The sequence below is a fragment of the Kineococcus gurbantunggutensis genome (assembly GCF_050871925.1).
GTDB lineage: Bacteria > Actinomycetota > Actinomycetes > Actinomycetales > Kineococcaceae > Kineococcus.
Genome location: NZ_JBJLSG010000023.1, coordinates 1 through 49,838, shown reverse-complemented (window position 1 = coordinate 49,838; position 49,838 = coordinate 1). Strand labels below are relative to the sequence as shown.

Sequence of the window (49,838 nt, the reverse complement as noted above, 5' to 3'; positions counted from 1 at the left end):
GCCGCGCGCGGCGGCCCGGGGACCCGGCCGGTTCGGACGGCCCTGCGCCCGCTCAGTCCAGCACGGCCATCGCGTCGACCTCCACGAGCATCTCCTCGCGCGGCAGGCCGGTGAACACGGTGGTGCGCGCCGGCAGCACCCCGTCGGTGGTGCGGGCGGTGAGGAACTCCCCGTACGCCTCGTTCATCGCGGCGAAGTGCTCCCGGCCGGTCAGGTACACCCGCAGCACCACCACGTCGTCGAACGTGGCACCGCCGGCGCGCAGCACCGCCTCGACGTTGCGCAGCGTCCGCTCGGTCTGCGCGCGCACGTCCCCGGCGTGCACGTACTCGCCCGTGGCCGGGTCGACCGGGCCCTGCCCGGACACCTGCAGCACCGGGCCCTTGCGCACCCCCTGGGAGAACGTGTGCGCGGGGGCGGGGGCCTGGTCGGTGGTGACGGCGCTGCGGGTGCTCACGGGGGCCTCCTGGTGTCGGGTTCCGGTGCGGCGGCGCGGGTCCTCGACCCGGGCGCCCCGCGATGCTAGAACCGCGGGGACGAGACCTGCGGCGAGAGGCGGTTCCCGGTGACCCACGACGCCGGGCTGGTGGGGCCGCTGGGCCCGCGGCACAAGGCGGTCCCCGCGGGTGCGCGCGGGCTCACCGGCGCGGAGCTGGTCGCGCGCCGGCCCGGGCTGGCCGAGCTGCCCACGCCCCTGGTGACGCTGGACGCCGGTGCGCTGGAGCACAACGTCGCCACGATGGCGGCGTGGACGCGCGCGGCGGGGGTGGACCTGGCCCCGCACGGCAAGACCACGATGGCGCCCTCCATCTGGCGCCGGCAGCTCGACGCGGGCGCGTGCGGGCTCACCGTCGCCACGCCGTGGCAGCTGACCGTCGCCCTGGACGCGGGCGTGCCGTGGGTGCTGGCCGCCTACCCGGTGCTGGACCCCGGCGTGCTGGCCCTGCTGGCCCGCCCCCGCGCGGCCCGGGTCCTGGTGTGGGCCGACGGCCCCGACGTGGTGCGGCTGACCTCCGAGGGGCTGCGCGCCGCCGGGGAACCCGCGCAGCCCCTCGACGTCCTCGTGGAGCTCGGCGCCCCCGGCGGGCGCACCGGCGCCCGCTCCCTCGACGCCGCGCTGGAGGTGGCGCGCGCCGTGGCCGCCGCCCCGGGCCTGCGCCTGGCCGGCGTCGCCGGCTACGAGGGCGCCCTGGCCCACGACGCCTCCGCGCGGAGCCTGGCGCGGGTGCGCGCCTGGCTGGAGGACCTGCGGGCCCTGCACGAGCGGCTGGTCGCCGACGGCCTGCACGGCGAGGTGCCCGCCGGTCCCGGCGGCGGCCTCGTCGTCAGCGCCGGCGGCAGCGCCTACTTCGACCTGGTCGCCGAGGTCCTCGCGCCGCTGCACGACCCGGCGGGCGAGCGCGGCGCGCCGGTGCGGGTGGTGGTGCGCGCCGGCGCCTACGTCGCCCACGACGACGGCTTCTACCGCGGCATCACCCCGCTGTCGCGCACCGGCGGCGGGGAGGGTTTCCGCTCCGCGCTGCACGGCTGGGCGCGGGTGGTCTCGCGCCCGGAGCCGGGCCTGGCGCTGGCCGACGCCGGCAAGCGCGACCTGCCCTTCGACGAGGGCCTGCCGGAGGTGCAGGCCGTGCGCCGCGGCGGTTCCGGCGCCACCGAACCCCTTGCCGGGGCGAGCGTGAGCGCCTTGAACGACCAGCACGCGTTCGTGCGCCTGACGGGGGAGGCGGAGTCGCTGCGGGTGGGCGACGTGCTGCGCCTGGGGCTGTCCCACCCGTGCACCGCGTTCGACAAGTGGCAGCTGCTGCCGGTGCTCGACGACGCCTCCGCCCCGCAGCCGGTGCTGGTGGACCTCGTGCGCACGGTGTTCGGCTGAGGGGGCGGCAGCGGTGGCGGGACCCCCCGGCGACCTGGTGGTGCGCGGCGCGCTGCTCGTCGACGGCACCGGCGCCCCTGCCCGCCGCGGCGACGCGCTCGTCGTCGACGGGCGCCTCGCGCAGCTCGGCGAGGTCGGCACCACCGCCGGCGCGCGCGTCCTGGACGCCGCCGGCCTGGTCCTGGCGCCGGGTTTCATCGACATGCACTCCCACTCCGACCTGGCCGTCCTCACCGACCCCGAGCACCTGGCCAAGACCGCGCAGGGCGTGACCACCGAGGTCGTCGGGCAGGACGGGCTGAGCTACGCGCCCGTCGACGACGCCGTCCTGGACGTGCTGCGCGAGCAGCTCGCCGGGTGGAACGGCGTCCCGCAGGACCTGGACTGGGACTGGCGCGGGGTGGGGGAGTACCTCGACCGCGTCGACGCCGGCGCCGCCGTCAACGTGTGCCACCTCGTGCCGCAGGGCACCGTGCGGATGCTGGCCGTCGGCACCGGCGACCGGCCCGCCACCGCCGCGGAGCTGGACCGGATGCGCGAGCTGGTGGCCACCGCGCTGCGCGAGGGGTCGGTGGGCGTCTCCAGCGGGCTGACGTACAGCCCCGGCATGTACGCGGGCACCGACGAGCTGGTCGCGCTGTGCGCGGTGGCCGCGCAGCTGGGGGGCTTCTGGGCCCCGCACACCCGCTCCTACGGGCGCGGCGCGCTGGAGGCGTACGCGGAGGCGGTGCAGGTGGCGCGCCGCTCCGGGGCCGCGCTGCACCTGACGCACGCGACGATGAACTTCGGCGTCAACGCCGGCCGGGCCGGGGAGCTGCTCGCCCTCGTCGACGACGCCCTCGCCGCCGGCGTGGACGTCACCCTGGACAGCTACCCGTACCTGCCGGGCTCGACGACGCTGGCCGCGGTGCTGCCCGGCTGGTCCACCGCGGGCGGGCCGGGCGCCACGCTGCGCCGGCTGCGCGACCCGGGGGCGCTGCGGCGCATCCGCGCCGACCTGGAGGTCACCGGTTCCGACGGCTGCCACGGCGTGGTCGTGGAGTGGGACACCCTGCAGGTCTCCGGGGTGCGCGAGGCGGCGCTGTCCGGCGCGGTGGGCGCGAGCGTGGCGGAGCTGGCGCGGCGCTCGGGGCGCGCGCCGTTCGAGGAGTTCACCGACCTGCTGCTGCGCGACCGGCTGGGCACCACCGTCCTGCAGCACGTCGGCCACGAGCGCAACGTGCGCGAGATCATGGCCCACCCCCGGCACACCGTCGGCAGCGACGGGCTGCTGGTGGGCGAGCGCCCGCACCCGCGCGCCTGGGGGACTTTCCCGCGCTACCTGGGGCACTACGTGCGCGAGGAGGGCGTGCTGGGGCTGGAGGAGTGCGTGGCGCGGATGACCTCGCGGCCCGCGCGCCGGCTGGGGCTGGCCGACCGCGGCGTGCTGCGCCCCGGGGCCGTCGCCGACCTGGTGCTGTTCGACCCGGCCACCGTCGCCGCCGGCGCCACCTTCGAGGAGCCCCGGCGCACGCCGGTGGGGATCCCGCACGTCCTGGTCGCGGGCGTGCCCGTGATCGCCGACGGCCGGCGCACCCAGGCGCTGCCGGGCCGGGCGCTGCGCCGCGGCGCCGGGCCGGGCGGTTCCTGCGGCGCGCGCCCCTGACGGCGCGCCCGCGCGACCAGCGGTGTTTGCGCGAACACCCTCCGCGTCAGCGTGTCCCCCTTTAGGGTGACAAGAGCCGGTCGTCCCCCGGTGGGTCGACTCCCGGGGCGCGACCGGCGCGCACGTGCCGGTGGAGCAGGGGGGAGGTGGGAGGCGTGCCCGCAGCACCGCAGCACCCGCGGGAGGCCGAGCGGCTGGCGTCGCTGCGCAGCTACCAGGTGCTGGGCACCGGGGCCGACGCGGCGCTGGACGCGCTGAGCGCGGCGGCCGCCCGCGCGCTCGGCGCCCCCGCCGCCGTGGTCTCCCTGCTCGACGAGGACCGGCTGTGGCTGAAGTCCGCCCCCGGGCTGAGCGCCCTCGTCGGCTACGAGCACCACGAGGTCCCGCGCGAGCTGTCCTTCGCCGGCCACGTGCTCGGCGGGCACCCGCTGGTCGTGCCCGACGCCACCACCGACCCGCGCTTCGCCGACCTGCCCATGGTCACCGGGCCCGAGCACCTGCGCGCCTTCGCCGGCGCCCCGGTCACCGGCCGCGACGGGCTCGTGCTGGGCGTGCTGTGCGTGCTGGACCGCGTCCCGCGCGAGTTCGACGCGGGCGCCGTGCAGGTGCTCGCCGGCCTGGCCACCGCCGTCGCCGAGGTGCTCGAGCTGCGCCGCGCCGACGCCGCCGCCGGCCTGGACGCCCGCGACGTGCTCGCCGGCAGCCACCGGCTGCGCGCCGGCATCGACGCCGGGCAGATGGCGGTGCACTACCAGCCCGTGGTCGAGCTGACCACGGGCCGCTGGATCAGCGTGGAGGCGCTGGTGCGCTGGGAGCACCCCGAGCGCGGGCTGCTGCCCCCGGCGGCGTTCCTGCCGCTGGCCGAGGCCAGCGGCCTGGTCGTCCCGCTGGGCCGGCAGGTGCTGCGGACCGCGTGCACCCAGGTGGCCCGCTGGCGCCGCGAGGTCCCCGAGGCCGCCGACCTCTACCTGGCCGTGAACGTCTCCGGCCGCCAGCTCGACGAACCGGACGTGCACGAGGTCGTCGCGCAGGCCCTGGCCGAGTCCGGCCTGCCCGCGCAGGCGCTGATCCTGGAGCTGACCGAGACGTGCCTGCCCGGCGCGGGCGCGGAGGTGGACACCGCCCTGCAGCGCGTGCGCGACCTGGGCGTGCACCTGACCCTGGACGACTTCGGCGCCGGCTACGCCTCCTTCAGCCACCTGCAGCGCTTCCAGCCCGGCGCGGTGAAGGTCGACCGCTCCTTCGTGGCCGCCCTGGGCCGCTCCGAGCGCGACGACCTGCTGGCCGGGACGCTGATCGACCTGGGCCTGCGGCTGGGCTGCCACGTCGTCGCCGAGGGCGTCGAGCACCGCGAGCAGGTGGCCGCCCTGACCAGCAGGGGCGTGCGCCACGCCCAAGGGCACCTCTTCGGCGCCGCGCGCAGCGCCGCGGACCTGCGCCCCCTGCTGCACCGCGCCGCCGCCCGGCCCTCCTGCGGGCCCCGGGCCTAGGCTCGCCGGGGTGAGGGTCGTCGTCCCGGGCGGGACCGGTCAGGTCGGCGGGGTGCTGCGGCGCGCGCTGCGCGACCGCGGCGACGAGGTCACCGTGCTCAGCCGCCGGCCCGAGCGGCTGGAGGACGGCGTCCGCCACGTGCTCTGGGACGGGCGGACCCTCGGCCCCTGGGCCGCCGAGCTCGAGGGCGCCGACGCCGTCGTCAACCTCGCCGGCCGCACCGTCAGCTGCCGCTACACCGACGCGAACCTGCGCCAGATGATGGACTCCCGCGTCGACTCCACCCGCGCGGTGGGCCTGGCGATCGCCCGCGCCGCGCGCGCCGGGTGCGCACCGCGGGTCTGGCTGCAGATGAGCACCGCCACGATCTACGCCGACTCCCGCAGCCGGGGCGACGACCTGCCCCACGACGAGGTGGACGGCGTCCTCGGCGGCGAGGAACCCGACGTCCCGCTGTACTGGGAGTACAGCGTGCGCATCGCCCGGCGCTGGGAGCAGGCCCAGGCCGAGGCCGACACCCCCACCACGCGCCGCGTCGCGCTGCGCACGGCGATGGTGATGACGCCCGACCGCGGCGGCGTCTTCGACTACCTGTCGTGGATGGCCCGCCTGGGTCTCGGCGGGCCCGTGGCCGGCGGGCGGCAGTTCGTCTCCTGGGTCCACGGTGAGGACTTCGTGCGCGCCGTGGAGTTCCTCCTGGCGCGCGACGACCTCGACGGGCCGTTCATCGTCGCCGCACCGGGACCCGTGCCCCAGCGCGAGCTCATGCGCTCGCTGCGCGGCGCCTGGGGCCGCCGCCCCGGCCTGCCCGCCACCCGGTTCATGGCCGAGGTCGGCGCCCTGGCCCTGCGCACCGACACCGAGCTGCTGCTCAAGAGCCGCCGCGTGGTGCCCCGCCGCCTGCTGGAGGCGGGTTTCACCTTCGCCCACCCCGCCTGGGACGCGGCGGCGGTGGACCTGGTCGGGCAGGCGCGCGCGCTGCGGCGCCGGTGACCGCCGCGGTGGAAACCCCTCACCGCTGGACGGGGCGCGAGCGGTCAGTCGTGCGCCCGCCCCTCCCGCACCGGCACCGGGCGGCGCATCGCGACCCGCGGCCAGGCGTCCAGCCCCAGGTCGCGCTCGCGGCGCCGCACCGCGCGCAGCCCCGGGCCGAGCTCGGCCTCCGGGACCACCGCGAAACCGAGGCGGGCGTAGTACGGCGCGTTCCACGGCACCTCGGCGAACGTCGTCAGCGTCACCGCGGCGAAACCTCGCCCGGCGGCCCAGGCGGTCGCGGTCCCGATCAGCCGCCGGCCCAGCCCCCTGCGCGCCCACGCCGGGTGCACCGAGACCTGCTCGACGTGCGCGGCGCCGTCGACGACGTCGAGCAGGAGGTAGGCGACCGCGACGTCGGGGTCGACGTCGGGGTCGACGCCTGTGGCGACGCCGGCGGTGCCGTCGTCGGCGGTGGCCACCCACGCTCGCCCGTGGACCTGGTGGTCGCGCAGGTCCGCCGGCGCGGGCGGCTCGTCGTCGGCGACGGCGGCCATGCCGACGTCGCGGAACACCGCGCCCGCGGCCCGTTCGACCTCCCGCAACCGCCGCAGGTCGCGCAGCTCGGCTCGCCGGATCACACGGCACCGTCGCACACCGGGGCGGGCCCGCGCCTCCCCGTTCCCCGCCCGCGCCGACCGGGACGGGTCACCCGGTGCGTCCGGGCACCCCTGAGCCCTACCCTGCGCCGGTGACGACGGTGCGGCAGGTCCAGGTCACGTTCGACTGCGCCGACCCGCGGCGCCTGGCCGGCTTCTGGTGCCAGGTGCTGGGGTACGTCCTGCCGCCACCGCCCGAGGGTTTCGCCACGTGGGAGGACTTCGAGCGGACCCTGCCGCCGCAGCGGCGCGGGGCGGCGGCGGCGTGCGTCGACCCCACCGGGGCGGGTCCGCGGTTGTTCTTCCAGCGCGTCCCCGAGGGGAAGGTCGTCAAGAACCGGCTGCACCTGGACGTGCGGGTCGGCACCGGCCTGGTCGGTGCCGAGCGCGTCGCCGCGCTCGAGGCCGAGTGCGCGCGACTGGTCGCCCTCGGCGCGGTGCGGGTCCGGTTGCTGCCCGCCGACGGGTGGGACGAGTCCTGCCTGGTCGTGCAGGACGTCGAGGGCAACGAGTTCTGCCTCGACTGACCTCCCGGGCGCGACGGCCGGTCCCGACGGCCGGTCCCCGGCCGGCGAGGCCCGGAGACGCCCGGGAGCGCTGCGCGGCGCGGACCGGTGAGTCGCGCCGGCCCACCCGGTCCCCACCCCCGGGGCTCACCGGGAGCTCGGGCGAGGGTTCGCAGGACCGCTGAGGAGGGCACGTGCGCAAGGTCGTCGTCTACCACCTGCTTTCGCTGGACGGGGTGTCCGAGGAGCCCGGCGACTGGATGTCCGACACCGGTCGGGAGGTCTTCGACGACCTCGCCGCGGTGATCGCCACCCAGGACACCGTCCTGCTCGGCCGGGGCACCTACGAGTACTGGTCCGGGTACTGGCTCACCTCGACCGTGCAGCCGTTCGCGGACTTCATCAACGGCACGCCCAAGCACGTCTTCGCCTCCACCCGCCCCTCCCGGCACTGGCACGGCTCGACCTTCGTGACCGCACCCGCCGCCGAGCACGTGGCCCGCCTCAAGGAGGGTCGGGGCGGAGACATCGGCGTCCACGGCAGCACCACGCTGGCGCGCTCGCTCCTCCAGGCGCGGCTGGTCGACGAGCTGCGACTGGTCGTCGCCGCCTCCCTGGCGCGCTCCGGCCGCACGCTCTTCGACGCGGCCGGCGGCGACGCGACCGGCGGTGGCACCGCCACCCCGGTCCACGGCCTGCGGCTGGTCCAGGCCCGCTCCACCCCGGCGGGCTCGCTGCTGCTGCACTACGCCTGCTGAGGGCGGGACGAGCCCCGTGTCGGTCCCCCGTGCCACCGTGGACCACGTGACCCGGCTCGTCGTGGAGATCCACGTCCCCCTCACCCCCGCCACCGCCGCGGCGAACGGCGACTACCAGTACCCCTGGATCGACGAGGTCGAGGACCACCTGGCCGCGCTGGAGGAGGCGGGCGAGCTGGAGGTGCTCGACGACGGGGAGGAGGTCGGCGACGAGTACGTCTTCTTCGTCACCGGCCGCCCCGAGCAGCAGCTGCTGCGGGGCGCCTCGCGCGTCGCCGCCCGCGACGGGGTGCCCGCCGGGGCCTACGCCGTCGTCAGCACCGACGACAGCGGGGAGGTCGGGGCCGGTCGTCGCGTCGACCTGCCCGTCTGACGCCCGCGGAGCGGGGCCCTACTCGGCCTCCTCCTCGCGGGAGCGCCTGACGTACCAGGCGGCCAGGAAGTACAGCGCCACCAGCGTGAAGGTGATCTTCAGGAGCCACGTGAAGGCGCTGCCGTCGCCGTGCCCCACGGTCCAGGCCAGCGCGGCCGCGACCGCGTAGAGGATGCCGCTCCGCTTGGACTGCTCCAGCGTCTTCGTCGCTCGCCACCAGGGCTGTCGTGCCACGCTGGACAGTGTGACGGGCGCGCGGGGGTGGGCCCGGTGCCCGCCCGCCGTCCGGGCGAGCCCCGCCCCGGGGACGTGACGCACGCGACACGCCCGCGCGGGTCGCGGGAGCCCCCGCCCGGTGTTGAACGGAGTGCGAGGCGGTCCGGGCCCGACGGCACGGCCCGGCGACCGGCTCCCGCGCCCGCCGCGGGGAGCGCGCCTCGCGACCCCGACGGGCACGACGAGCGAGGCACGCATGGCCACCCCCTCCACCGACCAGCTGTGGGACCGCGTCGAGCGCTGGCGCGGGCACCCGCGCACCGCCCTCGACCTGCCCGACCTGCACCGGCTCACCCGCGAGGACCTGGACGACGACGCCTTCCGCGCGGCCGCGGTCGTCGCGATGGCCGGGCTCGGCGCGGACCGGCTCACCGCGCTGCTGGACCTGCGCGACGCCCTGGCCTCCGGAGAGGCCGACGAGTGGGCCGGCGCCTGGGCGCACGAGGTGGGCTGAGGCCGCTGCGGGCGGGCGCGCGCGGCGCTAGCGTCGTGCGGGTGCTGGACGCGCCCCCCGCCCCCCTGGCGCCGGCGCGCGCACCGTGGCGCGGCTGGGCCGGGGTGCGCGCCGCGCTGCTGGTCCTCTCGCTCGTGGTGCTCCTGGCCGCGCTGGTGGGCGGCGAGCGCGCCGCGGGCGTGCAGGAGCTGCGGGACGCCGCGCAGGCCGGCCGCCTGTCGAGCGTGCGGGTGAGCGGCGACCTGCCGGCGGGGGTCACCGGCGAGGTCGTCCAGCAGGTGCGCTGGCGCGACGGCTGGCGGCTGCACCTGACCGAGGTCCGCCTCGTCAGCCCGGGATCGCCCACCGGCACGGCCCCCGGCTCGACGGGCGGCGGGGCGGCGCTGCCGGTGACGACCCGCGACCTCGGGCAGGCCGTGCGCGCCTGGCAGCCCGGGGTGCCCGTGCAGCGCGTGGAGCGCACCGGCGGCCAGCTGTCCGCCGACGTGCTGGGCACCACCGTGCACGGCTGGGTCGTGGTGCTGCTGCTGGTGCAGGTGCTGGGCACGCTCGCGGTCCTGGTCGGCGCCCCCCAGCCGTGGTGGGCCACGCGCTGGGCGTGGTTCTGGCTGCTCTCCCTGCCCCTGGGTCCCGCGGCGTTCCTGCTGCTGTCCGGCCCCCTGCCCGGGCGCCCGCAGCACGCGCCCGGCTCCCGGCGCCTGCGCGGCGGGTGGGCCTTCGTCATCGCGGCGCTGCTCGCGCGCTCGACGCCGCTCAGCGGCGTCGTCACCCCCTGAGCAGCGCGCGCAGCAGCTCGCGCTGCTCGTCGTGGGCGAGGGGGAGGGCGTCCAGCTCGCGCGCGCCGAGCCAGGCGAGGGCCTCGTGCTCGTCAGGGCGCAGGTTCACCGGCGTGCCCCGCCAGCGCCGCACCCGCCAGGTGCTCAGGGAGAGCCCCTCGCCGGGCCGGTCGGCGGGCACGTGCAGGCGCGCCAGCGGCTGCACCGCGCGGGCGCTGACGGCGATGCCGAGCTCCTCGCGCAGCTCCCGGCGCAGGGCCCGCACCTCCGGCTCGCCGTCCTCCACGTGCCCGCCCGGCAGGGCCCAGCGCCCCGGGTGGGCGCTGCGGGTGCGGGCGCGCCGCGTGAGCAGGACGCGGCCGGCGCTGACGAGGGCCGCGGTGACGACGTGGTGCACCGGCGCAGTCCAGCACGGCGGCGTGCGTAGGCTCGAACCGTGAAGGCGTCGTCGCTGTTCATCATCAGCCTGATCGGGACGTCCGTGTCGGGTGCCGTGCTGGTGCTGCTCGTCCCCTCCTCGTTCCTGGCCGGTGGGCAGGGCGGCCAGTGGCCCTTGGGGGTGTGCGCGGGCCTGACCCTGGCCTTCGCCGCGGGGGCGCGGCGCTGGCGCCCACCGGCGTCCCACGACGGCTGAGGGGCGTCAGCGCGCGACCGTGCAACGGGCAGAGCCTCCCGCCCGGCGTGCTCGGCGGCGCGCACGAGCTCGTCCAGCTCGTCGCGGCCCGGGGTCCGCGCGCTGCTCACAGCAGCGGCAGCACCCGCTCGTGCAGGTCGCCGAGGTCGCCCAGCTCCAGGACGGTGCGCGACTCCGGCAGGCCCGCCCGGGGCCAGGCGACGCCGATGCCCAGCCGCCCGTCGCGGGGCAGCCGGTCGATCCAGTAGCGCGCCTGCATCTCGAAGTCGTCGTCGCCGCCGGAGCTGGGGCCCCCGGAGGAGTCGGCGAACCCGGCCAGGCCGTCGACCTCGACGTGCACCTGCGGCAGCGACCAGGACACCGCGCCGCCGCCGTCCGGGCCGGGCTCGCGCAGGTGCCCGAAGGTCTGCCGGCAGGCGGCCTCGGCCTGCACGCCGCGGGCGCGCAGCACGAACGGCAGCAGCAGCCCGCCGGTGTGGGCGAACACGCAGCGCAGGCCGGCCACGATGCCGGTGGCGCGGGCCAGGACGACGGGCCCGTGCACGACGGCGCCCAGCTCGTCCGGGGGCGCGGCCGGCGGCCAGCGGTGCGGCGTCACGCACCGAGCATGGGGCTGCGGGGCCCGGCGCCACAACGCCCCCGGGCGACCTCGGCAGCACCTCCCCGCGGTGCGGTGCGGTGCGGTGCGGTCAGCGGGTGCGCAGCCGCAGCACCGAGGGGTCCCGCGTCGGGCCGGGGTCCCCGGTGCGCGCGAAGCGCGCCCACGCCGCCCGCACCACCAGCCCGGCCCGGTGCACCTCCTCGGCGTCCGCGTCGCCCAGGACGAGCGCACCGCGCCAGGCGTCGGGGTCCTCGAACAGCAGCGGCAGCTCCACGGTGTGCGTGGCGCCCAGGCGGCTGCCGCGCGGGCGCCAGGGCACGCGGTACTCGGTGGCGGTGCCGCCCGCGGCGGCCAGCAGGCGGGCCAGCTGCCGGCTCGGGCGCGCGAACACCGCCTCCGTCGTGGCGGCGACGCCGGCCCGGCGCAGCACCGGGCCCACGAGCGGGGCGCCCAGCACCGGCACGCCGTCGGCGAAGAAGCTCGTCTCCTGCGCGGTGGTGCCGACCAGGACGTCCACGTGCGGGGCGGCCTCGCGCCAGCGCTGCTCGACCTCGGCCTCCGCGGGCAGCGGCGCGTGCCCGTACTGGGTGCCGAACGGCATCGCGCCGCGCAGCCCGAAGCGCCCCGCGGCGGCCTCGGCGGCGCGCTGGGCGGCCAGGACCCGTTCCAGCGGCGCGTCCTCGTCGAGGTCGCCGACGGCCAGGTCCATCGCCGCCTTGAGCCGCTCGCGCCGGCGGCGCACGCCCAGCGGGGCGCTCTGCACCACGGCCCGGCGGAACAGCCCGCGCGCGCCGTCGGCGGCCAGCAGGTGGGCGACGGCGTCGCCGCCGGCGGACTCGCCGAACACCGTCACCGCCCCCGGGTCGCCGCCGAACGCGGCGACGTTCTCCCGCACCCACCGCAGCGCCGCGAGCTGGTCCAGCAGGCCGAGGTTGGCGTGCCGGCGCCCGTCGGCGGAGGCGAGGTAGCCGAGCACGCCCAGGCGGTAGGTGACGTTGACGACGACGACGCGGTGCTCGGCGACCAGCAGGGCGGGGTCGTACACCGGCAGGTCGCCGCCGCCGGTGACGTAGGAACCGCCGTGCACCCACACCATCACCGGCAGCCGGTCCCCGGGGCCGGCGCCCTCGGGCACGGTGATCGCCAGGCGGTGGCACGCCTCGTCGAACTCCACGCCCGCGTAGGCGTCGCCCAGCTTGGCCTCGGCCGGGTCCGGCAGCTGCGGGCACGCCACCGCCGGGCGCGGGTCCTGCACGGCCCCGTCGGCCGCGGTCAGCGGCACCGGGGGCCGGAACCGCTGCGCGCGCGCGTAGAGCACGCCGCGCACGCGCACGACCCTGCCGTCGCCGGTGCCGGTGAACGTGCCGGCACCGGTGGTGAAGCTGCGCTGCGAGACCTCGGTCGCCACGGTCAGCAGCGTGGCAGGCGCCGCGCCCGGCGCGCGCGCCGGGGGACCCTCAGCCCGCGGGTGCCGCCGGCTGCGGACCCGGTCCCTCGTCGGCGTGGGCGACGTGCCGCAGCTGCCCCCACACCAGCACCAGGAACACCGCCGAGCCGGCGAAGGCGAACCAGAACGGCGCGGTGACGCCGAGGTCGCGGGCGAGCAGACCGCCCGCGCCGGAGCCGATGACGAGGCCGCCGAAGGTGCCGACGGCGTTGACCGAACCCACCCGGCCCTGCAGCTCGGCGGGCACGGCGCGCTGGCGCACGGTGATCGAGGTGGTGCCCCAGACGAAGGCGTGCACGCCGAAGACGAGGAACACCGGCAGCGCCACCCACGGGGAGGTGGTCAGGGCCAGCGCGGCGTGGGTGAGGGTCTCCACGACCAGGCCGGCGCGCATGAGGTTCCCCAGGCTGACCCGCCGGGTGATCGCCCCGTAGGCCAGGGTGCCGACCAGGCCGCCGACGGCGCCGACGGTCGTCACCAGGCCGTAGCCGACCTCGCCCAGCCGCAGGCGCTCGGTGGCGTACAGCACGAGCACCGACCAGGCGGCGCCGAAGGTGGTGTTGAAGACGAAGACGGTGAGCACCAGCGTGCGCACCGCGGCGTGGTGCGCCGTCCAGCGCAGCCCCTCGGCCACGTCGTGCCGCACCCGCGAGCGGGGGCGCCCGCCCCGGCGCGGCGGCAGCACCAGCCGGCTGACGAGCACCGCGGCCAGCGCCATCAGCGCCGCCTGCGCGGCGAAGGGCAGGAACGCGCCCGCGGTGAACAGCGCCGCGCCCAGGGGCGGGCCGGCGAGCTGGTTGACGGTGATGAAACCCGTCTGCAGCCGCACGTTGCCGGCCGCCAGGTCCTCGCGGGCCACGAGCAGCGGCAGCAGGGTGCTGGAGGTGTTGTCCGCGAACACCTCCGCGGTGGCGACGAGGAACAGCGCCACCAGCACCACCGCGACCGGGGCGCGGCCGGTGGCGATCGCCACCACCAGCAGCGCGAGCACCAGCGCGCGCACCGCGTCCACCGCGACGACGATCCTGCGCCGGTCCAGGCGGTCGGAGAGCACCCCCGCCCACAGGCTGAACAGCAGCGGCGGCAGCCACTGCGCGGTGGCGGCCAGCGCCACGAGGAACGGGTCGTCGGTGGTGGAGGCCACCAGCAGCGGGCCGGCGGCCAGGGCGATGCCGTCGCCGAGGTTGCTGGCCCACCCCGAGGCCAGCAGCCAGCGGAAGCCCCGGCCCAGGCGCGCGGGGACCAGGGCTTCGACCAGGGAGGGCACCGGCTCACCCTCCCAGAAACCCGGTGACGCACCGCCAGGGGTTTCCGTACGGTCGCCGGGTGGGCACCACGGGCGGGCGGGTCGTGTCGGTGAACGTCGGGCGGGAACGCCCGGTCGCCGCCAAGGGCGGCACCAGCGGCATCGACAAGCGCCCGGTGGACGGGCCGGTGGCGGTGCGCGCGCCCGGCCCGAAGGGCGTCGGCGGCAGCGGCCTGGCCGGCGACCACGTCAGCGACACCGCGAACCACGGCGGGGACGACCAGGCCGTGTACGCCTATGCGCGCGAGGACCTCGACGCGTGGGCGGCGGAGCTGGGCCGCGAGCTGCGCTGCGGGGTGTTCGGGGAGAACCTCACCACCGCCGGCGTCGACGTCACCGGCGCGGTGATCGGGGAGACGTGGGAGGTGGGCACCGCGCTGCTGCAGGTGAGCTGCCCGCGCATCCCGTGCGTGACGTTCGCGGTGTGGCTGGGCGAGCGGCGCTGGCTGCCGCGGTTCACCGCCGCGCGGGTGCCGGGCGCGTACCTGCGGGTGCTGCGCGCGGGCGAGGTGCGCGCCGGGGACGCGGTGCGGGTCCTCGACGTGCCCGGGCACGGCGTGGACGTGGCCACGGCGTTCGCGGCCCTGACGACCAGCCCGGGGCTGCTGCCGCTGCTGCGCGCGGTGCCGCAGTTCCCCGCCGAGGACCGCCCGGCGCCGGCGCGCCGCCCCGGCGTGTCCTGACGCCCGCGGCCGGGGGAGGGCTCAGCGCCCGCTGCCGGGCACGTGCGACCAGGCGTGCACACCGCCGGGGCGCGCCTCCCAGCCCCAGGAGGAGGACAGCCCCGAGACCAGCGCCTCGGAGTGCTCGCTCAGGTGCAGCACCCGCGGGCCGCGCAGGTCGACGCCGACGAGCAGGCCGCCGTCGGCCTCGCCCACGCGCACGGCGGTGGGCACGGCACCGCCCTCGGTGCCCTCCAGCAGCTCCGCGGCCACGAGGGCGGCGTCGTCGCCGCGCTCGCCCAGCCCGCACCGCTCCGCCTCCAGCCGGACCAGGCGCCGCGCCGCGCGCAGCGCCCCCTCACCCAGCAGCCCGAGCTCGACACCGCTGCCCGACGCTCCGTCCACGACCGTCCTCCACCTCGTCGAGGACGCCGCGCCGTTGGACGGTCCCACGGGGGAAGTACCCCGGGCGAACGGTCCCCACACCTGCGGACCGCCGCGCGGGCCGGCGCGGCGGTCCGACGTGCGGGCCGCGCGCGCCCGGCGAAGGATGCCCGGGGAACGCACCACCCGAGGAGGCCGAGAGCATGACCAGCGCACCGCTGGAACCGCGCCCGCAGCAGAGCGCGCGGCCGGACGCGTCCGACGTGGCCGGCGACGCCGCCGCGAACGGCCCCGCGCAGACCACCGGCGAGCCGGGCACCGCGCAGACCCCGCCGGGCTACCCCGAGCCGGAGGAGGGCGACGCCGCCGAGGGCCCGCTCGCCGGGCGCGACCCCGCCCTGCTCGGCGACCTGGCCCACCCCGGCGCCCCCGAGCACCACGGCCCGCCCCGGCGGGGCTGAGGCCGCTCAGCCGGCGGCGGGCTCCAGCACCAGCGAGCGCGGCGGCGCCACCGGTCCCGGGCGGGGCACGCCACCGTCCGGGGCCGGGGTCACGCGCCCCAGCACTCGCGCCCCGCGCGCGCCGGTGCACCCCGGTTCGCTGCCGGGCAGGCCGTGCAGCCCCGCCCAGCCCAGCAGCGCGAACGCCACCGCCTCCTTGGCGTCGGGCGGGCAGCCCAGCTCCCCGCTGGTGACCACGGCCACCCCGGGCAGCCGCTCGGCGAGCGCGGCCAGCAGGACGGGGTTGCGCACGCCGCCGCCGGAGGCGAGCAGCCGCTCCAGGCGCGCCGGGCGCACGGCGTCGGCGACGGTGACCGCCGTCAGCGCCGTCAGCGTGGCCACCAGGTCCGGCAGGTCCGGGCGGCGCCCGGTGCGCGCCAGCGCCTCGGCGACGTGACCGCCGTGGAAGAGCTCCTTGCCGGTGCTCTTGGGCGCCGGGCGCGCGTAGTACGGCTCGGTGAGCAGGTGCGCCAGCAGCACCTCGTCCACGGTGCCCGCGGCGGCCAGGCGCCCGTCGCGGTCGAAGGCGCCCGGCACCGAGGGGTCGGCGGCCACCACCGCGTCGACCAGCGCGTTGGCCGGGCCGGTGTCCCAGGCGCGCACCGCCTCCCCGGGCGCGCACACAGTGACGTTGGCGATGCCGCCGAGGTTCAGCGCCCCGGCGCGGCGCCCGGCCGCGGTCAGCGGGGCCAGCAGCAGCCGGTCCAGGAACGGCACCAGCGGCGCGCCCTGCCCGCCGGCGGCGACGTCGGCGGCGCGCAGGTCCGAGAGCACCGGCAGGCCGGTGGCCTCGGCGATCCACGCCGGCTGCCCCACCTGCAGGGTGCCCAGCGCGCGCCCGTCGCGCACCCAGTGGTGCACCGTCTGCCCGTGGCTGCACACCGCGTCCACCGCCGTGCCCGGCGGCAGCGCCGCCAGCGCCGCCAGCGCGGCGGCGGCGAACTCCTGCCCGACGCGGGTGTCCAGCTCGCACAGGGCCGCCGCGCTGGAGGGGTTCGGCGGCAGCGCGGCCACCAGCGCCGCGCGCAGCGCGGGGGAGTAGGGCACCGAGCCGGTGTGCTCCACGCGCCCGCGCAGGTGCGCGCCCTCGGCGCGGAAGCGCACCACCGCGGTGTCGATCCCGTCGTGGGAGGTGCCCGAGATCATCCCCAGCACGCGCATCAGCGCACCCCCGGCACCCGCGAGAGCCGGCCGCCGGCGGCCTCCAGCGCCCGGCGCGCGGCGTCGGCGTCCACGCCCAGCGCCAGCGCCGCGATCGCCGTCTTGGCGTGCCAGCCCGCCGCGCGCAGCGCCTCCTCGGCGCGCGCCCCGTCCACCCCGGCGGCCGCCTGCACGATGCGCACCGCGCGCCGGCGCAGCTTGGCGTTCGTGGCGCGCACGTCGACCATGAGGCTCCCGTGGGTCTTGCCCAGGCGCACCATCGTCAGCGTCGAGACCGTGTTGAGCACCATCTTCGTGGCGGTGCCCGCGCGCATCCGGGTGGAGCCGCGCAGCACCTCCGGGCCCACGACGACCTCCACGGCCAGCTCGCACGCCGCCGACAGCGGCGTGCCCGCGTTGCAGGACAGCCCCACCGTCAGGCAGCCCAGCTCCCGGGCCCGGCGCACCGCCCCCAGCACGTAGGGGGTGCGCCCGCTGGCGGCGATGCCCACGACGGTGTCCAGCGGCCCGGCGCCCAGCGCCTCCACGTCGCGCGCGCCGGCGCCGGCGTCGTCCTCGGCGGCCTCCACGGCGCTGGTCAGCGCGGCCGGCCCGCCGGCGATGAGCCCGACGACCACGCCGGGGTCGGTGCCGAACGTGGGCGGCACCTCGGCGGCGTCGAGCACGCCCAGGCGCCCGGAGGTGCCCGCCCCGACGTGGACCAGGCGCCCGCCGCGGGCCATGCGCTCCGCGGCGGCGTCCACGACGGCGGCGATCGCGGGCAGCTGCGCGCGCACCGCGGCGGCCACCTGCGCGTCGGCGTCGTTGACCAGCCGCACCAGGTCCAGCGTGCCCATCGCGTCCAGGTCCGCCCCGGCGCCGTCCAGCGCCTCGGTGGTCAGCGCGTCCAGGCCCGCGCCGCTCGTCCCGCCCGTCCCGCCCGTCCCGCCCGGTCCGCCCGCACCGTCCCCACCGCCCGCACCGTCCTCACCGCTCGTGCCGATCGTGCCGCTCACCGTCGCCCCTCCCGCTCGCCGACCGCCTCGTACGTCGCCCGCAGCGCCGCCACCGCCGGGGCGCCCAGGCGCTGGGCGACGGCGGCCAGCAGGCAGTCCGCCAGGAACAGGGCGCTGGCCCGTCCCGCGGTGGCCCCGGCGCGGTAGGCGGTCTCGCGCCCGGCCGCGACCAGGACGTGCTCGGCGGTGCGCGCCAGCGGGCCGGTGGCCGAGCCCGTCACGGCCACCACGCTCGCGCCGCGCTCGCGGGCCCGCCCGGCGGCGGCCAGCACCTCGCGGGTGCGCCCGGAGTGGCTGACGACGAGGGCGGCGTCGCCCGGGCGCAGCAGGGCGCTGCTGACCAGCGCCGCGTGCGGCTCGGTGCGCAGCCGGCTGAGCAGCCCCAGCCGCGAGGCGCCCAGGTCGACGTGGCGGGCGACCAGCGCGGAGACGCCCACGCCGTAGCAGTCCACGACGCGCGCGCCGGCCAGGGCGGCGGCGGCCGCGGCCAGGGCGGCGGTGTCCAGGGCGGCGGCGGTGGCGGTGACGGCCTCGCGCTCCAGCGCGGCCAGGGTGGCCACGACGGCGCCGAGGTCGCCGCCCTCGGCGAGGTCGCCGGTGATCAGCGCGATGGGCTCGTCGGCGCCCGCCCCGCCGCCCGCCCCGCCGGCGGCCGCGGCCAGCGCCAGGCGCAGCTGGGGGTAGCCGGCGAACCCCAGCGCGCGGGCGGTGCGCACGACGGTGGCCTCGCTGGTGCCGGCGCGCCCGGCCAGGCCGGTGACGGTGAGCTGGGCGGCGCCGGCGGGGTCGTCCAGCAGCGCGCGCAGCACGCGGGCGCCGGAGGCGGTGGCGCCGGGCAGGGCGCCGAGCAGGTGGGTGCGCAGCGCGCCGGGTGGCGGCGGGGCGCCGGGGTTCGGCACGTGGACCCTCCCGGGACGGCGGGGCGCCGGGCGGGGACGGTCGCCCGCCGGGCTCTGGCAAGAACTTTCATCGGCGTGTACGTTCGTGTCAACTTCCTTCACCGACGTCCCCGGGAGACCCGCGTGAGCACCCCGCCCCGAGGCCACCTGGTCCGCTCCGAGATCGCCGAGCAGCCCGCGGTCGCCGAGCGCGTCCTGTCCGCCGCCGGCGGGGAGCTGGCCGCCGTGGCCGCCCGCCTGCGCGAGGCCGCCCCGCGCACCGTGCTGCTGACCGCCCGCGGCACCAGCGACCACGCCGCCCTGTACGCCAAGTACCTGATCGAGGTCGGCCTGGGCCTGCCCGCCGGGCTGACCTCCACCTCCACCCTGACCGTCTACGGCGCCACCCCGGACCTGCGCGGGGTGCTGTGGATCGCGGTGAGCCAGTCCGGCGGCTCCCCGGACCTGGTGGAGTCCACCGCCGCCGCCCGCCGCGCCGGCGCGCTGACCCTGGCCGTCACCAACGACCCCGCCTCGCCGCTGGCCGGCGCGGCCGAGCTGCACCTGGACGTGCACGCCGGCCCGGAGCTGGCCGTGGCCGCCACCAAGAGCTACACCGCCCAGCTGCTGACCCTGTGGCTGCTGGTCACCACCTGGCGCGGGGCCGGCACCGACCCCGCGCACGCCCTGCCCGGGCTGCTGCGCAGCGCCGTGGAGGCCGACGACGTCGCCGCGGTCGCCACCCGCTACCGCTTCGTGGACCGCCTGGTGGTCACCGCCCGCGGGTACTCCTACCCCACCGCGCGCGAGGCCGCGCTGAAGCTCATGGAGACCTCGTACCTGTCGGCGCAGGCCTTCTCCGCCGCCGACCTCATGCACGGCCCGCTGGCCATGGTCGACGCCGACCGCCCCGTCATCGCGGTCGTGCCCGAGGGCCCCGGCGGGCAGGCGATGGCCCCGGTCCTGCACGCCCTGCGCGAGCGCGGCGCCGACGTGTGCGCGGTCGCCCCGCCCGGCCTGGCCCCGGGGGCCACCGTGCGCTTGGCCGTGCCCGCCGGGATCCCCGAGGACCTCGCGCCGGTGGTGCAGATCGTGCCCCTGCAGCGCCTGGCGCTGGAGATGGCCGTGGCCCGCGGGCTGGACCCCGACGCCCCCCGCGGGCTGCGGAAGGTCACCCAGACCCGGTGAGCACCGGCACCGTCCTGCTCACCGGCGGCGACGTGCGCACCGGCCGGCGGGCCCTGCCCGGCGGCTGGGTGCTGCTGCGCGGCGGGCAGGTCCTCGCCCTGGGCGCCGGCGAGCCGCCCGCCGCCACCGCCGCCTCCGCCGCGGAGGTCGTCGACGCGCGCGGCCGGCTCGTCGTGCCGGGGTTCGTGGACCTGCACTGCCACGGCGGCGGCGGCGCGGAGTTCGGCGGCACCGGCGCGGGCGCCGTCGCCGCCGCGCGCACCGCCGCCGCGCTGCACCGCGCGCACGGCACCACCACCCTGGTCGCCAGCCTCGTCAGCCGCCCCGTCGACGAGCTCGCGCAGACCCTCGCCGCGCTGGAGGACCTCGTCGCCGACGGCGTCCTGGCCGGCGTGCACCTCGAGGGCCCCTGGCTCAGCCCCCACCACCGCGGCGCGCACGACGCCGCCCTGCTGCGCGAGCCCGAGCCCGCCGACGTGGACCGGCTGCTGCGCACCGGCCTGGTGCGCGCGGTCACCCTGGCCCCGGAGCTGCCCGGCGGTCTGGCCGCCGTCGAGCGCGTCGCCGGCCACGGGGCCGTGGCCGCCGTCGGGCACACCGGCGCCGACGAGGCCGTCGCCCGCGCCGCCGTCGACGCCGGCGCGCGCCTGGCCACCCACCTGTTCAACGCCATGCCGCCGGTGCACCACCGCGACCCCGGCCCGGTGCTGGCGCTGCTGGAGGACGAGCGCGTGGCCGTGGAGCTCATCGCCGACGGGGTGCACCTGCACCCGCTGACCGTGGCCCACGCCGCCCGCAGCGCCGGGCCGGGCCGCACCGCCCTGGTCACCGACGCGATGGCCGCCGCCGGCGCGCCCGACGGCACCTACCGCCTCGGCGGGCTGGAGACCGTCGTCGAGGCCGGCGTGGCCCGCCTGGCCGGCGGCGGCGCCATCGCCGGCAGCACCCTGACCCTGGACCGCGCGCTGCGCTTCGCCGTGACCGACGCCGGCGTCCCGCTCGAGGACGCCCTGGCCGCCGTCACGAGCACGCCCGCGCGGCTGCTGGGCCGCGCCGACCGCGGCCACCTGGAGGTGGGCGCGACCGGCGGCGCGGTCGTCCTGGACGCGCGGCTGCGCCCGGTGCGGGTCCTCGCCTGACCCGCACCGGGCGCAGCCGGGGCACCTGCGCTCACAGACCGCCGACGGGCGGCTCACCGGTGTCCGGCACCAGCACGGGGGTGTCCTCGCGCAGCGTCTGCCCGCGGAAGAACGCCCGCAGCCGCACCGCGCACAGCAGCATCAGCGGGATCCCCAGCACCAGCATCCCCACGCCGATGACGAACACCCCGCCCAGCGTCCCGAAGCGGGTGTTGCCGTACTCGGGGTCGAGCATGTCCACCGCGCTCTGCCCGAACGCCCACAGCATCGCCAGGCCGCCCACCAGCGGGAACACCCCGCGCATCAGCGCGTCGCGCACCGAGCGGGTCAGGGTCCGGCGGAAGAACCACACGCACGAGAACGCGGTGACCCCGTAGTAGAACGCCACCGCCAGGCCCAGCGAGGCGATGGAGTCCTGCAGCGCGTTCTGGCTCACCACGGAGAGCACCACGTAGAAACCCACCGCCGCCGCGCCCATGACGGCCGTGCCGAACGAGGGCGTGCGGTACTTCGGGTGCACCCGCGCGAACCGCTGCGGCAGGGCGCCGTAGACGGCCATCGACAGGGTGCCGCGCGCCGTCGGCAGGATCGTCGTCTGCGTGGAGGAGGCCGCCGAGACCGCCACCGTCAGCAGCAGCAGCGAGGAGGCCACCGCCCCGCCGACCGGGTCGCCCAGCACGCTGAGCACGTCGTCGGCGTTCTCCTCGTTGCGCAGGCCGATGCCGGTGTCGCCGAAACCGGCGTACGCCTGCACCGCGACCGCGACGAGCACGTACGTCACCAGCAGGATCACCGTGGCCAGCAGCGCCGCCCGGCCCGGGGTGGAACCGGAGTCGCGCGTCTCCTCGGTGACCGCCAGGCAGGCGTCCCAGCCCCAGTAGATGAACACGCACAGGATCACCGCCTCGGCCACCGCCGAGGCGCTCACGCCCACCGGCGAGAACCACTCCCAGCGCGGCCGCACCGCCTGCGGGCCGGCGTTGCCGGTCAGCACCAGGTACAGCGCCGCCACCGCCAGCACGCCCAGCACCACGAACTGCACGATCACCAGGACGTTCTGCACCTGCTCGGAGATCTTGATGCCGCGGTAGCTCACCCAGGTCATCCCCGCGATGAACACCACGCCCAGCAGCACCCGCAGCACCGGGTGGTCGGCGGCGCCGCCCAGCCCGAGGAACCGCAGCGTGTACACCGCGGAGATCTCCGCGACGTTCGCCAGCACGATGATCGCCGAGACCGCCACGCCCCAGCCGCCCATCCAGCCCACCCACGGGCCGAACGCCTTCGTCCCCCACGTGAACGTCGTCCCGCAGTCCGGCGCCGCGCGGTTCAGCTCCCGGTAGGCGAACGCCACCAGCAGCATCGGCGCGAACGCCACCAGGAACATCGCCGGCGCCCTGTCGTGCACCGCCAGCACCACGTACCCCAGGGTCGCCGCCAGGCTGTACACCGGCGCCGTCGCGCCCAGCCCGATGACGGTGTTCCCCCACAACCCCAGGGCCGCCGGCCGCAGGCCCTTGCCGTTCTCCACGACCGTGACGGCGCCGTCCGCGCCCTGCCGCTCCGCCAATTCTGCTCCTCGCGCCCGGGCCAGATCCAGCCGGCAAGGGTATCCCGCGTTCAACCACCCCCGGCGCGCCGGAGCGCGTCGCCCCGCCCGCCCGGCGCCCTGTTGTGCGAGCGCCCGGGGAGGCGGACGATCGGCACAGGGTGGGACCGCGCCCCGCCCCCGGACCGCGAGGAGGCGGTGTCGTGGACGAGCAGACCCCCGGCGTGCTCGATCGGGGGGCGCCCGGCGGGCGCACCACCGTCGGCTGGTCCGGTTCCGGCGCCTCGCGGCGCGCGCTGCGCTGGGCGCTGCTGGAGGCCTCCGCCGCCGGCGGGGCCGTGCACGTCGTCGCGGTCGACCCCCCGCACGGCGAGCCGCAGCCCGCCGCGCGCACCCGCGGCGGCCCGCCGCCGCGCCTGACCGTCCTGCCCTCCGCCTCCCTGGCGCCCGCGCTGGCCGAGGAGCTGGCGCACCTGCCGGGACGGTGCCCGCCGGTGACCACCTCCGTCGTCACCGGCGACGCCGCCACCGGCCTGCTCGTGGCCGCCGCCGCCGGCGGCTGGCTCGTCCTGGGCTGCGGCCGGCGCGTGGCCGCCCTCGGCCCCGGCGACGGGCACGTGCTGCGCCGCTGCGTGCCCCGCTCGCCCGTGCCCGTCGTGCTGGTGGGCCCGCAGGCCGTGCTGGCCGCGCCGCGGCGCCTGCTCGTCGTCTCCGACGCCGCCTTCGCCGCCGCCTCCGACGCTGCGGTGGACTTCACCGCCCGCCGCGCCGCCGCCACCCGCTGCGGGGTGCGGCTGCTCACCGCCTGGACCTCCCCGCCGGAGCCGCCCGGCCGCGCGCGCCGCTCCCCGGTGGCGCTGCAGCGGCACCGCACCACCCGCGAGCGCCTGGCCGCCGCCTCGCGCCGCCCGGTGGTGGCCGACCTCGTGCACGGCCGCCTGGGCGACGCCGTGGCGCGCGGCGCCCACGTCGGCGACCTCGTCGTGGCCGCCACCGCGGACGCCGCCGCGCTGCCGCTGCGCACGCTGCGCGCCCCCGCGGTGCTCGTGCCGCCCGCCTCGCGCACCGTCGTGCTGCCGGACGCGGGGACCGCGGCCGCCGGCGCGGTGGACGTGCGGGCGCGCGGGGCGGTGCGCGGGTGAGGGGGATCGACGCCCGCTGCGCGGCGGTCTACGGTGGGGGCGGCTGAAACGCCAGCCGCCCGAGCCGCGCGACGGCCACGCCGCGCGGCCGCACCGACGGGGGTGCCCGTGCCCGCCCTTCCCCTCAACACCCGCTTCCCGCTGACCCCGGCCGCCCGGGGGCCCCACCCGGCCGACGCCGACGAGGCGCAGCTGCACCTCGCCCTCGACGACGGCCCCGGCCCGCGCTGCGCCCACCTGCGCGCCCGCGGCGAGCTGGAGGCCTCCACCGCCCACCTGCTGCTCGACGCCGTCGACGGCTCCGTGCGGCGCGGGCGCCACGACCTCGAGCTGGACCTGGCCGACGTCGTCTTCTGCGACGTGCGCGGCATCGACGCCGTCCTCACCGCCCGCGTCAGGCTGCGCGCGGCGGGCGGTGAGCTGCACCTGCAGGGGGTGCGCCCCTTCCTGCACCACGTCCTGCGGGTGCTGCACCTGGACGAGGTCGTCGCCGGCTGACCCCGCCGGCCGACCCCGCCGGCCGACCCGCCCGCTGACCCCGCCCGCTGACCCCGCCAGCGCCGCACGGGCGCGGGCGGCGCCCGTGCGGCACGCTGGCGCCGTGACCGTCCCCGCGCCCCGCCCGGCGCCCGCCCGCCGGCCCGGCCGCGCTGGCTAGCACCGGCTGGGACCGCTCCTGGCGCGCCCTGGCCGCCGTCTACGCCCCGGCGGCGCTGTTCAGCACCAGCCAGGGCGCCGTGCTGCCGGTGCTGCCGCTGACCGCGCGCGCCGTGGGCGCGCCCGTCGCGGTGGCCGCCCTCGTCGTCGCCCTGCTGGGCGTGGGGCAGGTCGCCGGCGCCCTGCCCGCCGGGGCGCTGACGGCCCGGGTCGGCGAGCGCCGGGCGATGCTCGCGGCCGCCGCGGGCTCGGCCGCCGCCCTGGCCGGTGCGGCCCTGGCCCGCTCGGTCGCCGTGCTGGCGCTGTGCGCGCTGGCGCTGGGCCTGGCGGCGGGGGTGTGGGGGCTGGCCCGGCAGTCGTACCTGACGGCGGCCGCGCCGGTGCACGTGCGGGCCCGGGCGCTGTCCACCCTGGGCGGGGTCGGGCGCATCGGGCTGTTCGCCGGGCCCTTCGCCGGCGCCGCCGGCAGCGCCGCCCTGGGCCGGCCCGGCCCCTACGCCGTGGCCGGCCTGGCGGTGCTGGCCGCGGCCGTCGTCGTGCTCGTGCTGCCCGACCCGCAGGCACCGCCGGAACCGGGCGCGGCGGGGGGCGACCCCGCGGCGCCGGGGCGGCGGGCCGGGGTGCTGGCCGTGGCCCGCGAGCACGCCCGGCTGCTGGGCACGCTGGGCGCGGCGGGCCTGGCGGTGCAGGCGGTGCGCCAGTCCCGGCAGACGGTGCTGCCGCTGTGGTGCGAGCAGACCGGCCTGGACGCCACCGCCACCAGCCTGGTGGTGGGCCTGTCCGGCGCGGTGGACACCGCGCTGTTCTACCCGGCGGGCGCGGTGATGGACCGCTTCGGCCGCCGCGCCGTGGGGGTGCCCTCGATGCTCGTGCTGGGCGCCGCGCACGCGCTGCTGCCGCTGGCGCACTCCGCCGGCGCGGTGGCGCTGGTGGGGGCGCTCATGGGGCTGGGCAACGGCATGGGCGCGGGGCTGGTGATGACGCTGGGCGCCGACGCCGCCCCGCCCGGGCGGCGCGCGCAGTTCCTCGGCGCCTGGCGCCTGGTGACGGACACCGGCGTGGCCGCCGGGCCGCTGCTGGTGGGCGCGGCCGCCGGGGCCGCCGGGCTGGCGGTCGCCGGCGGCGGGGTGGCGCTGCTGGCGCTGGGGGCCGCGGCCGCCCTGGCGGCGTGGGTGCCGCGCGGGCGCCCCCGCTGAGCAGCGCCGCGACCGGTGCGAGCGGTGCGGCCGGTGCGCGCGGGCCGGGCCGGGCGGCCCGGCCCGGGAGGGCTCAGCGCTCGGCGCGCAGGGCCGCCACGAGCTCGGGCAGGACGGCGGCCGCCCGCTCGTGCGGGACCTGGCAGGTGCCGGCCGCGACGTGACCGCCGCCGCCGTGCGCCAGGCACACCGCGCCGACGTCGGCGGGGGAGGTGCGGTCCACGATGGACTTGCCGATGGCGAACACGGTGTTCTGCTTGGCCCGGCCCCACATGACGTGGATCGACACGCGCGCCTGCGGGAACAGCGCGTACACCAGGAAGCGGTTGCCGGCGTGGATGACCTCCTCCTCGCGCAGGTCCAGCACGGCGACGTCGCCGTGCAGGGTGGTCACCCGCTCCAGCTGGGCGCGGAACAGCTCCGCCTGCGAGCGGTACAGCTCCACGCGCTCGGCGACGTCGGGCAGGGCGAGGATCTCGTCGACGTCCTGGTACGTCATGCAGTGCTCGATGAGCTGCATCATCAGCTGGTAGTTCGAGATCCGGAAGTCGCGGAAGCGGCCCAGGCCGGTGCGGCTGTCCATGAGGAAGTTCAGCAGCGTCCAGCCGGTCGGCTCCAGGATCTCCGTGACGTCGTAGGCCGCGGAGTCCGCCTGGTCCACCGCGCGCATCAGCTCGTCGGAGACCTTCGGGAACCGCGCCGCACCGCCGAAGAACTCGAACACCACGCGCGCCGCGGAGGGGGCCTCGGCGTCGATGACGTGGTTGGCGGCCCCGCCGGCGCGCAGCGTCTCGGAGTGGTGGTGGTCGAAGACCACGTGCGCGCGCGCGTCGTAGGGCAGGTTCGTCAGGACGTCCCGCTCCGTGATCTCCACCGTGCCGTCCTGCACGTCCTTGGGGTGCACGAACGTGATCTCGTCGACGAGGTCGAGCTGGCGCAGCAGCACCGCGCACACCAGCCCGTCGAAGTCGCTGCGGGTCACGAGGCGGTACGGGCCGGCGGACAGGAGGTTCTCCGGAGCGGTCACGGCTGTCCCATCGGCACGCGCACCGCCCACCTTGAGCCCCGCGCGCCGGATTCCCCGCGCCGGATTCTCCGCGGCGGGTCCGCGCGACGGGTCCGCGACCCCCGCGCCGGCGTGCCCCCCGGCGGGGGGAGGCCCCTCGCGCCGCTGGTCCGGGCAGGTGTCCGCCGCACCGCCGCGGCCGGTCGCGGCGCTACGCTCGGGACACCATGGCACTTCGCGCGGGCCGGGAGCGGGACGAGCCGCCGGCGGACGACGGGACCCCCGGCACGCAGCCCGTGGACCCGTTCACCACGATCTTCACGGCCTCGCCGGTGCCCATCGGGCTGTGCGAGGGCGGCGTCTTCATCGCCGTGAACCCCGCGCTGTGCGAGCTGATGGGCCGCCCGGAGTCCGAGCTGCTGGGCTCCTCCACGGTGCCGTTCACCCACCCCGACGACCTGCACGTCAACCGGGACATGGAGGCGGTGCTGCGGGCCGCCGGGGAGCGCGGCGAGCGGGCCGTGCAGGTGCAGAAGCGCTACCTGCGCCCCGGCGGCGAGGTCGTCTGGGTGCGGCTGACGGTGGCGACGACGCCCGGCCCGCACGGCAGGGAGTGGACCCTCATCCACCCCGAGGACATCACCGCCCGCCGGGCCGCGGAGCTGGCCCTGCGCCGCTCGCAGGCCAACCTCACCGCCCTGAACCTCATCGCCCGCCGCGTGCACGCCGGCGAGGACCCCCGCCAGCAGGCGGTGGACTCGGTGCGCTCGGTGGCCGGGGCCGTCGCCGCCGTCCTGCTCGAACCGCGCCCGGTCCCCGAGCCGCTGGACGGCGAGCCGGCGGAGCTGGTGGTGACGGCCGTGTCCTCCGCGCACTCCGGCACCGCGCCCGTCGGGGACGCCGTCGCGCTCGACGGGCCCTCGTGGAGCGCGGCCAGCTACCGCTCCGGCGAGGTCGTGCTGGTGCCGGACTGCGCGGGCGACCCGCGCGCCGCCCACGAGCCCGCCGGGGTGCGCGAGGCCGTCTCGCTGCTGTGCCGGCCGCTGCCCGGTCACGGCGCGGTCGGCGCGGTGCTGCTGGTGTGCTGGGACCGCCGCGTCGACGACCTGGACGACGAGTCGGTGGGCGCGGTGGTGCAGCTCGCCGAGGGGGCCGCCGCCGCCCTGGAGCACGCCCGCGTGGTCGCCGAGATGGAGGCCTCGGCCGTCACCGACGCGCTGACGGGCCTGCCGAACCGGCGCGGCTGGGAGGACAACCTGGTCCGCCTCGCCGCGGTGTGCGAGCGCGACGGCGAGCCGCTGACCGTGGCCGTCCTGGACGTCGACCGGTTCAAGGCCTACAACGACGCCGAGGGCCACCTGGCCGGGGACCGGCTGCTGCGCGAGGTGGCGCGCCTGGTGCGCCACGAGCTGCGCACCGGCGACGTCGTGGCCCGCTGGGGCGGGGAGGAGTTCACCCTGGCCCTGCCCTCCTGCTCCGCCGACGACGCGCGCGCCCTGCTGGAGCGGGTGCGCCTGGCCGTGCGGGCGGCCCGCAGCTGCAGCACCGGCTTCGCGACCCGCCGGCCCGGCGAGCCGCTGGCGGTGCTGCTGCGCCGCGCCGACGACGCGCTCTACGCCGCCAAGCAGGCCGGGCGCGACCGCGTCCTGGACGCGCGCGAGCTGTGAGGGGCGGGGACCGCGCGGTCCGCACGATCCCCCTGGCCGCTCCCGCGGTCGCGGTCCTGGCCGCCGTCCTCCTCCTCTCCTCCCCGCAGGGCCCCGGCGTCGTCCGCTGGCTGCTGGCGGCGCTGGTCCCGGCGAGCGGCCTCGCCGGGGCCCTGGCCGCCCTGGCCGCCCTGACCTCCCTGGACCGGCGGGGGGAGCCGGGCGCGGCGGGCTCGCGGCGCCGGGACCTGCTGCTCCTGGCCCTCTCCGTCGACGGCCTCATCGCCCTGGGGTCCGTCCCCGCGCTGTGGGGGATCGCCGTCCTGGTGGGCGGTCCGTGAAGCGGGCCGCCGGCCGGTCCCCGGGGCAGCGGTGCTGCGCCGTTCAGCCCAGGACCACCACGTCCAGCCGGCGCGGGCCGTGCACGCCCTCGACGCGGTCCAGCTCGATGTCGCTGGTGGCGCTGGGCCCGGAGATGAACGTCAGCGGCACCGAGGGGTCCAGGCGCGCCAGCGCCTCGGGGACCGTCTCGACGACGTCGGCGGCGCGCACCACGCACACGTGGTGGTCGGGCACGAGGGTCAGCGCCCGGCGGCCCTGGCCCTCGCCGCCGCCGGCCAGGACGATCGTGCCGGTGAGCGCGACCGCGACCGTGCTGGCGGTGACGACGGCGTCCAGGCCGTCGAGCTCGGGCACCGTCAGCGGCGCGCCGGGGTGCTCCTCGAGGACCTCCCGATCGCCGGTCCGCGGGCGCCAGGCGGGCGCGAGGTCGGCGGGCACCACGACGCGGCGCGAGCCGGCCTCGTCCAGGCAGCGCGCCACGGCTCCGGCGACCTCGTCGTCGGAGTCGGCGCGCAGCACGCGGGCGCGGTAGTCCTCCACCCGCTCCACGAGCAGGTCGAGCACCCCCGCCGAGCCCGGCGCCAGGGAACCGCTGCGGTGGTACCCGCGCGGCACCGGCGGCACCCCGCCGCGCGGGGCGCCGGCGTCGCGGGCGGCGCGCAGCCGCGCCAGGACCTCCTCGCGCGCGCCGCTCACGAGCGCTCCCCGTCCTGCTCGTCGCGCCCGCCGGTGCGCTTCCACCACTGCCGGGCGGTCTCCGCCGGCGGGGCGGGCACGTCGCGGCTGTCGGTCCAGTGCGACATCGGCCACGGCAGGGAGCTGATGCGCCCGGTGCGCCCGGCGAGCAGCCGCCCCACGGCCAGGCCCTTCTCGGCGGCGGAGAACCGCCCGGGGGAGGACATCGCCAGCGCGGCGGCCCTGAGCGCCAGGTCCTGCGCGGTGGGCCGCGGGTGCGACTCCACCGACGCCGCGCGCTGCTGCACCAGCAGGTTCGGGATGTCGATGCGCACCGGGCAGGCGTCGAAGCAGGCCCCGCACAGCGAGGAGGCGTAGGGCAGGGAGGCGTTGGGGTCGTCGGGGCCGGAGATGCCGGTGAGCATGGGGGAGAGGACCGCGCCGATCGGGCCGGGGTACACCGAGCCGTAGGCGTGCCCGCCGACGCGCTCGTAGACCGGGCACACGTTCAGGCACGCCGAGCAGCGGATGCAGTGCAGCGCGGCGCGGCCGTCCTCGTCGGCCAGCACCGCCGAGCGGCCGTTGTCCAGCAGCACGAGGTGGAACTCCTGCGGGCCGTCGCCGGGGGTGACGCCCGTCCAGGTGGAGGTGTAGGGGTTCATCCGCTCGCCGGTGGAGCTGCGCGGCAGCAGCTGCAGGAACACCTCCAGGTCGCTGAAGGTGGGCACGAGCTTCTCCACGCCCATGAGCGTGATGAGGGTGTCCGGCAGCGTCAGGCACATGCGCCCGTTGCCCTCGGACTCCACGACGGAGAGGGTGCCGGTGTCGGCCACGGCGAAGTTCGCGCCGCTGACGGCGACCTTGGCGGTGAGGAACTTGCGGCGCAGGTGCGCCCGGGCGGCCATCGCCAGCTCGCGCGGGTCGTCGCTCAGCGCCGGGTCCACGTCGGGCATCTCGCGCAGGAAGATCTCGCGGATCTCGCTGCGGTTGCGGTGGATGGCGGGCACGAGGATGTGGCTGGGCGCGTCGTGGCCGAGCTGCACGATGAGCTCGGCGAGGTCGGTCTCCCAGGCGGCGATGCCGGCCTCGGCCAGCGCCTCGTTCAGCCCGGTCTCCTGGGTGGCCATCGACTTGACCTTGACGACCTCGTCGGAACCGGTGGCGCGCACCAGCTCCGCGACGACCGCGTTGGCCTCGGCGGCGTCGCGCGCCCAGTGCACGTGCCCGCCGCGGGCGGTGACGTTCGCCTCCAGCTGCTCCAGCAGCTCCGGCAGCCGGGCCATGACGTCGGCCTTGATCGCCGAGCCGGCCAGGCGCAGCTCCTCCCAGTCGTCGAGCTCGGCGACCACGCCGGCGCGCTTGGCGCGGATGATCCCGGTGGCCTTGCCGAGGTTGCGGCGCAGCTGGGTGTCGGCCAGCTTCTCCCGCGCGGCCCTCGGGAACGAGGTGCTCCCGCGCAGGTTGCCCTGCCCGGCCACGGAGTGCGTGGGCAGGCCGGTGTCGCGCGAGCCGTCGCGCGCACCGCCCCGCACGGCCGGCATGCCGAGGTCGGTGGTGCTCACCGCTGCGCCTCCACGGGTTCGTCGCGCACGCCGCCGGGGGTGCCGGCCGCGGCGGGGGTCTGGCTCGCCTCGGTGGAGGCGAGGATCTCCGCCAGGTGCACGGTGCGCACCCCGGTGCGCAGCCGGCCCAGCCCGCCGCCGATGTGCATCAGGCACGAGGAGTCCCCGGCGGTGCACACCTCCGCGCGGGTGCCCAGGACGTTGCGCATCTTGTCGGCGAGCATCGCGGTGGACGTCTCGCCGTTCTTCACCGCGAAGGTTCCGCCGAACCCGCAGCACACCTCCGCGTCGGGCAGCTCCACCAGTTCCAGGCCGCGCACGGCCCGCAGCAGCCGCAGCGGCTTGTCCGCCACCCGCAGCATCCGCAGCGAGTGGCAGGTGGGGTGGTAGGTGACGCGGTGCGGGTAGTAGGCGCCGACGTCGGTGACGCCCAGGACGTCCACGAGCAGTTCGGACAGCTCGTACGTGCGCGCCGCCACGGCCTCGGCCCGTTCCGCCAGGACCTCGTCGCCGGCGCGACGGGCCACCACGGCGTGCTGGTGGCGCACGCACCCGGTGCAGGAGCCCGACGGCGCCACCACCGCGTCCCACCCGCCGTCGGCGACGGGCTCGAAGACGTCGACGTGGTGGCGCACCAGCGGCACCGCCTCGCGCAGGTAACCGGTGTTCACGTGCATCTGCCCGCAGCACGTCTGCCCCTCGGGGAACACGACCTCGTGCCCCAGCCGGTGCAGCAGCCTGACGGTGGCCTGCACGGCCTGCGGGAACATCGCGTCCCCCAGGCAGGTGGCCATCACGGCGATCTTCACAGCACTCCCGTCGTCAGGCGCGACCCGCCCGCAGCGTAGGTCGTCGTCGCGTGCGTGTCGCGCACCAGGGCGCGCAGGTCCTCCAGCGAGCCGGACAGGTCGCCGTGGGCGCGCGCCTGCACCAGGACGTTGCCCAGGGCGGTGGCCTCCACCGGCCCGGCCACCACCGGCAGCCCGCACGCGGCGGCCGTCAGCTCGCACAGCAGCGCGTTGCGCGCGCCGCCGCCGACCAGGTGCACGGCGTCCACGTCGTGCCCGGACAGGCGCACCGCGTCGGCCACCGCGGCGGCGAACGCGCGCGCCAGGCTCTCCAGCACGCAGCGCACCACCTGCGCCTTCGCGGCCGGCGGGCGGTGCCCGGCCTCCTCGGCCGCGGCCCGCACGCGCTGCACCATCGGCCCCGGCGGCAGGAACCGCGGGTCGTCGATGTCGACGAGCGGGCCGCCGGGGGGCACGTCGGCGGCGGCGGCCAGCAGCGCGGGCAGGTCCTGCTCGCCCTCGGCGGCGGCCCACTCCGCCAGGCACTGCTGCAGCACCCACAGGCCCATGACGTTGCGTAGGTAGCGGATGCGCCCGTCCACGCCGCGCTCGTTGGTGAAGTTCGCCGCGAACGACTCCGCGGACAGCACGGGCCGCTCCAGCTCCACGCCCACCAGGCCCCAGGTGCCGCAGGCGACGTAGGCGAAGCGCTCGTCGCGGGCGGGCACCGCCACGACCGCCGAGGCGGTGTCGTGCGAGCCGACGGCGACGAGCTGCGCCGGGCCGGGCAGGCCGGTCTCGGCGAGGACCTCCGGGCGCAGGCCCCCCAGCACGGTGCCGGGGTCGTGCACCGGCGGCAGCAGCGCCGGGTCGATCCCGGCCAGCTCCACCAGGTCCGGCGCCCAGCGGCCGGTGCGCACGTCGGCCAGGCCGGTGGTGGAGGCGTTGGTGGCCTCCGCGCCGCGGTGGCCGCTGAGCCAGTACCCCAGCAGGTCCGGCACGAGCAGCAGCTGCCCGGCGCAGCCCAGCAGCGGCTCCTCCGCCTCGGCCACGAGCTGGTAGAGCGTGGTGAACGGCAGGTGCTGCAGGCCGTTGCGCTCGTACAGCCGCTGCGCGGGCACGCGCGCGAACACCCGCTCGGCCACGCCCGCGGTGCGCGGGTCGCGGTAGTGCCGCGGGGTGCCCAGCAGGGCGCCGCCGCGGGTGAGCAGGCCGTAGTCCACCGCCCAGGTGTCCACCCCGACGGTGCGGGCGGCCGCGCCGCCGGGCGTGCGGGCGGCGCGGCCCAGGCCGGTCAGCACCTGGCGCCACAGCCCGACGGCGTCCCAGTGCAGCCGGCCGGCCACCTGCACGCCGCCGTTGGGGAAGCGGTGCACCTCGGCCAGCTCCAGCCGGCCCGGTGCGGCGGTGCCGACCATGACGCGGCCGCTGGAGGCGCCGAGGTCGACGGCGACGTGAGTGCTCACCGGGTGCCCCTCAGCGCAGGAACGCCGCGGCCACGCCGGCGTCCACGGGCACGTGCAGCCCGGTCGTGTGCGACAGCTCCCCGGCGGTCAGCACGAACACGGCGTTGGCGACGTGCTCGGGCAGCACCTCGCGCTTGAGCAGGGTGCGCTGGGCGTAGAACCTCCCCAGCTCCTCCTCGGGGATGCCGTACGTCTTGGCGCGCTGGGCGCCCCAGCCGCCGGCGAAGATCCCCGAGCCGCGCACGACGCCGTCGGGGTTCACGCCGTTGACCTTGATGCCGTGCTCGCCCAGCTCGGCGGCCAGCAGGCGCACCTGGTGGGCCTGGTCGGCCTTGACCGCGGAGTAGGCGATGTTGTTCGGGCCGGCGAACACGGAGTTCTTGGAGGCGATGTAGACGATGTCGCCGCCCAGGCCCTGCGCGATGAGCACGCGCGCGGCGGCCTGCGAGACCAGGAAGGAGCCCTTGGCCATGACGTCGTGCTGCAGGTCCCAGTCCTTCTCCGTCGTCTCCAGGAGCGGCTTGGAGATCGACAGGCCCGCGTTGTTCACCACCAGGTCCAGCCCGCCGAAGGCCAGGACGGCCTGCTCGACCGCGGCGGCCACGGCGGCGGGGTCGGAGACGTCCGCGGCCACGCCCACGGCCACGTCGGCGGCCACCTTCGCGCCGGTGGAGCCGGCGATCTCCTCCGCCGCCGCCTGCGCCTTGGCCAGGTCCAGGTCGGCGACGACGACGCAGGCGCCCTCGGCGGCCAGCCGGGTGGCGATGGCCCGCCCGATGCCCGAGGCCGCGCCGGTCACCAGGGCGATGCGGGTGGCCAGCGGCTTCGGGCGCGGCATGCGCGCCAGCTTGGCCTCCTCCAGCGCCCAGTACTCGATGCGGAACTTCTCGCTCTCCTCGATGGGGGAGTAGCTGGAGACGCCCTCGGCGCCGCGCATCACGTTGACGGCGTTGACGTAGAACTCGCCGGCCACGCGCGCGGTCTGCTTGTCCTTGCCGAAGGAGAACATGCCCACGCCCGGCACCAGGACGATGAGCGGGTCGGCGCCGCGGATCGCGGGGCTCTCCGGCGTGGCGTGCCGGTCGTAGTAGGCCTGGTAGTCCGCGCGGTAGGCCTCGTGCAGCTCGTGCAGGCGCGCGGTGACCTCCTCGACCGTGGCGGTGGCCGGCAGGTCCAGCACGAGCGGCTTGACCTTGGTGCGCAGGAAGTGGTCCGGGCAGGACGTGCCCAGCGCGGCCAGGCGCGGGTGCTGCTCGCGCGAGAGGAAGTCCAGCACCACCTCGGAGTCGGTGAAGTGCCCGACCTGCGGCTTGTCGTGCGAGGCGATCGCGCGGACCACCGGCGCCAGCGCGGCGGCCCGGGCGCGCCGCTCGCCCTCCGGCAGGGCGGCGTAGCCCTCGAGCACCGGGCCGAACGGCTCGGGCACCGAGTTCGCCTCCAGGTACGCGGTGGCGGTCTCGATGATCCAGCGCGAGTTGGCCTCGGCCTCCTGCGACGTGGCGCCCCACGCGGTGATGCCGTGCCCGCCCAGGACCGTGCCGATCGCCCGCGGGTTCGCCTCCTTGATCGCGGCGATGTCCAGGCCGAGCTGGAAACCGGGCCGGCGCCAGGGCACCCACACGACCCGGCCCTCGAAGACCTGCTCGGTGAGCTTCTCGCCGTCGGCGGCGCAGGCGATCGCGATGCCGGCATCGGGGTGCAGGTGGTCCACGTGCGCGGCGTCCACCAGGGCGTGCATGGCGGTGTCGATGGAGGGGGCCGCCCCGCCCCGCCCGTGCAGGCAGTGGTCGAACGCGGCGACCATCTCGTCCTCGCGCTCCACGCCCGGGTAGACCCCGCGCAGCGCGCGCACCCGGTCCAGGCGCAGGACCGCCAGGCCCTTCTCCTCCAGGGTGCCCAGGTCGCCCCCGGAACCCTTGACCCACAGCAGTTCGACGTCCTCGCCGGTCACCGGGTCGGTGCCGGTGCCCTTGGCGGAGGTGTTGCCGCCGGCGTAGTTCGTGAAGCGCGGGTCGGCGCCCAGGGCGTGCGAGCGCGCCAGCAAGTCCGCGACGGCGCCGTTCGTGGTGTTCGTCATCTCGTTCAGGCTCCCCACCCGGCCTGCCGGCCGCCGATGCGCTCGGCGGCGATCCTCTCCGCGTACCCCGACGCCTTGAACGCGGCCACCGGGTCCGCGTCCAGGCCCATCGACTCGCGCAGCTGCGCCAGCAGCGGGCGCACGTCGGTGGAGTAGGCGTCCATGAAGACGTCGTTCGCGCCGAGGACGTCCCCGGCGAGCTGCGCGGCGCGCAGCGCCTCGCGGTCCACCAGCAGCGCCTTGGCGGTGGCCTGCTGCACGTTGGTCACCGAGCGGATCTGCCCGGGGATCTTCTCCTCGATGTTGTGGCACTGGTCGAGCATGAAGTTCACCCCCGAGTCCGGCCGCAGCGCGTCCGAGCGCACGATCTCGTACATGATCCGGAAGAGCTGGAACGGGTCCGCGGCACCGGCCATGAGGTCGTCGTCGGCGTAGAAGCGCGAGTTGAAGTCGAAGGCGCCCAGGCGGCCGACGCGCAGGAGCTGCACGACGATGAACTCGATGTTCGTGCCCGGCGCGTGGTGGCCGGTGTCGAGCACGACCTTCGCCCTCTCGCCCAGCGCCAGGCAGTGCAGCAGCGAGGTGCCCCAGTCCGGCACGTCGGTGGAGTAGAACGCCGGCTCGAAGAACTTGTACTCCAGGACCATGCGGTGGTCCTCGTCGAGCAGCGCGTAGACCTGCTGCAGCGACTCCGCCAGGCGGTCCTGGCGGTCGCGCAGGTCGTCCTGGCCCGGGTAGTTCGTGCCGTCCGGCAGCCAGACCTTCAGCTCCTTCGAGCCGGTGGCGCGCATGACGTCGACGCACTCGGCGTGGTGGGCCACGGCCTTGGCGCGGACGCCCGCGTCGGCGTGGGTGAGAGAGCCGAGCTTGTAGTCGTCGTCCTGGAAGAGGTTGGAGTTGATCGTCCCGATGCTCACGCCGTTGTCGGCGGCGTGGGCGGCGAGCTTGCCGTAGTCGTCGACCCGGTCCCAGGGGATGTGCAGCGAGACGCGCGGGGCGACGCCGGTGAACCGGTGCACCTGGGCGGCGTCGCTGACCTTCTCGAAGGGGTCGCGCGGCGTGCCCGGGCTGCCGAAGACCTTGAACCGGGTGCCGGAGTTGCCGAACGCCCACGAGGGCAGCTCGATCGTCTGGGTGCGCAGGGCGCCGAGGACCGTCTCGGTCGTCGTCATGGGGACCTCACTCCATCGGGGGCAGGAGCACCGTAACCGGTCTTTGACACGTTTCACAAGCACTCGCCGCCGATCTGTCCCCACCCTTGACGGCGGTGGGCCGGTGCTCCTAGCGTGCACAGGATCCGATCTTGAAACGTGTCACTCACCGTGCCGGACCGGCACCCGTCTCGACGAGGAGACCCCGTGACCCCCCGCCCCGGAACCACCACAGGGTTCAAGGCCACCGTCGCGGTGGCCATGTCCAACTACATCGAGGCCGGCTCGATCATCGCGATCGCCGTCAGCCTGAGCGCCTGGCAGGAGCACTTCGGCGTCGACGACTTCGCCGTCGGCCTGCTCGCCGCGCTGTCGGCCAACGCCTTCGGCGCCGCCGTGGGCGCCGCGATCGGCGGGCCGCTGTGCGACAGGCTGGGCCGCAAGTTCATCTACACCTACGACCTGCTGCTCTACATGGTCGGCGTGCTGCTAGCCGCGTTCGCCGTCAGCTACTCCGTGCTGCTCGTCGGCTTCGTCCTCACCGGCATCGCCGTCGGCGCCGGGGTCCCCGCCTCGTGGACGTACATCGCCGAGGAGGCCCCCGCGCACGCCCGGGCCAGGCACGTCGGCACCGCCCAGCTCGCCTGGTCCCTCGGCCCGCTCGTCGGGTTCGCCCTGGCCATCGCCGTCGGCCCGCTGGGCCTGCTGGGCAACCGGCTCGTCTTCCTGCACCTGTTCGTCGTCGCCGCGATCACCTGGTGGGTCCGCCAGGGCCTGCCCGAGTCGGCGATCTGGAAGGACGCCCGGGACGGGGGCGGCTCCCTTCCCGTCTCCGGCGGCCGCGGCCTGCGCGGGCTGTTCTCCCGCCGCGCGAACCTGACCGCACTGCTGTTCCTCTTCGGCGTCTACGCCTTCTGGAACACCGTGGCCGGGCAGGCCGGCATCTTCATGCCGCGCGTCTACGAGGCCGCCGGCGTCACCAGCGGCACCGAGCAGAACGCGCTGCAGGTCCTCGTGTGGGGCTGCACCGTCCTGGCCACCTGGCTGGGTTTCATGCGCTTCGGCGACCGCGTCGACCGCCGCCGGCTGTACGCCCTGGGCGCCGTGCTGGGCATCGGCGCCTGGGTCCTGCTCGTCTTCGCCGACGGCAGCCTGCCCACCCTGCTCGGCTACGCCGTCGTCTGGGGCCTGGCCGCCGGCATCGGCGCCCAGGCGTTCTACAGCGTGTGGACCTCCGAGCTGTTCGCCACCCCGTACCGCGCCAGCGCCCAGGGCGTGCTGTTCTTCGCCGCCCGCTGCGCGGTCGGCGTCCTCAGCTACTGGTTCCCCACGCTGCTGACCCGGCAGGGGGTGCCGTTCGTGGGCACCCTGATGATCGCCCTGCTCGTCGTCTCCCTCGTCGTCGGCGTCGCGTGGGCCCCGCGCACGCAGGGCAGGACGCTGCAGGAGATCGAGGCCGAGCGCTACGGCGAGGTCGTCGACGCGCGGACCGGCTCGACCGCCCCCGCCGGGCGCGGCTGAGCCGGCGCGCCCGACCCGGCGCCCGGCGTGCACCCCGGACTGGCAGGCTTGAGCGTCGTGGCGACCGTCAAGGAGGTGGCCCAGCGGGCCGGGGTCTCGCTGGGCACCGTCAGCAACGTCCTCAACCGCCCCGAGGTCGTCTCCGACGCCCTGCGCTCGCGCGTGGAGCAGGCCATCGCCGACCTCGGGTTCGTGCGCAACGAGTCCGCGCGCCAGCTGCGCGCCGGGGTCAGCCGCACCATCGCCGTCGTCGTCCTCGACGTCGCCAACCCCTTCTTCACCGACCTCGTCACCGGCGCCGAGGAGGTCGCCGAGCGCCACGACGCCCTCGTGGTGCTGTGCAACAGCGGCAACGACCCCGAGCGCGAGGCCCGGCACCTGCTGCGCCTGCAGCAGCAGCGGGTGCTGGGCGTGCTGCTCAGCCCCGTGCGCGAGGAGCCCACCGAGGCGCTGGCGGCGGTGCGCCGGCACGGCACCCCCGTCGTGCTCGTCGACCGCGGCTCGCCCAGCGCCCAGGACGCCTCCGTCGCCGTCGACGACGTCCTGGGCGGGCGGCTGGCCGGCGAGCACCTCCTGGCCCGCGGGCACCGCGGGATCACCTTCGTCGGACCGCCCCCCGGGCTGCGCCAGGTCGACGACCGCCTCGCCGGGCTGCGCTCGGCCGCGGGCGCCGACGGGGCCGTGCGCGTCCTGCCCACCAGCGGCCTGACGGTGCGGGCCGGCTCCCAGGCCGCCGCCGCGCTGTTCGCCGGCGACCGCCCGCCCACCGCGGTGTTCTGCGCCAACGACCTGCTCGCCCTCGGCGTGCTCAACGAGTGCGTGCGCCGCGGGGTGCGCGTGCCGCAGGACCTGGCCATCGTCGGCTACGACGACATCGGCTTCGCCGCCAGCGCCGCGGTGCCGCTGACCTCGGTGCGCCAGCCGCGCGAGGTGCTCGGGCGCACCGGCGTGGAACTGCTGCTGGCGCAGGTGGAGGGCCGCCCCGCGCGCCAGCTCGTGTTCGACCCCGAGCTCGTGGTGCGCCGCTCCACCGAGGGGCGCCCCGGGCGCTGAGCCCTGCGGCGCGGCGGCGACGGCAGGGGCGACGGTAGGGGCGGGCGGCGGGGGCGGACCAGACCCCGCCAGGGCCAGGACGGCGCACCGCGCGGCGCCGTAGCGTCCGCCGCGTCCGAGACCCCGCGACCCGGAGGTGCACCGTGACCGTCCCCACCGTCGTCCTCGTCCACGGCGCGTTCGCCGACGCCTCCAGCTGGGCGCCGGTGACCGCGGAACTGCTCGACCGCGGCCTCACCGTCCTCGTCCCGCCCGTGTACAACCGCAGCCTGTCCGCCGACGCGGCCTCCGTGCGCGCCGTCGCCGAGGCCGTCGACGGCCCCGTCCTGCTCGCCGGCCACTCCTACGGCGGCGCGGTCGTCGGCGTGGCCGGCGAGGCCGCCAACGTCGTCGGGCTGGTGTTCGTCTCCGGGTACGCCCTGCAGGAGGGCGAGAGCCTGGGCGAGCTGCAGGGGCGCTTCCCCGACTCCGACCTGGCCGCGAACCTCGTGTACCAGCGGTTCCCCGTCGCCGGCGGCGAACCCGGCACCGACGTGTCCGTGGCCGTGGACGCGTTCCCCGCGGTGTTCGCCGCCGGCGTGCCCGAGGCCACCGCCAGGGTCCTGGCGGTCTCCCAGCGCCCGCTGGCGGCCGCCGCGTTCGGCGAGCCGGCCGCTGCGGCGGCGTGGCGCACCAAGCCGTCCTGGGGGATCGTCTCCAGCGCCGACCGCACCATCAACCCGGACGTGGAGCGCTTCGGCTACGAGCGCGCCGGGGCGCGCAAGGTCGTCGAGATCGACGCCCCTCACCTGGTGATGCAGACCCACCCGGTGGACGTGGCCGACGTCATCGCCGCGGCCGCGCACGAGACCGCCTGACCCGCCCGCGGACCGGCGCCCGACCGCCACGCCTCCCCGTCGTCGGCGGGGGGCGTGGTGCACCCCGGTGCCGGGCGGGGGGCCTCGGGGGACCGGGAAGGGTCCTGGGCGAACCACGTGCAACACCGCGGGCCGCTGCCGCGTCCTCCCACCGACGGAGACGGCAGCGCACCGGGCGAGGCCGCGACTCCGCACCACCTCGAGAGGTCGAACACCATGCGTGGCAAGCTCACCGCCGCAACCGTCCTGGCCGCCGGCGCGGTCCTCACCGCCGCCGTCCCGGCCCTCGCCGCCGGCACCGGCACCGGCACCGGCACCGGCTCGGGCGCCGCGGGCGTCCCCGCCCAGAGCGTCCTCCGCTTCGCCAAGGGCGCCACCTCCGCCACCGTCAGCGGCCACGTGGCCGCCGGCGAGGACGACCGCTACGTCTTCGACGCCCGCGCCGGGCAGGTCGCCACCTTCCACCTGACCCGCGCGAACTCCGGGCAGACCTGGACGCTGGTGGGCCCCTCCGGCCCGGCCGTGCACGACGCGCACAGCCCCCGCCAGAGCGACTTCACCCACCGCCTGCCCGAGACCGGGCGCTACTACGTCGACATCACCACCACCCGCGCCGGCAGCTACCGGATGCAGGTCTCCATCCCCGCCGCCGGGGGGAGCGCGGGCAGCGGGCACGGCACCGGCAGCGGCTCGGGCACGGGCACGGGCACCCGCCCGGTCGTCGCCGAGGCCACCCGGATCACGTTCCCGCGCGGGCGCACCAGCGCCACCGTGGAGGCCGAGGTCGGGCCGCAGCAGCGCGCCGCGTACACCTTCTCCGCGCGGGCCGGGCAGAGGGCGCGCATCGCGCTGAGCGGCTCCAGGAGCGCGGCGTTCACCCTGGTCGCCCCGGACGGCACCCCGCTGCACACCACCCGCAGCCGCAACCAGTCCGACGTCACGGTGGCGCTGCCGGCCACCGGGCTGTACCGGATCGACGTGCAGGACGACACCCGCGCCGGCACCCGCGAGCTGACGCTGAGCGTGCCGCGCCGCTGACGCGCTCGCCCGGGGGTGCGCTCGCGCGGCGGGGGCCGGTGCGCGCACCCCCGGGCCCTGGGGTCCGGGGCGCGGGCGCCGGGGCGCGACCCCGTCCCGCCCCGCCCGCCCCGCCCGCTCCTCAGCGCGGCGGGGGGGCGGTGCTGGCGCGCACCCGCAGGTCCACCGCGAGGTCCATGCGCCGCACCGCCGGCTCGCGCCCGTCGACGAGGTTGAGCAGCAGCCGCGTGGCGGCCTCGGCCATCTCGTGCAGCGGCTGGTGCACGGTGGTCAGCTCCGGGCCCACCCACTGCGCCGCCGGCAGGTCGTCGTAGCCGACGACGGACAGCTCCTCGGGCACCGCGATCCCCAGCTCGCGGGCCGCGCGGTACACCCCGAACGCCGTGAGGTCGTTGCAGGCGAAGACCGCGGTGGGCCGCCCCGGCCCGCGCAGCAGCTCCAGGGCGACCTCGTGGCCGACCTCGACGGAGAAGTCGCCGGTGCGCACGAGGTCCTCGCGGTAGGGCAGGCCGGCCTCCAGCAGCGCGTCGCGGTGGCCGCTGAGGCGGGCCCGGCTGGAGAAGGTGTCCAGCGGGCCGGTGATGACGGCGACGTCGCGGTGGCCCAGCTCCAGCAGGTGCCGGGTGGCGATGAGCCCGCCGTGGTAGTTCGCCGAGCCCACCGAGGGCACCTGGGGGTCGACCTCGCCGACGGGGTCGACGATGGCGTAGGGGATGCCGCGGGCGACGAGCTGCGTGCGCTGGTCGTCGCCGAGGTCGGAGAACACCATGAGCACGCCGGCGGGGCGGCGGGCCAGGACGCTGGCGAGCCACTCCTGGCGCGGCTGGTGGGTGCCCAGGCACTCGGAGAGCACGACCTCCACGCCGGCGGGGCGGGCGGTGCGCTCCACGCCGCGGATGACCTCCACGGCCCAGGCGTTGCCCAGCTCGTTGAAGACCAGGTCGATCAGGCGCGGCCCGGGCGGGGGCGCGCTGCGGCGCCGGTGCCGGTAGCCGTGCTCGGAGACGACCCGCTCCACCCGGGCGCGGGTGGCCTCGGCGACGTCGTCGCGGCCGTTGAGGACCTTGGACACGGTGGGCACCGAGACCCCCGCCTCGGCCGCCAGCTGGGCCAGGGTGACGCGCTGCGGGGCCATGCCGTTCCTCCTCGTTGACGCGCTCGGCGTGCCTCTCTACCCTCGAACATATCGGCACAGCGCCGAAAGTTTCGACTGGAGGCGACGGTGCCTTACGCACACCAGCAGGACCAGCAGGACGTCTCGACCGGGTCCGTGCCCGCGCCCGCCGGGCCCACCGCCGCGCCGCGGCCCTGGCACGACACCGCGCTGACCCCCGCCGAGCGCGCCGAGGCGCTGCTGGCGGAGATGACGCTGGAGGAGAAGGTCGCCCAGCTGGGCAGCCGCTGGGTCGGCAACAGCCACGGCGGCGGCGAGGGCGCCGTGGCGCCCGCGGAGGTCGCCGGCAACGGCACCGGCACCGGCAACGTCGCACCGATGCAGGACGTCTTCTCCTCCGACGCGGTGGAGTTCGAGCAGGCCAGCCGGCACGGCCTGGGCCACCTGACCCGCGTCTTCGGCAGCCGGCCCGTCAGCGTCGAGGAGGGCCGCGCGGAGGTCGTGCGCCTGCAGCGCTCGATCGTGGAGCGCACCCGCCTGGGGATCCCGGCGATCGTGCACGAGGAGTGCCTGACCGGCTTCACCGCCTTCGGCGCCACCGTGTACCCGGCCGCGCTGGCCTGGGGCGCCACCTTCGACCCCGAGCTCGTCGAGCGCATGTCCGCCGCCATCGGCGCCGACATGCGCGCCGTCGGCGTGCACCAGGGCCTGTCCCCGGTGCTCGACGTGGTGCGCGACTACCGCTGGGGCCGCGTCGAGGAGACGATGGGCGAGGACCCGCACCTGACCTCCGCGCTGGGCGCGGCGTACGTGCGCGGCCTGGAGAGCGCCGACGTGGTGGCCACCCTGAAGCACTTCGCCGGGTACTCCGCCTCGCGCGCCGCCCGCAACCACGGCCCGGTCTCGATGGGCCCGCGCGAGTTCGCCGACGTGGTCCTGCCGCCGTTCGAGGCGGCGCTGCGCCACGGCGGGGCCCGCTCGGTGATGAACTCCTACTCCGACGTGGACGGCTCGCCCGCCGCCTCCGACGAGCACCTGTTCACCGAGCTGCTGCGCGAGCGCTGGGGCTTCGAGGGCACCGTGGTCTCGGACTACTCCGCCATCGCCTTCCTGGCCTCCATGCACCGCACCGCCGCCGACGAGACCGACGCGGGCGTGCAGGCGCTGCGCGCCGGCATCGACGTGGAGCTGCCCGACACCCTGTGCTTCGGCGACCGCCTCGTCGGCGCCGTGCGCGCCGGCGTGGTGGAGGAGTCCTACGTGGACCGCGCGCTGCGCCGGCTTCTGACGCAGAAGGCCGAGCTGGGCCTGCTCGACGCGGACTGGACCCCGGAGGGCTCCGTGGCCGCCGGCGCCGGGCGCGAGCTGGACTCCGCCGCCAACCGCGCCATCGCCCGCGAGCTGGCCGAGCGCAGCGTGGTGCTGCTGGCCAACGACGGCACCCTGCCGCTGGCCCCGGCCACCGCCCGCCGCGTCGCGGTCGTCGGCCCGTGCGCGGACGACCCGAACACCTTCATGGGCTGCTACGCCTTCGCCAACCACGTGCTGCCGCGCTACCCCGAGCTGGGCCTGGGCCTGGAGGTCCCGAGCCTGCTGGAGGCGCTGCGCACCGAGCCCGGCGCGGCCTGGGACGTGGTGCACGAGCGCGGCTGCGACGTGCGCGAGCCGGACACCTCCGGCATCGCCGCGGCCGTGGAGGCCGCGCGCGGCGCCGACGTGGTGCTCGCCGTCGTCGGCGACCGCGCCGGCATGTTCGGCGCCGGCACCTCCGGCGAGGGCTGCGACGCCGAGGACCTGCGCCTGCCCGGCGTGCAGGAGCAGCTCGTCCTGGAGCTCATCGCCACCGGCACCCCCGTCGTGCTCGTGGTGGTCTCCGGGCGCCCCTACGCGCTGGGCGCGCTGACCGGCGCGGCCGCGGTCGTGCAGGCGTTCATGCCCGGCGAGGAGGGCGGCGCGGCGGTCGCCGGCGTGCTCTCCGGCCGGGTGAACCCCGGCGGCAAGCTGCCCGTGCAGGTGCCGGTCTCGCACGGCGGCCAGCCGGGCACGTACCTGCAGCCGCCGCTGGGCGCGGACAGCCAGGGCATCAGCAACCTGGACCCCACCCCGCTGTTCGGGTTCGGGCACGGCCTGTCGTACACGACCTTCGCCGTGGAGGACCTGGAGCTGTCGGCGCAGCAGGTGCCCACCGACGGCGTCCTGGACGTGTCCGTGACGGTGCGCAACACCGGCGAGCGGGCCGGCGACGAGGTCGTGCAGGTGTACCTGCACGACGTGCTGGCGCAGGTGACGCGCCCGGTGCGCGAGCTGACCGGTTTCGCCCGCGTGCACCTGGAGCCCGGGCAGGCGGTGCGCGTGACGTTCGAGGTGCACGCCGACCGCACGAGCTTCACCGGCCGCCGCGGCGAGCGCGTCGTGGAGCCCGGCGAGGTCGAGGTGATGGTGGGCTCCTCGTCCACCGACACCCCGTGCACGGGCTCCTTCACCCTCACCGGGCCGCTGCGCACCGTCGGGTTCGACCGCGTGAGCACCACCCCGGTGCGGGTGGACGCCCTGGGCTGACGGGCGCCCCGGGGCCGGCCGAGGCCGGCCCCGGTCCGTGCTACTCCTCCAGCTCGTCGGGGGTGCGCAGCGCGGCGCGCGGCGCCTGCCAGCCGCGCAGCACGCCCCCGACGCGCAGGGCCGCGCACACCCCGGCCCCGGCCAGCGCCCAGGGCAGCTCCCGCCCGCCGAGCTGGGGGCCCAGCACCGCCACCGCCGCGCCCAGCAGCGCGGGCACCGCGTACAGCCCGCCGGTGAGGATCGTGGGCACCCGCCGCACCAGCACGTCGCGCAGCGTGCCGCCGCCCACGGCGGTCAGCCCGCCCAGCAGCACCGCCTGGCCCGGGTCCACCCCCGCCTCCAGCGCCACCTGCGCGCCGGTGACGCAGAACAGCGACAGCCCGGCGGTGTCGAACAGCAGCAGCGGGCGCGCCATGCGCGTCAGCAGCGCGTGGCCGGCGAAGGCCACCAGGCCGCCGGCCGTGGCGGTGGCCAGGTAGTACCAGGTGCGCAGCGAGGCCGGCGGCAGCGCGCCGAGCAGCACGTCGCGCAGCAGTCCGCCGCCCACGGCGGTGACCACGCCCAGCGTGACCACCCCGAACAGGTCGAGCGTCGTGCGGCGCATCGCCGTCAGGGCCCCGTCGAGGGCGAAGGTGAACACCCCCAGCAGTTCCAGGACCAGCAGCAGGTGCGTCGTGCTCACCGCACGAGTCTGCCCGGTGCCCGGGACCGCCCCGGACCGCCCCGGACCGCACCGCCGCCCGCGCCGGGGGAGGATGCCCCGCAGCGGGCCGGGGCGCCGGTCCGCCCCGACCCCGACCGCCGGGAGGCACCGTGCGCACCGCGCTCGCCCAGATCAGCAGCACCGCCGACCCGCGCGCCAATCTGGAGCTGGCCGCCGCCGAGATCGCCGCGGCCGCCGCCGCCGGCGCGCGCCTGCTGGTGCTGCCCGAGGCGACCATGTGCCGCTTCGGGGTGCCGCTGGCGCCGGTGGCCGAGCCGCGGGACGGCCCGTGGGCCGGCGAGCTGGAGCGCCTGGCCGACGAGGCGGGGATCACCGTCGTGGCGGGCGCCTTCACGCCGGGGGAGGGCGGCCGGGTGCGCAACACCCTGCTGGTGCGCGGGGCGGGCGTGCGCGCCTCCTACGACAAGGTCCACCTGTACGACGCCTTCGGCTTCGCCGAGTCCGACACCGTCGAGCCGGGCCGCGAGCCGGTCGTGGTGGACGTCGACGGCGTGGGGGTGGGCCTGGCCACCTGCTACGACGTGCGCTTCCCGGGGCTGTTCACGGCGCTCGCCGAGCGGGGGGCCTCGGTGGTCGTGGTGGCGGCCTCCTGGGGCGCCGGTCCGGGCAAGGTCGAGCAGTGGGACCTGCTGACGCGCGCCCGCGCGCTGGACAGCACGTGCTTCGTGCTGGCCTGCGGCCAGGCCGACCCCGGCGAGCCCTCGGAGGCGCCCCTGGGGGTGGGGGCCTCGCGCGTGGTGGACCCGCTCGGGGCGGTGGTGGCGCAGCTGGGCCCCGAGCCCGGGCGCCTGGTGGTGGACCTGGACCCGGCGGCGGTGCAGCGGGCGCGCGCGGTGCTGCCGGTGCTGGCGAACCGCCGCCTGTAGGGCGTCCGGGTGACGTCGCCGGAGCGCCGCGCGGCGCGCCGGGGGCGACACGCCGACGACCAGGGGTGACCCAACCGTGACCCTGGGTGGGTTGTCCACACCGCGCGCACACCCTGCGGGAGCAACGGCGCAGGTCACGGGCGTGGCGGCCACCGTCGTCCACCTCGTCCACAGGCTGGGGAAACCACACGGATGTGACACACCATCTTGTGGTGATGTGCGAGTCGGCCCCCTAGGGGTAGTGTCTGAGGCACCCCAGCACGCCGGGCTCACACCCGAGGGAAGGACCACCCGATGAGCATCACCGTCTACAGCACGCCCTCCTGCGTGCAGTGCAAGGCGACCTACCGCGCGCTCGACCGCAAGGGCCTGTCCTACGAGGTCGTCGACGTCACCAGCGACGCGGAGGCCCTCGCGACGGTGCGTGCCCTCGGGCACGTCCAGGCCCCCGTGGTGGTCAGCGGCGACGAGCACTGGTCGGGCTTCCGCCCGGACCGCATCGACGCCCTCGCGGACCGCTTCGCCACCGTCTCCGCCTGAGAGCACGCCGTGCCGCTCGACGTCGTCTACTTCTCGAGCGTCTCGGGCAACACCCACCGCTTCGTCGGGAAGCTGGGCGTGGCGGCGCAGCGCATCCCGCTGCGCCCGCGCGAGGAGCACCTGCGCGTCACCGAGCCCTACGTCCTCATCGTGCCCACCTACGGTGGCGGTGACGGGACGGGCGCGGTGCCCAAGCAGGTGATCCGCTTCCTGAACGACCCGGCCAACCGCGCCCTGATCCGGGGCGTCGTGGGGGCCGGCAACACCAACTTCGGGGCTCACTACGCCGCGGCCGGCGACGTCGTCGCCGCCAAGTGCCGCGTGCCCCTCCTGTACCGCTTCGAGCTCTTCGGCACCCCCGAGGACGTGCGTCGCGTCCGCGACGGATTGGACACCCTGTGACCCTCACCTCCGCTGCCCCCGAGGCCGCCGGCACCGTGCCCGCGCCGGCCCAGGCCTCCCCGGGCTTCCACTCGCTCAACGCGATGCTGAACCTGTGGGACGAGCAGGGGCGCATCCAGTTCGACGCGGACCGCGAGGCGGCCCGGCAGTACTTCCTGCAGCACGTCATCCCCAGCACCCCGGTCTTCGCCAGCTTCGAGGCCCGCCTGGACCACCTCGTCGCCGAGGGGTACTACGAGGCGGCCGTGCTGGACCGCTACCCGCGCGCCTTCGTGCGCGAGCTGACCGACCGCGCCCACGCCGCGAGGTTCCGCTTCGCCACCTTCCTGGGCGCCTTCAAGTTCTTCACCAGCTACGCGCTGAAGAGCTTCGACGGCAAGCAGTACCTCGAGGGCTTCGAGGACCGCGCCGTGATGACCGCCCTCACCCTCGCCGCCGGCGACCAGGCGCTGGCCACGGCGATCGTCGACGAGATCGTCAGCGGCCGCTTCCAGCCGGCCACCCCCACCTTCCTCAACGCCGGCAAGGCCTCGCGCGGCGAGCTGGTCTCCTGCTTCCTGCTGCGCATCGAGGACGACATGGAGTCCATCGGCCGCGGCATCAACTCCGCCCTGCAGCTGTCCAAGCGCGGCGGCGGCGTGGCCCTGCTGCTGAGCAACATCCGCGAGTACGGCGCGCCCATCAAGCGCATCCAGAACCAGTCCTCCGGCGTCATCCCCGTGATGAAGCTGCTGGAGGACTCCTTCTCCTACGCCAACCAGCTCGGCGCGCGCCAGGGCGCCGGCGCGGTGTACCTGTCGGCGCACCACCCCGACATCATGCGGTTCCTGGACACCAAGCGCGAGAACGCGGACGAGAAGATCCGCATCAAGACCCTCAGCCTGGGCGTCGTGGTCCCCGACATCACCTTCGAGCTCGCCAGGAACAACGAGCCGATGCACCTGTTCTCGCCCTACGACGTCGAGCGCGTCTACGGCGTGCCGTTCGGCGACGTGGCGGTGAGCGAGAAGTACCGCGAGATGGTCGCGGACCCGCGCATCAAGAAGACGCAGATCAACGCCCGCGACTTCTTCCAGACCCTCGCCGAGCTGCAGTTCGAGTCGGGCTACCCCTACGTCGTGTTCGAGGACACGGTGAACCGGGCGAACCCGATCGAGGGCCGCATCAACATGTCCAACCTGTGCTCGGAGATCCTGCAGGTCAACACCCCCAGCACGCTGGGCGAGGACCTCGGATACGAGGTCGTCGGCAAGGACATCTCCTGCAACCTCGGCTCGCTGAACATCGCCCTGGCCATGGACGGCGGCGACCTCGGCGCCACGGTGGGCACCGCGGTGCGCGCGCTGACCGCCGTCTCGGTCGCCAGCGACATCCGCTCCGTGCCCTCCATCGCCCACGGGAACTCGCGCTCGCACGCCATCGGCCTGGGGCAGATGAACCTGCACGGCTACCTGGCCCGCGAGCGGATCCACTACGGCAGCGAGGAGGGCATCGACTTCACGAACGTCTACTTCTGCTCGGTGCTCTTCCACGCGCTGCGCGCCTCCAACGAGATCGCGATCGAGACCGGCACGACGTTCGAGGGCTTCGAGCGCTCCGCCTACGCCGACGGCAGCTTCTTCGACAAGTACACCGAGCGCGAGTGGGCCCCGGCCACCGAGCGCGTCGCCGGGCTGTTCGCCAAGGCCGGCATCGCGATCCCCACGCAGGACGACTGGCGCGCGCTGAAGGCCTCCGTCATGGAGCACGGCATCTTCAACCAGAACCTGCAGGCCGTGCCGCCCACCGGTTCCATCAGCTACATCAACAACTCCACCTCCTCGATCCACCCGATCGCCTCGAAGATCGAGATCCGCAAGGAGGGCAAGCTCGGCCGCGTCTACTACCCGGCGCCGTTCATGACGAACGACAACCTGGAGTACTACGAGGACGCGTACGAGATCGGCCCCGAGAAGATCATCGACACCTACGCGGCGGCCACCCAGCACGTCGACCAGGGCCTGTCGCTGACGCTGTTCTTCAAGGACACCGCCACCACCCGCGACGTCAACCGCGCGCAGATCTACGCGTGGCGCAAGGGGATCAAGACGATCTACTACGTGCGCATCCGCCAGATGGCGCTGGAGGGCACCGAGGTCGAGGGCTGCGTCAGCTGCATGCTCTGACGGGCGGGACGACGACGGCGCTGGACGGGACGAGGGACGAGGACGAGACGGTGGAGAAGCTCAAGCTCATCGATCGCGTGAACGCGATCAACTGGAACCGCGTGCAGGACGAGAAGGATCTCGAGGTCTGGAACCGCCTCACGAGCAACTTCTGGCTGCCGGAGAAGGTGCCGCTGTCCAACGACGTGCAGTCGTGGGCGCGGCTGTCGGAGGCCGAGAAGCAGCTGACGATGCGGGTGTTCACCGGCCTGACGCTCCTGGACACCATCCAGGGCACGGTGGGCGCGGTCTCGCTCATCCCGGACGCGCTGACCCCGCACGAGGAGGCCGTCTACACGAACATCGCGTTCATGGAGTCGGTCCACGCCCGCAGCTACTCCTCGATCTTCTCCACGCTCGCCTCCACCCAGGCGATCGACGAGGCCTTCACCTGGTCCGAGGAGAACGAGGCGCTGCAGCGCAAGGCATCGATCGTGCTGGAGTACTACCACGGCGACGACCCGCTGAAGCGCAAGGTGGCCTCCACGCTGCTGGAGTCCTTCCTCTTCTACTCCGGGTTCTTCCTGCCGATGCACTTCTCCTCGCGCGCGCAGCTGACGAACACCGCCGACCTGATCCGGCTGATCATCCGCGACGAGGCCGTGCACGGGTACTACATCGGCTACAAGTACCAGCGCGGCCTGGAGCTGGTGGACCAGGCTAAGCGGGACGAGCTGAAGGACTACACCTTCGACCTGCTCTTCGAGCTGTACGACAACGAGTGCAAGTACACTTCGGACCTGTACGACAACGTCGGGCTCACCGAGGACGTCAAGACGTTCCTGCACTACAACGCCAACAAGGCGCTCATGAACCTCGGCTACGAGGGCATGTTCCCCGCCGACACGGCCAGGGTGGACCCCGCCATCCTGTCCGCGCTGTCCCCGAACGCCGACGAGAACCACGACTTCTTCTCCGGCTCGGGGTCCAGCTACGTCATCGGCAAGGCCGTCGCCACCGAGGACGAGGACTGGGAGTTCTGATCTGCGCCGCGGGCCCGTCGTGACCACACCCGACGGGCCCGC

The 49,838-nt window shown here is 76.6% G+C and carries 50 protein-coding genes; 29 read left to right on the top strand and 21 right to left on the bottom strand.

Features of this window, described 5'->3' with window-relative positions; translation table 11 throughout:
• Window positions 1–52: 52 nt before the first annotated feature.
• Window positions 53–457 carry a RidA family protein gene (locus ACRYR7_RS06680; protein ID WP_432571291.1) on the bottom strand — a complete coding sequence of 135 codons (405 nt, stop codon included), beginning with the start codon at window positions 455–457 and terminating at the stop codon, window positions 53–55.
• A 108-nt stretch (window positions 458–565) separates the two neighbouring features.
• Between ACRYR7_RS06680 and ACRYR7_RS06675 the strand changes: the two genes are divergently transcribed.
• From ACRYR7_RS06675 to ACRYR7_RS06660, 4 genes are all read left to right on the top strand, one after another.
• A complete protein-coding gene (locus ACRYR7_RS06675) occupies window positions 566–1,873 on the top strand; it encodes an alanine racemase (RefSeq protein ID WP_432571290.1) in 1,308 nt (435 codons plus the stop codon).
• A 13-nt stretch (window positions 1,874–1,886) separates the two neighbouring features.
• On the top strand, window positions 1,887–3,518 hold the full coding sequence (locus tag ACRYR7_RS06670) for an N-acyl-D-amino-acid deacylase family protein (protein WP_432571289.1): 1,632 nt from the start codon (window positions 1,887–1,889) through the stop codon (window positions 3,516–3,518).
• Between the two features lie 155 nt (window positions 3,519–3,673).
• A complete protein-coding gene (locus tag ACRYR7_RS06665) occupies window positions 3,674–5,008 on the top strand; it encodes a sensor domain-containing phosphodiesterase (RefSeq protein ID WP_432571288.1) in 1,335 nt (444 codons plus the stop codon).
• A gap of 10 nt (window positions 5,009–5,018) precedes the next feature.
• Window positions 5,019–6,002, top strand: a complete 984-nt coding sequence (locus tag ACRYR7_RS06660; RefSeq protein ID WP_432571287.1) for an epimerase — start codon at window positions 5,019–5,021, stop codon at window positions 6,000–6,002.
• 44 nt (window positions 6,003–6,046) lie between these two features.
• Here the strand turns inward: ACRYR7_RS06660 and ACRYR7_RS06655 are convergent, their stop codons facing one another.
• Window positions 6,047–6,622, bottom strand: coding sequence for a GNAT family N-acetyltransferase (locus tag ACRYR7_RS06655; protein ID WP_432571286.1), 576 nt, complete (start codon window positions 6,620–6,622; stop codon window positions 6,047–6,049).
• A 110-nt stretch (window positions 6,623–6,732) separates the two neighbouring features.
• Between ACRYR7_RS06655 and ACRYR7_RS06650 the strand changes: the two genes are divergently transcribed.
• From ACRYR7_RS06650 to ACRYR7_RS06640, 3 genes are all read left to right on the top strand, one after another.
• Window positions 6,733–7,167: a VOC family protein gene (locus ACRYR7_RS06650; protein ID WP_432571285.1), complete on the top strand. Its 435-nt coding sequence runs from the start codon at window positions 6,733–6,735 to the stop codon at window positions 7,165–7,167.
• 173 nt (window positions 7,168–7,340) lie between these two features.
• Entirely contained in the window at window positions 7,341–7,904 is a 564-nt protein-coding gene (locus ACRYR7_RS06645; RefSeq protein WP_432571284.1) for a dihydrofolate reductase family protein, read from the top strand.
• 37 nt (window positions 7,905–7,941) lie between these two features.
• Window positions 7,942–8,277, top strand: a complete 336-nt coding sequence (locus tag ACRYR7_RS06640; protein ID WP_432571283.1) for a hypothetical protein — start codon at window positions 7,942–7,944, stop codon at window positions 8,275–8,277.
• A gap of 18 nt (window positions 8,278–8,295) precedes the next feature.
• Here the strand turns inward: ACRYR7_RS06640 and ACRYR7_RS06635 are convergent, their stop codons facing one another.
• Window positions 8,296–8,511: a hypothetical protein gene (locus ACRYR7_RS06635; protein ID WP_432571282.1), complete on the bottom strand. Its 216-nt coding sequence runs from the start codon at window positions 8,509–8,511 to the stop codon at window positions 8,296–8,298.
• 238 nt (window positions 8,512–8,749) lie between these two features.
• Here ACRYR7_RS06635 and ACRYR7_RS06630 point away from each other — a divergent pair, with 238 nt between their 5' ends.
• On the top strand, window positions 8,750–9,007 hold the full coding sequence (locus ACRYR7_RS06630; RefSeq protein WP_432571281.1) for a hypothetical protein: 258 nt from the start codon (window positions 8,750–8,752) through the stop codon (window positions 9,005–9,007).
• Between the two features lie 41 nt (window positions 9,008–9,048).
• Window positions 9,049–9,783 (top strand): hypothetical protein, encoded by a 735-nt coding sequence (locus tag ACRYR7_RS06625; RefSeq protein ID WP_432571280.1) that lies wholly within the window; start codon window positions 9,049–9,051, stop codon window positions 9,781–9,783.
• Here ACRYR7_RS06625 and ACRYR7_RS06620 read toward each other — a convergent pair.
• Entirely contained in the window at window positions 9,773–10,180 is a 408-nt protein-coding gene (locus ACRYR7_RS06620) for an NUDIX domain-containing protein (protein WP_432571279.1), read from the bottom strand. The two genes, ACRYR7_RS06625 and ACRYR7_RS06620, sit on opposite strands and share 11 nt — an antisense overlap.
• 39 nt (window positions 10,181–10,219) lie before the next feature.
• Between ACRYR7_RS06620 and ACRYR7_RS06615 the strand changes: the two genes are divergently transcribed.
• Window positions 10,220–10,417: a hypothetical protein gene (locus ACRYR7_RS06615; RefSeq protein WP_432571278.1), complete on the top strand. Its 198-nt coding sequence runs from the start codon at window positions 10,220–10,222 to the stop codon at window positions 10,415–10,417.
• Window positions 10,418–10,523: 106 nt separating this feature from the next.
• Here the strand turns inward: ACRYR7_RS06615 and ACRYR7_RS06610 are convergent, their stop codons facing one another.
• From ACRYR7_RS06610 to ACRYR7_RS06600, 3 genes are all read right to left on the bottom strand, one after another.
• Window positions 10,524–11,015, bottom strand: a complete 492-nt coding sequence (locus ACRYR7_RS06610; RefSeq protein WP_432571277.1) for a hypothetical protein — start codon at window positions 11,013–11,015, stop codon at window positions 10,524–10,526.
• A gap of 91 nt (window positions 11,016–11,106) precedes the next feature.
• Window positions 11,107–12,426 (bottom strand): carboxylesterase family protein, encoded by a 1,320-nt coding sequence (locus tag ACRYR7_RS06605; RefSeq protein WP_432571276.1) that lies wholly within the window; start codon window positions 12,424–12,426, stop codon window positions 11,107–11,109.
• A 49-nt stretch (window positions 12,427–12,475) separates the two neighbouring features.
• Complete coding sequence (locus tag ACRYR7_RS06600; protein WP_432571275.1) at window positions 12,476–13,732, bottom strand: MFS transporter; 1,257 nt, start codon at window positions 13,730–13,732, stop codon at window positions 12,476–12,478.
• A gap of 59 nt (window positions 13,733–13,791) precedes the next feature.
• Between ACRYR7_RS06600 and ACRYR7_RS06595 the strand changes: the two genes are divergently transcribed.
• Window positions 13,792–14,454 (top strand): MOSC domain-containing protein, encoded by a 663-nt coding sequence (locus ACRYR7_RS06595; protein ID WP_432571274.1) that lies wholly within the window; start codon window positions 13,792–13,794, stop codon window positions 14,452–14,454.
• A gap of 21 nt (window positions 14,455–14,475) precedes the next feature.
• Here the strand turns inward: ACRYR7_RS06595 and ACRYR7_RS06590 are convergent, their stop codons facing one another.
• On the bottom strand, window positions 14,476–14,838 hold the full coding sequence (locus ACRYR7_RS06590) for a hypothetical protein (protein WP_432571273.1): 363 nt from the start codon (window positions 14,836–14,838) through the stop codon (window positions 14,476–14,478).
• A gap of 182 nt (window positions 14,839–15,020) precedes the next feature.
• Between ACRYR7_RS06590 and ACRYR7_RS06585 the strand changes: the two genes are divergently transcribed.
• The gene (locus ACRYR7_RS06585; RefSeq protein ID WP_432571272.1) at window positions 15,021–15,278 is read left to right on the top strand and encodes a hypothetical protein; all 258 of its coding nucleotides are present in this window, start codon (window positions 15,021–15,023) and stop codon (window positions 15,276–15,278) included.
• Window positions 15,279–15,284: 6 nt separating this feature from the next.
• Here the strand turns inward: ACRYR7_RS06585 and ACRYR7_RS06580 are convergent, their stop codons facing one another.
• From ACRYR7_RS06580 to ACRYR7_RS06570, 3 genes are read right to left on the bottom strand one after another with little or no spacing between them, the layout of a single operon-like run.
• The gene (locus ACRYR7_RS06580; RefSeq protein WP_432571271.1) at window positions 15,285–16,478 is read right to left on the bottom strand and encodes an anhydro-N-acetylmuramic acid kinase; all 1,194 of its coding nucleotides are present in this window, start codon (window positions 16,476–16,478) and stop codon (window positions 15,285–15,287) included.
• Window positions 16,478–17,473, bottom strand: coding sequence for an N-acetylmuramic acid 6-phosphate etherase (gene murQ, locus ACRYR7_RS06575; RefSeq protein ID WP_432571270.1), 996 nt, complete (start codon window positions 17,471–17,473; stop codon window positions 16,478–16,480). The genes ACRYR7_RS06580 and murQ overlap by 1 nt, the downstream gene beginning before the upstream one ends.
• A complete protein-coding gene (locus ACRYR7_RS06570; RefSeq protein ID WP_432571269.1) occupies window positions 17,470–18,372 on the bottom strand; it encodes a MurR/RpiR family transcriptional regulator in 903 nt (300 codons plus the stop codon). Before ACRYR7_RS06570 ends, murQ begins: the two co-directional genes overlap by 4 nt.
• A 123-nt stretch (window positions 18,373–18,495) precedes the next feature.
• Between ACRYR7_RS06570 and ACRYR7_RS06565 the strand changes: the two genes are divergently transcribed.
• Entirely contained in the window at window positions 18,496–19,539 is a 1,044-nt protein-coding gene (locus ACRYR7_RS06565; RefSeq protein ID WP_432571268.1) for an SIS domain-containing protein, read from the top strand.
• Window positions 19,536–20,678 carry an N-acetylglucosamine-6-phosphate deacetylase gene (locus ACRYR7_RS06560; RefSeq protein ID WP_432571267.1) on the top strand — a complete coding sequence of 381 codons (1,143 nt, stop codon included), beginning with the start codon at window positions 19,536–19,538 and terminating at the stop codon, window positions 20,676–20,678. The genes ACRYR7_RS06565 and ACRYR7_RS06560 overlap by 4 nt, the downstream gene beginning before the upstream one ends.
• Before the next feature lie 31 nt (window positions 20,679–20,709).
• On the opposite strand, the gene ACRYR7_RS06555 is transcribed toward ACRYR7_RS06560, so the two are convergent.
• Window positions 20,710–22,248: an APC family permease gene (locus tag ACRYR7_RS06555; protein ID WP_432571266.1), complete on the bottom strand. Its 1,539-nt coding sequence runs from the start codon at window positions 22,246–22,248 to the stop codon at window positions 20,710–20,712.
• A 182-nt stretch (window positions 22,249–22,430) separates the two neighbouring features.
• On the opposite strand from ACRYR7_RS06555, the gene ACRYR7_RS06550 reads away from it, so the two are divergent.
• The 3 genes from ACRYR7_RS06550 to ACRYR7_RS06540 all read left to right on the top strand — a co-directional run bounded on the left by ACRYR7_RS06550 (window position 22,431) and on the right by ACRYR7_RS06540 (window position 25,222).
• Window positions 22,431–23,369: a universal stress protein gene (locus ACRYR7_RS06550; protein WP_432571265.1), complete on the top strand. Its 939-nt coding sequence runs from the start codon at window positions 22,431–22,433 to the stop codon at window positions 23,367–23,369.
• Window positions 23,370–23,477: 108 nt separating this feature from the next.
• Window positions 23,478–23,867 carry an STAS domain-containing protein gene (locus ACRYR7_RS06545; RefSeq protein WP_432571264.1) on the top strand — a complete coding sequence of 130 codons (390 nt, stop codon included), beginning with the start codon at window positions 23,478–23,480 and terminating at the stop codon, window positions 23,865–23,867.
• Window positions 23,868–24,019: 152 nt separating this feature from the next.
• A complete protein-coding gene (locus ACRYR7_RS06540; protein WP_432571296.1) occupies window positions 24,020–25,222 on the top strand; it encodes an MFS transporter in 1,203 nt (400 codons plus the stop codon).
• A gap of 73 nt (window positions 25,223–25,295) precedes the next feature.
• Here ACRYR7_RS06540 and ACRYR7_RS06535 read toward each other — a convergent pair whose 3' ends face one another.
• A complete protein-coding gene (locus ACRYR7_RS06535; RefSeq protein WP_432571263.1) occupies window positions 25,296–26,249 on the bottom strand; it encodes an exopolyphosphatase in 954 nt (317 codons plus the stop codon).
• A 206-nt stretch (window positions 26,250–26,455) separates the two neighbouring features.
• Here ACRYR7_RS06535 and ACRYR7_RS06530 point away from each other — a divergent pair, with 206 nt between their 5' ends.
• Together ACRYR7_RS06530 and ACRYR7_RS06525 are read left to right on the top strand one after the other, a co-directional pair.
• A complete protein-coding gene (locus ACRYR7_RS06530) occupies window positions 26,456–27,895 on the top strand; it encodes a sensor domain-containing diguanylate cyclase (RefSeq protein WP_432571262.1) in 1,440 nt (479 codons plus the stop codon).
• Window positions 27,892–28,215 (top strand): hypothetical protein, encoded by a 324-nt coding sequence (locus ACRYR7_RS06525; RefSeq protein ID WP_432571261.1) that lies wholly within the window; start codon window positions 27,892–27,894, stop codon window positions 28,213–28,215. Before ACRYR7_RS06530 ends, ACRYR7_RS06525 begins: the two co-directional genes overlap by 4 nt.
• Window positions 28,216–28,258: 43 nt before the next feature.
• Here ACRYR7_RS06525 and ACRYR7_RS06520 read toward each other — a convergent pair whose 3' ends face one another.
• From ACRYR7_RS06520 to rhaI, 6 genes are read right to left on the bottom strand one after another with little or no spacing between them, the layout of a single operon-like run.
• On the bottom strand, window positions 28,259–28,912 hold the full coding sequence (locus ACRYR7_RS06520) for a LutC/YkgG family protein (protein WP_432571260.1): 654 nt from the start codon (window positions 28,910–28,912) through the stop codon (window positions 28,259–28,261).
• Window positions 28,909–30,432, bottom strand: a complete 1,524-nt coding sequence (locus tag ACRYR7_RS06515) for a LutB/LldF family L-lactate oxidation iron-sulfur protein (RefSeq protein WP_432571295.1) — start codon at window positions 30,430–30,432, stop codon at window positions 28,909–28,911. The genes ACRYR7_RS06520 and ACRYR7_RS06515 overlap by 4 nt, the downstream gene beginning before the upstream one ends.
• Before the next feature lie 17 nt (window positions 30,433–30,449).
• Window positions 30,450–31,262, bottom strand: a complete 813-nt coding sequence (locus ACRYR7_RS06510) for a (Fe-S)-binding protein (protein WP_432571259.1) — start codon at window positions 31,260–31,262, stop codon at window positions 30,450–30,452.
• Window positions 31,259–32,707, bottom strand: a complete 1,449-nt coding sequence (locus tag ACRYR7_RS06505) for a rhamnulokinase (protein ID WP_432571258.1) — start codon at window positions 32,705–32,707, stop codon at window positions 31,259–31,261. Before ACRYR7_RS06505 ends, ACRYR7_RS06510 begins: the two co-directional genes overlap by 4 nt.
• Window positions 32,708–32,717: 10 nt before the next feature.
• Window positions 32,718–34,784: a bifunctional aldolase/short-chain dehydrogenase gene (locus ACRYR7_RS06500; RefSeq protein ID WP_432571257.1), complete on the bottom strand. Its 2,067-nt coding sequence runs from the start codon at window positions 34,782–34,784 to the stop codon at window positions 32,718–32,720.
• Between the two features lie 5 nt (window positions 34,785–34,789).
• Window positions 34,790–35,956, bottom strand: coding sequence for an L-rhamnose isomerase (gene rhaI / locus ACRYR7_RS06495; protein ID WP_432571256.1), 1,167 nt, complete (start codon window positions 35,954–35,956; stop codon window positions 34,790–34,792).
• 240 nt (window positions 35,957–36,196) lie between these two features.
• On the opposite strand from rhaI, the gene ACRYR7_RS06490 reads away from it, so the two are divergent.
• The 4 genes from ACRYR7_RS06490 (at window position 36,197) to ACRYR7_RS06475 (ending at window position 40,404) form a co-directional block, all read left to right on the top strand.
• Window positions 36,197–37,456 carry an MFS transporter gene (locus ACRYR7_RS06490; RefSeq protein WP_432571294.1) on the top strand — a complete coding sequence of 420 codons (1,260 nt, stop codon included), beginning with the start codon at window positions 36,197–36,199 and terminating at the stop codon, window positions 37,454–37,456.
• A 57-nt stretch (window positions 37,457–37,513) separates the two neighbouring features.
• A complete protein-coding gene (locus ACRYR7_RS06485) occupies window positions 37,514–38,509 on the top strand; it encodes a LacI family DNA-binding transcriptional regulator (RefSeq protein ID WP_432571255.1) in 996 nt (331 codons plus the stop codon).
• Between the two features lie 143 nt (window positions 38,510–38,652).
• Complete coding sequence (locus ACRYR7_RS06480) at window positions 38,653–39,366, top strand: alpha/beta fold hydrolase (RefSeq protein ID WP_432571254.1); 714 nt, start codon at window positions 38,653–38,655, stop codon at window positions 39,364–39,366.
• 216 nt (window positions 39,367–39,582) lie between these two features.
• Entirely contained in the window at window positions 39,583–40,404 is an 822-nt protein-coding gene (locus ACRYR7_RS06475; RefSeq protein ID WP_432571253.1) for a peptidase, read from the top strand.
• Window positions 40,405–40,525: 121 nt separating this feature from the next.
• Here ACRYR7_RS06475 and ACRYR7_RS06470 read toward each other — a convergent pair whose 3' ends face one another.
• Window positions 40,526–41,539, bottom strand: coding sequence for a LacI family DNA-binding transcriptional regulator (locus tag ACRYR7_RS06470; RefSeq protein WP_432571252.1), 1,014 nt, complete (start codon window positions 41,537–41,539; stop codon window positions 40,526–40,528).
• 135 nt (window positions 41,540–41,674) lie between these two features.
• Between ACRYR7_RS06470 and ACRYR7_RS06465 the strand changes: the two genes are divergently transcribed.
• Window positions 41,675–44,077, top strand: coding sequence for a beta-xylosidase/alpha-l-arabinosidase (locus ACRYR7_RS06465; protein ID WP_432571293.1), 2,403 nt, complete (start codon window positions 41,675–41,677; stop codon window positions 44,075–44,077).
• Between the two features lie 40 nt (window positions 44,078–44,117).
• On the opposite strand, the gene ACRYR7_RS06460 is transcribed toward ACRYR7_RS06465, so the two are convergent.
• Window positions 44,118–44,759, bottom strand: a complete 642-nt coding sequence (locus ACRYR7_RS06460; protein WP_432571251.1) for a trimeric intracellular cation channel family protein — start codon at window positions 44,757–44,759, stop codon at window positions 44,118–44,120.
• Window positions 44,760–44,890: 131 nt separating this feature from the next.
• Between ACRYR7_RS06460 and ACRYR7_RS06455 the strand changes: the two genes are divergently transcribed.
• The 5 genes from ACRYR7_RS06455 (at window position 44,891) to nrdF (ending at window position 49,796) form a co-directional block, all read left to right on the top strand.
• A complete protein-coding gene (locus tag ACRYR7_RS06455) occupies window positions 44,891–45,667 on the top strand; it encodes a carbon-nitrogen hydrolase family protein (protein WP_432571250.1) in 777 nt (258 codons plus the stop codon).
• 294 nt (window positions 45,668–45,961) lie between these two features.
• Window positions 45,962–46,207: a glutaredoxin-like protein NrdH gene (nrdH, locus tag ACRYR7_RS06450; protein ID WP_432571249.1), complete on the top strand. Its 246-nt coding sequence runs from the start codon at window positions 45,962–45,964 to the stop codon at window positions 46,205–46,207.
• A gap of 9 nt (window positions 46,208–46,216) precedes the next feature.
• A complete protein-coding gene (nrdI, locus tag ACRYR7_RS06445; protein WP_432571248.1) occupies window positions 46,217–46,609 on the top strand; it encodes a class Ib ribonucleoside-diphosphate reductase assembly flavoprotein NrdI in 393 nt (130 codons plus the stop codon).
• 35 nt (window positions 46,610–46,644) lie between these two features.
• The gene (nrdE, locus tag ACRYR7_RS06440) at window positions 46,645–48,774 is read left to right on the top strand and encodes a class 1b ribonucleoside-diphosphate reductase subunit alpha (protein WP_432571292.1); all 2,130 of its coding nucleotides are present in this window, start codon (window positions 46,645–46,647) and stop codon (window positions 48,772–48,774) included.
• A 50-nt stretch (window positions 48,775–48,824) separates the two neighbouring features.
• Complete coding sequence (gene nrdF, locus ACRYR7_RS06435) at window positions 48,825–49,796, top strand: class 1b ribonucleoside-diphosphate reductase subunit beta (protein ID WP_432571247.1); 972 nt, start codon at window positions 48,825–48,827, stop codon at window positions 49,794–49,796.
• Window positions 49,797–49,838 lie beyond the last annotated feature (42 nt).

Coding starts and splice junctions, on each gene's coding strand:
- ACRYR7_RS06470 (WP_432571252.1), bottom strand. CDS start 41,539: ATGGCCCCGCAGCGCGTCACCCTGGCCCAGCTGGCGGCCGAGGCGGGG.
- ACRYR7_RS06585 (WP_432571272.1), top strand. CDS start 15,021: ATGACCAGCGCACCGCTGGAACCGCGCCCGCAGCAGAGCGCGCGGCCG.
- ACRYR7_RS06475 (WP_432571253.1), top strand. CDS start 39,583: ATGCGTGGCAAGCTCACCGCCGCAACCGTCCTGGCCGCCGGCGCGGTC.
- ACRYR7_RS06530 (WP_432571262.1), top strand. CDS start 26,456: ATGGCACTTCGCGCGGGCCGGGAGCGGGACGAGCCGCCGGCGGACGAC.
- ACRYR7_RS06580 (WP_432571271.1), bottom strand. CDS start 16,478: ATGCGCGTGCTGGGGATGATCTCGGGCACCTCCCACGACGGGATCGAC.
- ACRYR7_RS06515 (WP_432571295.1), bottom strand. CDS start 30,432: ATGCCGGCCGTGCGGGGCGGTGCGCGCGACGGCTCGCGCGACACCGGC.
- ACRYR7_RS06490 (WP_432571294.1), top strand. CDS start 36,197: ATGTCCAACTACATCGAGGCCGGCTCGATCATCGCGATCGCCGTCAGC.
- rhaI (WP_432571256.1), bottom strand. CDS start 35,956: ATGACGACGACCGAGACGGTCCTCGGCGCCCTGCGCACCCAGACGATC.
- nrdH (WP_432571249.1), top strand. CDS start 45,962: ATGAGCATCACCGTCTACAGCACGCCCTCCTGCGTGCAGTGCAAGGCG.
- ACRYR7_RS06630 (WP_432571281.1), top strand. CDS start 8,750: ATGGCCACCCCCTCCACCGACCAGCTGTGGGACCGCGTCGAGCGCTGG.
- ACRYR7_RS06500 (WP_432571257.1), bottom strand. CDS start 34,784: ATGACGAACACCACGAACGGCGCCGTCGCGGACTTGCTGGCGCGCTCG.